48 protein-coding genes are annotated in these 46,167 nt (G+C 66.3%); 18 read left to right on the top strand and 30 right to left on the bottom strand.

Going from position 1 to position 46,167, the window contains the following annotated elements; all coding sequences use genetic code 11:
• Positions 1–69 precede the first annotated feature (69 nt).
• Positions 70–681 carry a DJ-1/PfpI family protein gene (locus RhoFasB10_RS22965; RefSeq protein ID WP_167678783.1) on the top strand — a complete coding sequence of 204 codons (612 nt, stop codon included), beginning with the start codon at positions 70–72 and terminating at the stop codon, positions 679–681.
• Complete coding sequence (locus tag RhoFasB10_RS22960) at positions 678–1,148, top strand: helix-turn-helix domain-containing protein (protein ID WP_114331067.1); 471 nt, start codon at positions 678–680, stop codon at positions 1,146–1,148. Before RhoFasB10_RS22965 ends, RhoFasB10_RS22960 begins: the two co-directional genes overlap by 4 nt.
• Here RhoFasB10_RS22960 and RhoFasB10_RS22955 read toward each other — a convergent pair.
• Together RhoFasB10_RS22955 and RhoFasB10_RS22950 are read right to left on the bottom strand one after the other, a co-directional pair.
• Positions 1,121–1,591 (bottom strand): ATPase, encoded by a 471-nt coding sequence (locus RhoFasB10_RS22955; protein ID WP_167678780.1) that lies wholly within the window; start codon positions 1,589–1,591, stop codon positions 1,121–1,123. The two genes, RhoFasB10_RS22960 and RhoFasB10_RS22955, sit on opposite strands and share 28 nt — an antisense overlap.
• 44 nt (positions 1,592–1,635) lie before the next feature.
• Positions 1,636–2,985 (bottom strand): MFS transporter, encoded by a 1,350-nt coding sequence (locus RhoFasB10_RS22950; protein WP_167678778.1) that lies wholly within the window; start codon positions 2,983–2,985, stop codon positions 1,636–1,638.
• Between the two features lie 151 nt (positions 2,986–3,136).
• On the opposite strand from RhoFasB10_RS22950, the gene RhoFasB10_RS22945 reads away from it, so the two are divergent.
• Entirely contained in the window at positions 3,137–4,330 is a 1,194-nt protein-coding gene (locus tag RhoFasB10_RS22945) for a helix-turn-helix domain-containing protein (RefSeq protein WP_114331069.1), read from the top strand.
• 4 nt (positions 4,331–4,334) lie between these two features.
• On the opposite strand, the gene RhoFasB10_RS22940 is transcribed toward RhoFasB10_RS22945, so the two are convergent.
• Complete coding sequence (locus RhoFasB10_RS22940; RefSeq protein ID WP_240931413.1) at positions 4,335–5,525, bottom strand: alcohol dehydrogenase catalytic domain-containing protein; 1,191 nt, start codon at positions 5,523–5,525, stop codon at positions 4,335–4,337.
• Between the two features lie 139 nt (positions 5,526–5,664).
• On the opposite strand from RhoFasB10_RS22940, the gene RhoFasB10_RS22935 reads away from it, so the two are divergent.
• From RhoFasB10_RS22935 to RhoFasB10_RS22910, 6 genes are all read left to right on the top strand, one after another.
• A complete protein-coding gene (locus RhoFasB10_RS22935; RefSeq protein ID WP_068429833.1) occupies positions 5,665–6,834 on the top strand; it encodes a thiolase domain-containing protein in 1,170 nt (389 codons plus the stop codon).
• On the top strand, positions 6,831–8,417 hold the full coding sequence (locus RhoFasB10_RS22930) for an AMP-binding protein (protein ID WP_084423911.1): 1,587 nt from the start codon (positions 6,831–6,833) through the stop codon (positions 8,415–8,417). The genes RhoFasB10_RS22935 and RhoFasB10_RS22930 overlap by 4 nt, the downstream gene beginning before the upstream one ends.
• Positions 8,414–9,283, top strand: a complete 870-nt coding sequence (locus RhoFasB10_RS22925) for a DUF296 domain-containing protein (RefSeq protein ID WP_254303600.1) — start codon at positions 8,414–8,416, stop codon at positions 9,281–9,283. The genes RhoFasB10_RS22930 and RhoFasB10_RS22925 overlap by 4 nt, the downstream gene beginning before the upstream one ends.
• Positions 9,280–10,065 carry an SDR family NAD(P)-dependent oxidoreductase gene (locus RhoFasB10_RS22920; protein WP_068429842.1) on the top strand — a complete coding sequence of 262 codons (786 nt, stop codon included), beginning with the start codon at positions 9,280–9,282 and terminating at the stop codon, positions 10,063–10,065. Before RhoFasB10_RS22925 ends, RhoFasB10_RS22920 begins: the two co-directional genes overlap by 4 nt.
• A 14-nt stretch (positions 10,066–10,079) precedes the next feature.
• Entirely contained in the window at positions 10,080–11,465 is a 1,386-nt protein-coding gene (locus RhoFasB10_RS22915) for an FAD-linked oxidase C-terminal domain-containing protein (RefSeq protein WP_167678775.1), read from the top strand.
• Positions 11,466–11,680: 215 nt separating this feature from the next.
• Entirely contained in the window at positions 11,681–12,931 is a 1,251-nt protein-coding gene (locus RhoFasB10_RS22910) for a reverse transcriptase family protein (RefSeq protein ID WP_240931412.1), read from the top strand.
• Positions 12,932–12,958: 27 nt separating this feature from the next.
• Here the strand turns inward: RhoFasB10_RS22910 and RhoFasB10_RS22905 are convergent, their stop codons facing one another.
• Positions 12,959–13,141, bottom strand: coding sequence for a hypothetical protein (locus RhoFasB10_RS22905; RefSeq protein ID WP_068429847.1), 183 nt, complete (start codon positions 13,139–13,141; stop codon positions 12,959–12,961).
• 136 nt (positions 13,142–13,277) lie between these two features.
• Entirely contained in the window at positions 13,278–13,835 is a 558-nt protein-coding gene (locus tag RhoFasB10_RS22900) for a TetR/AcrR family transcriptional regulator (RefSeq protein WP_174551477.1), read from the bottom strand.
• A 106-nt stretch (positions 13,836–13,941) separates the two neighbouring features.
• Here RhoFasB10_RS22900 and RhoFasB10_RS22895 point away from each other — a divergent pair, with 106 nt between their 5' ends.
• Both RhoFasB10_RS22895 and RhoFasB10_RS22890 read left to right on the top strand, forming a co-directional pair.
• On the top strand, positions 13,942–14,781 hold the full coding sequence (locus RhoFasB10_RS22895; protein WP_068429849.1) for an alpha/beta hydrolase: 840 nt from the start codon (positions 13,942–13,944) through the stop codon (positions 14,779–14,781).
• 21 nt (positions 14,782–14,802) lie between these two features.
• Positions 14,803–15,510 (top strand): YoaK family protein, encoded by a 708-nt coding sequence (locus tag RhoFasB10_RS22890; protein WP_068429853.1) that lies wholly within the window; start codon positions 14,803–14,805, stop codon positions 15,508–15,510.
• Between the two features lie 92 nt (positions 15,511–15,602).
• Here the strand turns inward: RhoFasB10_RS22890 and rraA are convergent, their stop codons facing one another.
• Genes rraA through RhoFasB10_RS22865 form a run of 5 tightly spaced genes read right to left on the bottom strand, consistent with a single transcriptional unit; the run spans position 15,603 to position 18,984 of the window.
• Positions 15,603–16,079 (bottom strand): ribonuclease E activity regulator RraA, encoded by a 477-nt coding sequence (gene rraA, locus RhoFasB10_RS22885; RefSeq protein WP_068429855.1) that lies wholly within the window; start codon positions 16,077–16,079, stop codon positions 15,603–15,605.
• A 10-nt stretch (positions 16,080–16,089) separates the two neighbouring features.
• Positions 16,090–16,461, bottom strand: coding sequence for a DUF5313 family protein (locus tag RhoFasB10_RS22880; protein ID WP_068429858.1), 372 nt, complete (start codon positions 16,459–16,461; stop codon positions 16,090–16,092).
• Positions 16,462–16,471: 10 nt separating this feature from the next.
• On the bottom strand, positions 16,472–16,921 hold the full coding sequence (locus RhoFasB10_RS22875; RefSeq protein WP_068430113.1) for a hypothetical protein: 450 nt from the start codon (positions 16,919–16,921) through the stop codon (positions 16,472–16,474).
• Positions 16,922–16,974: 53 nt separating this feature from the next.
• Positions 16,975–17,733, bottom strand: a complete 759-nt coding sequence (locus RhoFasB10_RS22870) for a MerR family transcriptional regulator (RefSeq protein ID WP_254303601.1) — start codon at positions 17,731–17,733, stop codon at positions 16,975–16,977.
• 45 nt (positions 17,734–17,778) lie between these two features.
• A complete protein-coding gene (locus tag RhoFasB10_RS22865; protein WP_346764469.1) occupies positions 17,779–18,984 on the bottom strand; it encodes a lipase family protein in 1,206 nt (401 codons plus the stop codon).
• Between the two features lie 245 nt (positions 18,985–19,229).
• Here RhoFasB10_RS22865 and RhoFasB10_RS22860 point away from each other — a divergent pair, with 245 nt between their 5' ends.
• Entirely contained in the window at positions 19,230–20,783 is a 1,554-nt protein-coding gene (locus RhoFasB10_RS22860; protein WP_167678772.1) for a succinic semialdehyde dehydrogenase, read from the top strand.
• Positions 20,784–21,056: 273 nt separating this feature from the next.
• Here RhoFasB10_RS22860 and RhoFasB10_RS22855 read toward each other — a convergent pair whose 3' ends face one another.
• The 10 genes from RhoFasB10_RS22855 to RhoFasB10_RS22810 form a co-directional block, all read right to left on the bottom strand.
• Positions 21,057–23,009, bottom strand: coding sequence for an MDR family MFS transporter (locus RhoFasB10_RS22855; protein ID WP_068429868.1), 1,953 nt, complete (start codon positions 23,007–23,009; stop codon positions 21,057–21,059).
• Positions 23,010–23,011: 2 nt separating this feature from the next.
• The gene (locus RhoFasB10_RS22850) at positions 23,012–23,485 is read right to left on the bottom strand and encodes a MarR family transcriptional regulator (RefSeq protein ID WP_068429870.1); all 474 of its coding nucleotides are present in this window, start codon (positions 23,483–23,485) and stop codon (positions 23,012–23,014) included.
• Between the two features lie 182 nt (positions 23,486–23,667).
• Entirely contained in the window at positions 23,668–24,720 is a 1,053-nt protein-coding gene (locus RhoFasB10_RS22845) for an ABC transporter ATP-binding protein (protein ID WP_167678769.1), read from the bottom strand.
• Positions 24,720–26,357, bottom strand: coding sequence for an iron ABC transporter permease (locus tag RhoFasB10_RS22840; protein WP_068429875.1), 1,638 nt, complete (start codon positions 26,355–26,357; stop codon positions 24,720–24,722). Before RhoFasB10_RS22840 ends, RhoFasB10_RS22845 begins: the two co-directional genes overlap by 1 nt.
• Positions 26,347–27,378 (bottom strand): ABC transporter substrate-binding protein, encoded by a 1,032-nt coding sequence (locus RhoFasB10_RS22835; protein WP_206031241.1) that lies wholly within the window; start codon positions 27,376–27,378, stop codon positions 26,347–26,349. Before RhoFasB10_RS22835 ends, RhoFasB10_RS22840 begins: the two co-directional genes overlap by 11 nt.
• Positions 27,379–27,468: 90 nt before the next feature.
• Positions 27,469–28,389 (bottom strand): CopD family protein, encoded by a 921-nt coding sequence (locus RhoFasB10_RS22830; protein WP_346764468.1) that lies wholly within the window; start codon positions 28,387–28,389, stop codon positions 27,469–27,471.
• A 2-nt stretch (positions 28,390–28,391) separates the two neighbouring features.
• Positions 28,392–28,910, bottom strand: coding sequence for a copper resistance CopC family protein (locus tag RhoFasB10_RS22825; protein ID WP_167678765.1), 519 nt, complete (start codon positions 28,908–28,910; stop codon positions 28,392–28,394).
• Positions 28,907–29,572, bottom strand: coding sequence for a YcnI family protein (locus RhoFasB10_RS22820; RefSeq protein WP_167678764.1), 666 nt, complete (start codon positions 29,570–29,572; stop codon positions 28,907–28,909). The genes RhoFasB10_RS22825 and RhoFasB10_RS22820 overlap by 4 nt, the downstream gene beginning before the upstream one ends.
• 45 nt (positions 29,573–29,617) lie before the next feature.
• Entirely contained in the window at positions 29,618–30,142 is a 525-nt protein-coding gene (locus RhoFasB10_RS22815) for a hypothetical protein (RefSeq protein ID WP_167678761.1), read from the bottom strand.
• 7 nt (positions 30,143–30,149) lie between these two features.
• Entirely contained in the window at positions 30,150–30,803 is a 654-nt protein-coding gene (locus tag RhoFasB10_RS22810) for a DUF6474 family protein (protein ID WP_167678759.1), read from the bottom strand.
• 108 nt (positions 30,804–30,911) lie between these two features.
• Between RhoFasB10_RS22810 and RhoFasB10_RS22805 the strand changes: the two genes are divergently transcribed.
• Positions 30,912–32,519, top strand: a complete 1,608-nt coding sequence (locus tag RhoFasB10_RS22805) for a TM0106 family RecB-like putative nuclease (RefSeq protein ID WP_157105393.1) — start codon at positions 30,912–30,914, stop codon at positions 32,517–32,519.
• A gap of 89 nt (positions 32,520–32,608) precedes the next feature.
• On the opposite strand, the gene RhoFasB10_RS22800 is transcribed toward RhoFasB10_RS22805, so the two are convergent.
• The 6 genes from RhoFasB10_RS22800 to RhoFasB10_RS22775 form a co-directional block, all read right to left on the bottom strand.
• A complete protein-coding gene (locus tag RhoFasB10_RS22800) occupies positions 32,609–33,376 on the bottom strand; it encodes an SDR family NAD(P)-dependent oxidoreductase (RefSeq protein WP_068429885.1) in 768 nt (255 codons plus the stop codon).
• 122 nt (positions 33,377–33,498) lie between these two features.
• Positions 33,499–34,524 (bottom strand): hypothetical protein, encoded by a 1,026-nt coding sequence (locus RhoFasB10_RS22795; RefSeq protein ID WP_240931411.1) that lies wholly within the window; start codon positions 34,522–34,524, stop codon positions 33,499–33,501.
• Positions 34,521–35,699, bottom strand: a complete 1,179-nt coding sequence (locus tag RhoFasB10_RS22790; RefSeq protein ID WP_167678755.1) for an ATP-binding protein — start codon at positions 35,697–35,699, stop codon at positions 34,521–34,523. Before RhoFasB10_RS22790 ends, RhoFasB10_RS22795 begins: the two co-directional genes overlap by 4 nt.
• Positions 35,700–35,742: 43 nt before the next feature.
• On the bottom strand, positions 35,743–36,453 hold the full coding sequence (locus RhoFasB10_RS22785; RefSeq protein ID WP_068429888.1) for a TMEM165/GDT1 family protein: 711 nt from the start codon (positions 36,451–36,453) through the stop codon (positions 35,743–35,745).
• Positions 36,454–36,677: 224 nt separating this feature from the next.
• Entirely contained in the window at positions 36,678–37,205 is a 528-nt protein-coding gene (locus tag RhoFasB10_RS22780; protein WP_068429889.1) for a peptidase, read from the bottom strand.
• Positions 37,206–37,411: 206 nt separating this feature from the next.
• A complete protein-coding gene (locus RhoFasB10_RS22775; RefSeq protein WP_068429890.1) occupies positions 37,412–38,035 on the bottom strand; it encodes a superoxide dismutase in 624 nt (207 codons plus the stop codon).
• 253 nt (positions 38,036–38,288) lie between these two features.
• Here RhoFasB10_RS22775 and RhoFasB10_RS22770 point away from each other — a divergent pair, with 253 nt between their 5' ends.
• On the top strand, positions 38,289–39,416 hold the full coding sequence (locus tag RhoFasB10_RS22770; protein ID WP_068429891.1) for an acyltransferase: 1,128 nt from the start codon (positions 38,289–38,291) through the stop codon (positions 39,414–39,416).
• Between the two features lie 25 nt (positions 39,417–39,441).
• On the opposite strand, the gene RhoFasB10_RS22765 is transcribed toward RhoFasB10_RS22770, so the two are convergent.
• Positions 39,442–40,371, bottom strand: a complete 930-nt coding sequence (locus RhoFasB10_RS22765) for an LLM class F420-dependent oxidoreductase (protein ID WP_068430120.1) — start codon at positions 40,369–40,371, stop codon at positions 39,442–39,444.
• A gap of 159 nt (positions 40,372–40,530) precedes the next feature.
• On the opposite strand from RhoFasB10_RS22765, the gene RhoFasB10_RS22760 reads away from it, so the two are divergent.
• From RhoFasB10_RS22760 to RhoFasB10_RS22745, 4 genes are all read left to right on the top strand, one after another.
• Positions 40,531–40,878: a rhodanese-like domain-containing protein gene (locus RhoFasB10_RS22760; protein WP_346764467.1), complete on the top strand. Its 348-nt coding sequence runs from the start codon at positions 40,531–40,533 to the stop codon at positions 40,876–40,878.
• A 101-nt stretch (positions 40,879–40,979) separates the two neighbouring features.
• Positions 40,980–41,843 carry a DUF4328 domain-containing protein gene (locus tag RhoFasB10_RS22755; RefSeq protein WP_167678753.1) on the top strand — a complete coding sequence of 288 codons (864 nt, stop codon included), beginning with the start codon at positions 40,980–40,982 and terminating at the stop codon, positions 41,841–41,843.
• A complete protein-coding gene (locus RhoFasB10_RS22750; RefSeq protein WP_068429898.1) occupies positions 41,840–42,622 on the top strand; it encodes a glycerophosphodiester phosphodiesterase in 783 nt (260 codons plus the stop codon). The genes RhoFasB10_RS22755 and RhoFasB10_RS22750 overlap by 4 nt, the downstream gene beginning before the upstream one ends.
• Before the next feature lie 33 nt (positions 42,623–42,655).
• Positions 42,656–43,561 carry a DUF5926 family protein gene (locus RhoFasB10_RS22745; RefSeq protein WP_068429900.1) on the top strand — a complete coding sequence of 302 codons (906 nt, stop codon included), beginning with the start codon at positions 42,656–42,658 and terminating at the stop codon, positions 43,559–43,561.
• Positions 43,562–43,630: 69 nt separating this feature from the next.
• Here RhoFasB10_RS22745 and RhoFasB10_RS22740 read toward each other — a convergent pair whose 3' ends face one another.
• The 3 genes from RhoFasB10_RS22740 to RhoFasB10_RS22730 form a co-directional block, all read right to left on the bottom strand.
• Complete coding sequence (locus RhoFasB10_RS22740; protein ID WP_068429902.1) at positions 43,631–44,185, bottom strand: ferritin; 555 nt, start codon at positions 44,183–44,185, stop codon at positions 43,631–43,633.
• 113 nt (positions 44,186–44,298) lie between these two features.
• On the bottom strand, positions 44,299–44,829 hold the full coding sequence (locus RhoFasB10_RS22735) for a ferritin (RefSeq protein ID WP_068429904.1): 531 nt from the start codon (positions 44,827–44,829) through the stop codon (positions 44,299–44,301).
• A gap of 16 nt (positions 44,830–44,845) precedes the next feature.
• Positions 44,846–46,084 carry an LCP family protein gene (locus RhoFasB10_RS22730; protein ID WP_222644076.1) on the bottom strand — a complete coding sequence of 413 codons (1,239 nt, stop codon included), beginning with the start codon at positions 46,082–46,084 and terminating at the stop codon, positions 44,846–44,848.
• Between the last annotated feature and the right edge of the window lie 83 nt (positions 46,085–46,167).

Below are 46,167 nucleotides of genomic sequence, written 5' to 3'. Positions count from 1 at the left end.
CGGTGGGGGTGGGCCGGCGGGGTTCGCTGCGCTATAGTTGACAGCACACTGTCAAATACGGAGGTAGCGATGTCGACGATCGTTCTGTACGCAACCGACACCATGGCGGACTGGGAGTACGGCTACCTGGTTGCCGGGGTTGCCATGGCTCGGGAACAGGGTGACGACCGGTACGAGCTGCGGGTGCTGTCCGACGACGGGCAGGAAGTCACGACGCTCGGCGGACTGCATGTCCGGCCCGACGGCGACCTCTCCGACCTCGACACCGAATCCGTTGCAGCGCTTGTTCTTCCGGGCGGGAACACGTGGAACGAGGGTCACGAGAAGGTTCTCGGACTCGCGTCGGCGCTGGTCGAGAAGGGCACGCCCGTCGGCGGCATCTGCGGCGCGACGCTCGGGCTCGCGCGAACCGGCCTGCTGAATGCGAAGAAGCACACCAGCAATGCGCCCGAATTCCTCACCAGCGCCACCGAATACAGCGGCAGCCTCTACTACGAAGACGCACGGGTGGCCGTCGACGGCACACTCGTCACGGCACCGGGAACTGCACCACTCGAGTTCTCGAAGGCGATCTTCGAACTGCTGCAGCTGTTCCCCCAGCCGATCGTCGACGCCTGGTACGGCCTCTACAGCACGGGAGAGAAGAGGTACTACGACGTACTCGCCGGCGGCGGCGCGTGAGCGAGCGCTCTGCCGCCGGGGATGCGCTGACGAACCTGGTGTTGCCGGCGTTCGAGCTCAACGGCGAATTCCTGGCCGCGGCGAAAGACATCGCCGAGCCTGCCGGTCTGACGCCCGCATGGTGGCAGGTACTGGGCGCCACGCTCGACGAGCCGTTGGCCGTCGCCGAGATCGCCCGACGCGTCGGCCTCGGTCTCGCTCGCCAATCCGTGCAGCGGACGGCGGACATCCTCGTCGACAAGGGCTGGGCCGAGTACGTCGACAATCCGAAACACCGACGCGCCAAGCTGTTACGGCCCACGCAGAACGGGCGGGATACCCTCGGGAGGCTGAGAGAAGACCAGCACGCCTGGGCCGACGCCGTCGGCAAGGAGGTCGGTCTCGACGAGCTGAAACGAACCCGCGAGTCGATCGCGAGGATCGTCGCCGCGTCCCGTCGCTATCGCTCCACTCCCAGCGTCGAGTAGTACTCCTTCTGCGACGGGTAGTAGTCGTCGAAACTCGGCAGCGGGGTGCCGTCGCGCGAGGCGAGCATCATGTCGAGGTAGTACTCCCACCCGGGCCCGATTTCGCCGACGCCCTCGGTGCTCGACAGGTGGTGGATCAGCGTCAGTGTGGTCGCGCCGGTGAGCCGGACGTCGATCTGCCAGCCACCTGTCGTCGAGACGGCCAGGCGAGAAGGGCTTTCGCACACGTCGATGTTCATGTCCATCCAGGGTGCGCCGTCCTCGAACAGCATCTGGACGTGAATGCTGTTCTCGGACAGACGTTCCCATGGTCCGTACCATCCCGCGGTGCGGTCGGAGTCGGTGAGCGTCGCCCACACGTCCTCGCGCGGCGCGGAGATGGTTCGGGTCAACTCGAGGTCGACGCCGGTATCGGTGCGGCGCAGAATTCCGGTGGGTGCCATGCGGGCATTATGCAGTGCCCTCGTGCGTGCGAATGTATAGCCCGCTATACATTCGCGCGCACGGGCGAAGCCGCCAACCGCCCACGCAGCACGAGCAGCAGCACGACGGCCATTGCCATGAACCCGCCGACGACCCAGAGGCCCGTCTTGGAGCTGCCGGTGGCGTCGAGCAGCCATCCCGTCATGTACGGCGCGACGAGCCCTGCCGAGGCGCCGATGGTGTTGACCAGGGCGATTCCGGCGGCGGCGCCGGCACCGGTGAGGAACGTCGTCGGCAGGTACCAGAAGACCGGCAGCGCCGAGAAGATGCCGACGGCGGTGAGCGTGATGACCACCATCGTCATGAGGGGCGAGCTCATGTACATCGCGACCGGGACGCTCACGGTGGCCAACGCGGTCGGCACGATGACGTGCCACATGCGTTCCTTCAGCCGGTCCGAGCGTCGCGACCACAGGATCATCGCGACGGACGAGATCAGGAACGGCACCGCGACGATCAGGCCGTTCTGCGCGATCGAGAACGTCGTGTCGAACTGCTTCGCGAAGCCGGCGACGATCGTCGGCAGGAAGAAGCTGATGGCGAACAGGCCGTAGCCGATACCGAAGTAGGTGACGCCGAGCAGCCAGACGTTCGGGTTGCGCAGCGAGCTACGGGCCGAGACGTGGCCGGTGTCGGCGGTCTCCGCGTGTTCGGTCTCCATGCGGCGGTCGAGCCACGTGCGCTCCTCGGTGCTGAGCCACTTCGCCTGACGCGGGCGGTCGGTGAGGTAGAACCACGCGGCGATGCCGAGAAGAACGGTCGGGATGCCCTCGACGAGGAACATGACGCGCCAGCCTTCGAGGCCGAACAGTCCGTGCCAGTACTGGATGATCGCCGACGAGATCGGTGCGCCCAGTGCGCTCGACAGCGGCAGGGCCACCATGAACACGCCGACCAAACGCACGCGGACCGCGCGGGGGAACCAGAACGTCAGGTACAGCATGATGCCGGGGAAGAAGCCGGCCTCGGCGATTCCGAGTGCGACGCGAGCGATGTTCAGCCACGTGGCGTTGGGAACGAACGCCATGAGAGCGGCAATCAGCCCCCAGGACACGAGGATTCGAGCGATCCAGCGTCGTGCGCCGAACTTGTGCAGCGCGAGGTTGCTGGGGACCTCGAGAAGAATGTAGCCGACGAAGAACAAGCCACTCGCCAGGCCGTACGCGGTCTCGGTCAGGCCGAGGTCCTCGCTCATCGTCAGCTTCGCGAACGCGATGTTCGTGCGGTCGATGTAGTTCAGGAAGTACGCGAGGCCGAGGAACGGAATCAGCCGCAGGGCGACTTTGCGCATCACCCGGCTTGCCATCTGATCGTCCGACGCCGGTTCGGCGGGGGAGTGTGTTCGTGACGTCATCGCGCTCCAGTCTCGAGGTCTGAACCCGTCGATTTCGTGGCGGGCTCACATACCTTGCATCCATAGTGACCTGAGTCACGACCGTCGGTTGACGAAGGCTCGGCCACGGGTTTCCTCTTTTTGTCGAAAAGGCGATGAGTACGCTCAGCGCATGTCCAGGGACAGTGTGCAGGCCATCGTGGATCGGTTCGGTGACGAGCTCGGTCGGTCCGTCGTGGTCAACGATCCGTACGTCAGAATGTTGTTCGCCAGCAGGCATTTCGGCGACGAGGACCCGGTGCGCATCAGGGCCATGCTCAACCGCGACGCGGGCAGCGAAGCCATCGGTCACTTGCTTGCCAGTGGCATCAACCAATGGACGAAACCGGGACGGATCGCCGGTTCCGACGCTCTCGGGTTGCACTCGCGCGCGGGCGTGCCCATTCGCTGGCGTGGAGAGGTGCTCGGGCAGATCCTCGTCATCGACGCCGACGGCGGCATCACCGACGGCGAGCTCACACGGATCGGCGAGGTCGCCGCGGAGATCGCACCCCTCATGGTCGTCGATCGTGCACCGCAGGACTCGGCCCAGTCGGAGGCGCTCGTCGCCGCCGCGCTCGGACTCGACGACGGTCGGCGCGAATCGGCACTGGCGGAACTCGTCGTGCAGCCGGGCGCGGTACGCGTCGTCACCCTGATGCTGCACCACGGCACCGACACGGATCTGACGTCGATCGCGTTGCGGCATGCGCTCGTGGCCGCCCGGTCACGCAGTCGAGGTGACGCCTTGCTCGCGGTCGACGGGTCGTCCGGCCATCTCGTCTATCTCGCGACGGCGATGCGTGACCTCGACACGATCGTCGCCGAAGCCCGCGCGATGGCACGGGACGCCGCCGACGTGGCCGGTCGGGGAGCGTCGATCACCGCAGGCGTCGGAGCCGAAGCCGCAGGATTCGCCGACGCGTGGCTGTCGGCACGTCAGGCGGGCCTCGCGGCGTCGATCGCGCGACGCGTCGGCCAGGACCCCGTCGTCGCCTGGGAGAACGCGGGGGTGTTGGGTGTGCTGGCCCGGGTGCCTACGTCGCAGTGGGACAGGACCGCCGTCCCCGACGAGCTACGTCGCCTCGCCGAGGCCGACCGGTCCGGCAGACTGCTCGAGACGCTGCGTGCCTTCCTCGATCATGCAGGCTCCGGACCTGCCGCGGCCGAGGCGCTGTTCATCCATCGGACGACGCTGTACTACCGGCTCGACCGAATTCGCGACGCGATCGGCGTCGACCTCGACGACGGAACCGTCCGGCTGAACCTGCATCTGGGCTTACGCGTCGCCGATCTCATGCGGGCCGAGGGGATCGAACCGTTCTGACACGTCAGCTCGCCGTGAGCTCCTTCGAGCGCAGTTCCTGCGGAACACCCTGTGGATACAGGACGACCTTGCAGGCGTCGCCGGTCAGCAGCTCGATCGCGCTTTCCACGTCCTCGAGCTCCATCCGGTGCGACACCAGACGCGACAGGTCGACGCGCCCCGACGCCACCAGCGCCGAAAGCTCGGTCCACGAATCCCAGATCCGACGGCCGAAGCTGCCCTTCAGTGTGAGACCTCGGCTGATGAGGTGACGCGTCGCGCTGAGTTCGACGGGTCGAGCCGTCAGGCCGACACTGACGACAGTCCCCTCACGCCGCGCCGCGTCCAGTCCTGCTTCCAGTGCGGGAAGCGCGCCCGAGCATTCGAGCACCAGGTCGACGCCTTCCGCCGGGCCGGTCAGGTCGCGAATGCGGTCGATCAGTCCGTCCCCGGCAGGGACCACGGTTCCCCCGAGCTCGGCCGCCATCGCGGCACGATGCGGATTCGGTTCGACGACCAGGACGTTCGCCCCGCGTGCCAGCGCAATCTGCAGTGCAGCCAAACCGATGGGTCCCGCACCACTGACCAGGACGTGCGCACCACTCAGGTCGAGACCGCTGCGCTGGACCGCGTGCATCGCACTGCCCGCCGGCTCGAGTAACGCGGCGGCTTCGAGGGACAGCTCGTCGGGAAGTCGAAAGCAGGTCGACGCAGGAACGACGAGACGCTCCGCGAACGCGCCGTCGATCGTCAGTCCGAGCAGATCCATCCGCAGGCAGTTGTGTGCGTTGCCGCGTCGACACTGATAGCAGTCCAGGCAGGCGACGTGCGTTTCGACGGCGACGCGGTCACCCACGTGCAGAGCGGACACATCCCGTCCGATCTCGACGACGACGCCCGCGCACTCGTGCCCGGTGACGACCGGTAGACGCAGACCGAGGTCGCGCACGGCAGGCCCGTACTCGTACGTCTCGCGGTCGGTTCCGCAGACGGACACCGCGCCGACGTCGATGCGCACCTGGTCCGGGCCGAGAGGCCGATCGGGCAGGTCGTTCACCAGGTCGAATCCCGGCTTGGGCTCGGTCTTGAGCACTGCGCGCACGTTGTGAGGCCTCTCGTTCCGCGGTGTGGGTCCGCCCAGTGTGTGCGTGACGCCGATCACCGGCATCGGGCCGGGAGTGAGGAAACAGGACGGGCTTTCCTCTTTCTGTCGCATCCGGACGTCGTTCGACAAAAAGAGGAAATGACGGTTCGGGTCCTCGTCGGAGGGCGGTTCTCCCGCGTGCCCTCGCGGACCACCATGACTGACTGTGGGGAAGTGACCTGCCTCACGCACGACGAGGAGAGGAAGCCACGTGACCGCACCGCACATCATCGGCTGGGCGCACACCAAGTTCGGCAAGAGCGAGAGTCCCGACGTCGAAGCCCTGATCGCCGAGGTCTCGTTGGCGGCGATCGCCGACGCGGGCGTCGACGCGAAGGACGTCGACCTCGTCACCGTCGGCGTGTTCAACAACGGCTTCTCCCAGCAGGGTTTCGAAGGCGCCCTGGTCGGCGCCGGACAACCCGACCTCGCGCTGGTTCCCTCGATCCACGTCGAAAATGCATGTTCGACGGGTAGTGCCGCGCTGTTCACCGCCCTCGACAACCTGCAGGCAGGTCGAAGCCGCATCGCCCTCGTCGTCGGCGCCGAGAAGATGACCGCCACGCGGAACGACAAGATCAACGACATCCTGCTCGCCGGCTGCCACCGCGCGTCGGAGTCGCACATGGGCAGTTTCGCCGGAGTGTTCGCCGACCTGGCCGATCAGTACGCGGCACGGTACGACGATCCCCACGACGCGATGGCACGCATCGCCGCGAAGAACCACCGCAACGGCGTCGACAACCCGTATGCGCACCTGCGCCGCGACCTCGGGTTCGACTTCTGCAGAACACCGTCGGAGAAGAACCCGACCGTCGTCGGCCGACTGCTGCGCACCGACTGCTCTCTCGTGTCCGACGGCGCGGCGGCGATGGTCGTCGCATTGCCCGACGTTGCCGCCACCGCCCGACGCTCCGTCCGCATCGCCGGCCGTGCACAGGCGAACGACCATCTGGCGATCGCCCGTCGCGCCGATGCGTTGGCGTTCGACGGTGCCGCCCGGGCGTTCCGTGGCGCGTTGACCGACGCGGGTACGACCCTCGACGATCTCGATCTTCTCGAGACGCACGACTGCTTCACCATCGCCGAGTTGCTGCAGTACGAAGCATTCGGGCTCGCGGCGCCGGGCAAGGGAGCCGAGGTACTCGCCGAGGGACGCACCGAGCGTGACGGCATCCTGCCGGTGAACCGTTCCGGGGGACTGAAGGCGAAGGGCCACCCCCTCGGTGCGACGGGTGTGTCCCAACACGTCATGGCCGCACTGCAGTTGACGGGCGAGGCAGGGGACATGCAATTGCCGACGGCCGATCGCGCTGCGGTCTTCAACATGGGCGGCGCGGCAGTCGCCAACTACGCAACTGTTCTGGAGGCAACACGATGACGACGACGCGCAGAGCGGTCAACCTGGCCGAGATTCTGAGCCAGACCGCGCGCAGGGTCGCGGGCGGTACTGCCGTCGTACACGGTGAAACACGTTGGAGCTGGCGGGAACTGAACTCGCAGGTGGACTCGCTCGCCGCCGAACTGGAACGCCGTGGTGTGTCCAAGGGCGACGTCGTGCTGATCGACAGCCCCAACCACCCCGAGTTCATTACCGCGATGTTCGCGACCTGGCGCGTCGGAGCTGTTCTCGCACCGGTCAATTCGCGGCTGCACGACGACGACGTCGTCGTGATCGCCGGAGTGTGCCGTCCCGTCGTCGTGATCGGGCACTCGTCGACGCGGTCGCACGTCGACGCGATTCGCGCGGCGCACGAGCTCTCGGGCGGAGTGCTGTGGATCGAGAGCAGCAGCGACGACGCGATATCGGCTGTGCCGTCGGGCATTCCGGCTGCGGTGTCGACGTGGGAGGGCGACCCGGCGTGGTACTTCTTCACGTCCGGCACGAGCGGAACCCCCAAGGCGGCGATTCTCACCCACGACCAACTCGGGTTCGTCATCAACAACCACCTCGCCGATCTCATGCCGACGACCGATTCCGACCACGCGTCCCTCGTCGTCGCTCCACTGTCGCACGGGGCGGGCATGCACATGCTGCCGCAGGTCGCGCGTGGTGCGACGACGGTTCTGCCGTCCTCGGTCAGTCTTGATCCGGCGGAGGTGTGGTCCCTCGTCGAACGTGAACGGGTGACCAACATGTTCACCGTCCCGACGATCCTGAAGGTTCTGGTCGACCATCGGGCCGTCGAGGAGCACGACCATTCGTCGCTGCAGTACGTCATCTACGCGGGCGCGCCGATGTACACGGCCGATCAGGAGCGTGCGCGTCGGATCCTCGGCGAGGTGCTGGTCCAGTACTACGGGCTCGCCGAGGTCACGGGCAACATCACGGTGCTGCCGAGTCGAGAGCACGGTCGGCCTGTGCCCGAGGGACTTTCGGCCGGCACGTGCGGATTCCCCCGCACGGGAATGCTCGTGAGCGTCCAGGACGAGTCGGGTGCCGAAGTGCCCTCCGGGGAGATCGGTGAGCTCTGCGTCGCCGGACCCGCCGTGTTCGCCGGGTACCTGAACAATCCGAAGGCCAACGCGGATGCGTTCCGCGACGGATGGTTTCGCACCGGTGACCTCGGCGTCGTGGATGCCGACGGCTATGTCTACGTGACGGGGCGGTCGTCGGACATGTACATCTCGGGCGGTTCCAACATCCACCCGCGCGACATCGAGGAGAAGATCCTCACCCATGGCGCGATCGACGAGGTCGCGGTTCTCGGCGTCCCCGACCCGAAGTGGGGTGAGGTCGGCGTCGCGATCTGCGTTCTCGCCGAGGGCAAGTCGGTCACCGCGGAGGAGCTGACGACATGGCTCGGAGCGAAGATGGCGCGATACAAACTGCCGCGGCACGTGCTGTTCTGGGATGCGCTGCCCAAGTCGGGGTACGGCAAGATCGTCAAGCGCACCATTCGCGACGAACTGGCGGCTCGCGAATGGGGGCCGTACGCACCGGTTCTGGAGGGGGCGTCGTGACCTCGACGTTCCTCGCTCCGCTGGTGCATCCCGGCCCTCGGGCTCCCCAGCGCCTCGAATCCGTGTCGTGCGCGACGGCCGTCGAACGAATCTCGCTCGAGCCCGGCCGTCGGTTGGTCGACGCGATCGACGACGAATTAGCGCGTCTGGGTGCGGATTCCGCGCAGGTCGAGCTGCTCGGCGGCCCGTTGGCGCGCGTCTCGTACTGCATTCCGGATCTGTGCCACGACGGATCGCGTGCGGCGTGGTACAGCGAGACGCACGAGGCCGTGACGCCTGCGACGATCATCGGCGGTAGCGCATCCGTCGGACGTCGTGACGGTGAGCGGTTCATGCATTGCCACGCAGCGTGGTTCGACGCATACGGGCAGCTGCGCGGCGGACACCTGTGGCCCGACACCGTCGTCGGGGCCACGCCGGTGGAGATCGTGCTGCACGTATTCGACTCGGTCGCACTGACCAGCGGCGAGGATTCCGAGACGCTGATGCCGGTCTTCACGCCGTCGGCGTCGCGTATCGGCTCGGTGGCAGGCACGCGACGGGCCGTCATGACCCGGGTGCGTCCGGGCGTCGAGATCCACGATGCGGTGCGTGAGGTGATGGGGAACGCGGACATGCGTCGGGCATCGGTTCGTGGAAGCCTCGGAAGCCTGGTCGGCGCAACACTTCTGCGCGACGGCGATCCGGTGTCCGTCGACGGCCCGGCCACCGAAGTGGCCATCGCGGGCCACATGGGACCGGACGACACTCATCTGTCGGTGCTGGTGATGGATCGGCACGGCGCCGTCCACGTCGGAGAACTCGCCGAGCGCGGGAACCTCGTCGCGGTGACGTTCGAGCTTCTGGTCGAGGAGATCGGGTCGTGACGGGCCGTCTGGCGGGCAAGGTTGCACTGGTCTTCGGCGCCGGGTCGAGCGGATCGGGCGTCGGAAACGGCCGTGCCGCTGCGGTGTCGTTCGCTCGCGAGGGTGCGACCGTGGTCGCCGTCGATCGCAGCGCCGAGGAGGCCGAGCTGACGGCGAAGATGATTCGCGACGAAGGCTGCACCGCAGCAGCGTTCGGTGCGGATGTGACGCAGGAGGCCGAGGTGGCGGAGTGTATCGCTGCGGCCGCCGACGAATTCGGTGCACCGACGGTGTTGCACAACAACGTCGGTGTCACCACCGTCGGGGACATCACCGACATGGACCGGGCGACGTGGGATGCAGCGCTCGCGGTCAACCTGACCGGGGTCTTCCTGACGTGCAAGCACACGATTCCGCTGATGCTGTCCGCGGGCGGTGGCTCGATCGTCAACGTGTCGTCGACCGCGAGTATCCGGTACACCGGCTTCACGTACCCGAGCTATTCGGCGACGAAGGCGGCGGTCAACCAGCTGACGGTCTCGCTCGCACTCGAGTACGCAGCGCGCGGAATACGCGTCAACGCAGTGCTTCCCGGCCTGATCGACACCCCGCTCGTCGCAGGTCAGCTCGGTGGGGCGGATCCGGCGACGATCGAAGCCCGTCACGCCGCGAGCCCGACGGGTCGCATGGGTTCGCCGTGGGACGTGGCTGCTGCGGCGGTCTTCCTGGCGTCGGACGAGGCCGCATACGTCAACGGGGTCTGCCTTCCCGTCGACGGGGGATTGGCGGTGCGAGCGCTGTGACTACGATAGCTGGAATGACTGCGGTAGAAGCCCTCATCGATTCATTGCCGCGGGAGATCGTCATCTCCGATCCCGACATCGTGGCGTCGTACGCGCACGATCAGTCGCGATTCACCGACAGCGCACCGCCCGCGGCGGTTCTGGTTCCCCGAACGACGGCGGAGGTGTCCGCGTGTCTGGCAGCGGCACACAGTAATTCGGTGGCCGTGATTCCGCGTGGTGCAGGAAGTGGACTGAGCGGCGCAGCCAATGCGACCGCAGGTGCCGTCGTGTTGAGTCTGCACCGTATGACCGCAATCCGCGAGATCGACACCGTCGACCGACTGGCCGTCGTCGAGCCGGGCGTCGTGACGGCGGATCTGCGTGCGCGGGCAGCCGATGCCGGACTGTTCTATCCGCCGGACCCGGGCAGCGTCGCGTTCAGCACGATCGGCGGCAACGTCGCCACCAACGCGGGCGGAATGTGCTGCGTGAAATACGGTGTGACAGGCGATTTCGTGCTCGCGCTCGAGGTCGTTCTCGCGGACGGCCGAATTCTGCGCACCGGAAGGCGCACGGTCAAGGGCGTCGCGGGGTACGACCTGACGCATCTGCTCGTCGGCTCGGAGGGCACGCTGGGCGTCATCACCGAGATCACGGTCAAGCTGCTGCCTGCGCCTCGCGAGGCCCGTACGCTCGTCGCGTCGTTCCCCACGCTCGAAAAAGCTGGTCTGGCGGTGGCCGAGATAGCGTCGTCCGGTTCGACGCCGTCGATGCTCGAAATCCTCGACCGCACAACGGTTCAGGCGGTCGACCGGATGACGAAGATGGGTATGGGCGAGGACACCGCCGCACTCCTGCTGGTGCAGAGCGACGACGTCGACGCCGAATCCGTCCTCGCTGCAATCGAATCGACGTGCGACCGGCTTGGTGCGTCCGACGTCGTCGTCAGCTCGGATCAGGCCGAGGCCGCGATGCTGCTCGAAGCGCGTCGTCTCGCGCTGCCGGCGCTGGAAAGCCTCGGTGACTGGTTGCTCGACGACGTCGCCGTCCCGTGCTCGCGCATCACCGATCTCATCGGCTACATCGAAGGACTCGCCGCAGAGTTGGGTCTGACGATCGGAGTGTTCGGTCACGCAGGCGACGGCAACCTGCATCCGACGATCATCTACGACGAGTCCGACGCCTCGAGCAAAGCCGCGGCACTGTCGGCGTTCGACGCGATCACTCGGCGCGCGCTCGATCTCGGCGGAACCATCACCGGCGAACACGGTGTCGGCAGACTGAAGTCCGGCTGGCTGGCCGTCGAGCACGACGAGACGTCGATGCAGGTGCAGCGGGCGGTCAAGGCTGCGCTCGACCCCACGGGAATCCTGAATCCGGGGTGTGCGCCTGCGGCACCCGTGCGCGCGAATGTATAGCCCGCTATACATTCGCGCGCACATGGCATATTGGACACCATGCAGCGGCGCACGGGCGAGAGTTGGTCCGCGCGACCATCCTCAGGGGTAACCCCTGGGTGTGAGAGAACAACCGGTCACTGCGTCCGACGCCGCTCCGCACGCTCCGCGTGCCAGACGGCGCCGAGTACGAAAGTTTCAGGTCGCCCGTCGCCGCTGCACCCGGGACCGCACGGATGAACCCACGCGAGTTCACCACGCCGATGGCTGCGTTTCTGGCCGAGCTCGCATCCGACGTTCCGTGGACGCGTGACCGTCTCGAGGAGGCGTTCATGCCGGTGTTGGGGGTGAAGGCGTTGCGACTCGCGGACCGGTTGATCGACCTGTACCCGTCACCGCCGTTCGACGAGGAATCCCTGTACCGGCTCATTGCTGATCTTCCCCGGTTGCCCGACAAGAAGTCGGAGGAGCCCGAACGCAGAACGTCCGGCCCGAAGCCCTGGCGCTTCGACGTTCCCCGCTACTTCTCGACGGGCGACCTCGCGGAATCGTTGAACCTGACGATCGACGAGATCGAATGGTTCGCCGACGCGCAACAACGACTGAAGACGGCGTCGTCGACGCTCCGGCACTACCGGGCCACGTCGATTTCGAAACGGTCCGGCGCTCGGGTGCTCGAAATTCCGAAGCCTCGCCTTCGTGAGATTCAGCGAAAAGTCTTGCGTCGCATACTCGATCAGGTTCCTGCGCACGGTGCGGCACACGGCTTCGTCACCGGCCGAAGCCCTCGCACGTTCGGGATCCCGCACGCCGGCCGGGACGTCGTCCTCGCCGCCGATCTGAAGGACTTCTTCCCGTCGATCGGAATCGGGAGAGTCGTCGCGATTTTCGACGCCCTCGGCTACCCGCGGACGGTCGCGTGGAATCTTGCGTACCTGTGCACGACGAGCGCTCCGGCGGGCGAACTGGCCGGCGTTCCGTACGAGACAGCGTCCTTGCTGCGAACCCGTCACCTGCCGCAGGGCGCCCCGACGTCACCCGCTCTGGCCAACCTGGCGGCCCGGATGCTCGACATCCGGCTCACCGGTCTCGCCCGTTCCATGGGCCTGCGGTACACGAGATATGCCGACGACCTGGCGTTCTCCGGAACGTGCGACGTCGACAGGGTGCTCTGGGTGGTCAGACACATCGTGCGTGACGAGGGATTCATGCTGCATCCGAACAAAACCCGCGTACGACGCTCGCACAAGCGACAGCAGTTGACGGGCCTCGTCGTGAACGAGTGGCCTGCGGTGCCGCGATCCGAGTACGACGAGCTCCGAGCGATACTGCACAACTGCGCACGGACGGGCCCGGAGGCGCAGAACCGTTCTGGGCACGGCGACTTTCGAGCCCATCTCTACGGCCGCATCGCACGCATCGGCGAGACGAGCGCTACGAGGCGTCGGAAATTGCTCGAGCTCGCAGAACGCGTGAACTGGTCCTGACCACCTGTTCGACGCGTATCGCCCGGTTCAGGAGGCGCGCGTCAGCTCGATTTCGCCGACGCACTGGCATCCGCCGGTGATCTCGGCGCAGTCGAGAACGAGGTAGTGCCGAACGTACTCGAGATCCACGCAGCCTGGGTCGGTGCATTCCGCGTCGCCGACTGCGTGAATGACGAGCGTGCCTTCGCAGACGTCTGCGATGTCGTGCATGAGGACTCCTTTCCCTGTAGCCCCATTCCTATCACCGCGGTCCGACAAGTTCGGGAGAAGAGATGCGTGTCCTGGGTGTAGCCCGAGACCGGTGCCGGTCGGGGACGGCGTCGATAGCACCGCCGCACCGAGCCCCTCAGCGCGTGCCTGCGTCGAGCAGAACCGTCGCGGCTTCCTTTGCGGCGAGCGCGGATTCGGGCGATTCGGAAATCGCCGCGGTCGTCTGCGCCCCCTCGGCCAACAGTGCAATCTGCAACCCGAGCTTTTCCGGGCACCCTGCCTCGACGGCCAATTCGGTTACGTAGGAGACGAATTCGCGCTTGTGACGATGTGCCGCGTCGGCCACCGCGGGCATGGTGGCACCCAACTCGCCGAACGAGTTGATGAACGCGCAGCCACGAAAATTGTCCTCGCGGAACCAGGTGTCGAGAAAGTCGAAGATGGACAGCAACTTCTCACGCGGATCGCTGTACTCGGCGGCCTGCGCGAGGATGCGCTCGTTCCACAGCTCGGTGCGGCCTTCGAGGACGCGCGCGACGATGTCGGATTTGGACGGGAACAACGTGTACATCCGCTTCAGAGAAATGCCCGCCGCGGCGCGCAGTTCGTCCATTCCGACGGCCTGAACACCGCGGGCGTAGAACAACTCGTCGGCCGCCGCCAGCACCGATGCTCGTGAGGCGTCCGTCTCCATCGTCACCAACTCCTTGCGCAGAGAACCAACGTTCTCTAGTGTAGTCCACGGCGAGAGAACGACCGTTCTCCTGCGGGAACCCTGACCCACGAGGAAGTGTTGCATCATGGCTTTCATCAACGTAGGTACCGAGAACAGCACCCCGATCGACGTCTACTACGAGGATCACGGCACCGGTCAGCCCGTCGTGCTGATCCACGGCTACCCGCTCGACGGCAACTCCTGGGAGCGTCAGTCGCGCGAGCTGTTGGCGGCCGGCTATCGCGTCATCACGTACGACCGTCGTGGGTTCGGCAAGTCGAGCAAGCCGACCGTCGGCTACGACTACGACACGTTCGCGGCCGACCTGAACGCAGTCCTGACCACACTGGATCTCAGCGACGTCATCCTCGTCGGGTTCTCGATGGGAACGGGTGAGCTCGCACGCTACGCGGCGAAGTACGGCACCGATCGCGTCGCGAAGTTCGCCTTCCTCGCGTCGCTCGAGCCGTACCTGGTGCAGGCCGACGACAACCCGGCAGGCGTCCCGCAATCCGTGTTCGACGGCATCGAGGCTGCCGCGCGCGAGGACCGTTTCGCGTGGTTCGACAACTTCTACAAGGACTTCTACAACCTCGACGAGAACCTCGGCAGCCGCATCAGCGAAGCGACCGTCCGCGCCAACACGGCCACGGCTGCCTCCAGCGCACCCGTCGCCGCATATGCAGTGGTCTCGTCATGGATCGAGGACTTCCGCGCCGACGTGCAGAAGGTCCGCGAATCCGGAAAGCCGACGCTCATCCTCCACGGCACCAAGGACAACATCCTGCCGATCGACTCCACCGGACGCGAGTTCACCAAGGCGTTCCCTGAAGCGAAGTACGTCGAGGTCGAGGGCGCTCCGCACGGTCTGCTGTGGACGCACGCCGCCGAGGTCAACGACGCGCTTCTGGCATTCGTGAAGTAAGAGCTGTGCAAGCATGAACGAATGACCGACGGCCCGCGACCGACCGTGGCGACCTCCGAGTCCGTACGGCTCGGAGTGTTGCTCGCGGCGGTCGGCGGGTTCGTCGACGTCTACACGTTCATGACGCGCGACGGTGTGTTCGCCAATGCACAGACCGCCAACGTCGTTCTGTTGGGGATCGATGCGGCGTCGGGTCATTGGGCCTCGGCGCGCGGTTATCTCCCGCCGCTGATCGCGTTCGTTCTCGGTGTCTTTACCGCCGAAGCCGTGACGAGGCCGGCCGTCGCGCGCATCGTGCGACGACCGGTTCGCGCGGTTCTCGTCATCGAGATCCTGGTGATCGCGGCCGTCGGTTTCGTCCCGGCGTCGGCGCCGAATGCCGTTGTCACCATTTCGATTTCGTTCGTCGCAGCCCTGCAGGTCACCACCTTTCGCGTGCTGGTGGATCAGGCGTTCAGCACGACGATGACGACGGGCAATCTACGGAGCTTCTCGCAGGCCGTGTTTCGACGCGTCGTCGCAGGTCACAAGGACGCCGGGGTGCGGGCGGCCAACTTCGGGACCGTCATCGCCGGGTTCCTCGGCGGGGCGATCGTCGGCGCACTCGCGGTGCGGCTGTTGGATGTTCGAGCCGCGTGGGTCGCCGCCGGGATGCTCGTGATTGCGTTGGCGCTGTTTCTGTTCGACGAGTGGCGCGACGTCCCGCGGGTCCGCGATCCCCGCGTATGACGCTACCGCCCAACCAAATTTACCCTCCTGTTGTGCGGTTCGCGGAGTCGAAAGCGCACAACAGGAGGGTAAATTTCGCAGGTAGCGGACGATCAGACGACGACGACCCCGTCGGAATCGCTGTAGACGATCTCGCCCGGGTTGAAGGTGATGCCGCCGATCTCGACGGGGACGTTCTTCTCGCCCGAGCCGGTCTGCGTGCTCTTGCGCGGGTTGGTGCCGAGTGCCTTGACGCCGATCTCCAGGGTGCGCAGGATCGCGGAATCGCGGATGGCGCCGTTGACGATCACGCCCGCCCACCCGTTCGCGACGCCCTTGCCTGCGATGATGTCGCCGACCAGGGCGGTGTGAATGCTCGCATCGCCGTCGATGACCAGAACGCCACCGTTGCCGGGCTCACCGAGAGTCTGCTTGACCAGCAGGTTGTCCTGGAAGCACTTGATCGTCGTGATCGGACCGGCGAACTCGGTGTGCTTGCCGAACTGGATGAATTGCGTGTCGCAGCTACGGATTTCGGGACCGATCTCGTCGGCCAGGTCTGCAGTTGCCTTGAATTCGACGGAAGTCATGCACGGGAGCCTAGTCGAGACGCCCGTGCCGCCTCTCGTACTCCTCACGCGTCCGGTCCAGTCTGGCCTGCGTGCCCGCATTGAGCAGTTCCGGGTCGAGACCGTGCACCAACAGGCGGTGACGGCGGTACACGTTCATCAGCGCGATCGCGAAGTAGACGAGCGGAATGAACAGCAACGCCATCATCGCCAACCCGATCCACAGCGGACCGGGAACGAGCAGGAACAGGCAGAGAAGCGGGATCACGGGCAACGTGAACCGGATCATGTAGCGAGCCTGCGCGCCGTTGCCGACGAGATCCTCGCGGACCCAATCCTGCATCGACGGCGGCAGGACACGGCCGAACTGATAGCCCACGTACTGCCGGAAGTTCGGTCTCACACGGTGAACTCTACGCCCGAACCTGCGCGAGGACAGCCGCGCCGATCCCCAACGCAACAACATCCTCGGCGACGGCCGCAGCCAGCGGCGGAACCGTCGTCGACGCCCATCCGCGGTAGGCGTGACCTGCATAGGAACCGGCAACCGCGGACAGGCCACCGATGACTGCCGCCGGGACCGGGTCGTTCCCCAGAGCGCGGGCGACGGCATAGGCGCCACCCGCACCCGCGAGGATTCGGCCACCGAGCGGGCCCGGATCGAGTCGCGACGGCGTCGACGGCAGCTTGTCCGCGACGAGCTCGCCTGCCGTGACGACCGCCGAACCCCCGACCGCCAACCGCTCGTACGGCGATCCGCGGAACCAGCTCAACAGACCGACGCTGATTCCGACGGAACTACGAAACCCACTCGCCTTGCCGATCGCTGCGGACAACAGGGCCGAACGCACTGTCAGGTTCATGCGACGAGTATCGCCCGCGGCCGACAGGCCTGGCACGTGTTCGGCCCGATCCGTCACTTACCAGCCGCATTGGCGACGATCGCGTCACGCAGATACTGCGCGAGACCCGGTGCGACGTCGTCGTAATGCTTGGTGAAGCGCTCGTCGGAGACGTACATCTCGCCGAGACAGACGTGCATCTCGTATCCGCAGTCGTAGTACTGCTCGATGCCGGCGCGGTGCCGCTCCGCCAACTCCGCTGCCTGCTCGGAGTCCGCCGGAACACCGGCCATCATCGCGGCCGCGAAATCGGCTTCGAGAGCATCGGTTTCGGCCTTGACCCGCGTCCAGTCCTCCTTGGTGAACGACGCAGTGCGGGCCTGCGACTGCTTCCACGCCTCCGTCTGGCCCCACCGCTCCTCGGCTTCGCCCGCGTACTCCTCACCGAGCCAGTCGTCGCCGAACACTTCGCGCTGCTCTTCGGGGGTCAACTGAATTCCCATCTTCTTCGCCTCCATCATCCTGTCCACGGCCGCAGCCATTCGATGCAAGCGATCGATCTTGGCGTCCAACAACTTTCGCTGACGCCTCAGGTGCGCCATCGTGTCGATGGACGGATCGTCGAGGAGGGCGGCGATGTCGTCCAACCCGAACCCCAGTTCGCGGTAGGTCAACACCTGGTGCAGCCGTTCGACATCCGACGCCGAATAACTGCGGTAGCCCTTCGAGGTGCGACCCGACGGCACCACAAGACCGATGTCGTCGTAGTGGTGCAACGTCCGAACGCTGATCCCGACGAGCCGGGCCACCTCGCCCACCTTCATATCGCTCACAGAAGACAAGCGTGGTACCTCCCGCAACGTCAGGGTCAAGTCCTTCTAGCGAACCACCCTGTCGCATCCGCCGGTAGTGGCACCCGCCAAGCGCTGCGACAACCAGTCGAATGCACCGGGACGGCCGCTGGTCTCCGCGCCGGCATGGTCACCGGGAATCTCCTCGAGATGTACCGACGCACCCAGCGCGCACCACTGATCCTGGACGGCTTCCGCGCCCTCCTTGGGAATCAGGAAGTCCTGCAACCCCTGGTAGATGTACATGGGGGCGTCCGGCTTGACCTGCCCCATCCGGTTCTCCTCGACGACGGCTCTGCTGACCGGATGGTCGAACACGTTCGGGACATCGGACAGATTCTGCTGATTTAGCAGGAGCAGACCGCTGTACGACAGGACGTCGACGCATTGATCCTTCTGGAGCAGCGCGACGCGTCGACCGTTGTCGTTGGTCAGGTCCCGCATCTCGGGGTACTCCCGGGCCAAGCCCGACGAGGCGGCGGCGAACAGTCCCGACCCGATTCCGCCGTTCAGCGAGCGCTGCAGAATCTTGTAGTCGGTCGGAGGGCCACCGAACGCGACGCCCGCGATCTTCAACTCCGGTGCGTACGACGGTGCGAGCTGTGCTGCCCATCCCGACGCGATCGCGCCACCGGAGTACCCGGTGATACCGATCGGAGCGTCGGCTGCGACGCCTGCGCTGTGCGAGGCGCGGAGTCCGTCGAGCACGGTGTGACCTGCGACGAGGCCTGCCGAGTACGCCTGCCGCGGGCCTTGATAATCGGTGACGACGACCGAATATCCGCGGCCCAGCAGGTCCTGAACCCGGTCGATCTCCTTGTTGGTGCCCCGCGGCAACGTGTACGACGGGGCGCACGTGTTGCCGAGCGAATCCGTCGCCTCGTTGTACGCGACGACCGGACGCGGTCCGCCGCCGGCCCACGGAGCGTCGGGGACGATGACCGTCGTCGCCGCGGCTATGGGGTTGTTCTTCGAATCGGTGGAACGGAACAGCAGTTGGGTCGACGTCATACCGGGTTGTACGGCAACGCTTCTGGTGTTCAAGACGGTTCCCGGGGCCTGTGCCTCGAAACCGGCGGGCGGAGTGAACCACGGATCGCCCAACGGTGTCGGCAGATACGCGGCCGGGTCGCGCGGGGGAGTGACGAGATCCCCGATCGGGTCGGCCTGGACCGACGGTGACGACGCGATCAGTAGAGCTGCTGCGCCGACGAGAACGAGTGCTGCACGCACTGAAATCCCCCACCCATGTTCGTTCCGAGCGCCCCGACGCCTAGGAAAGACCGTGGCCCATGGTGCCACATGGTTCGGCGTGGGCGTGGTGTTCCAGTCTCGTTGCGCTCCGCGCGGGATCCCGCCGCCGGACGACCGAAACCGGTACACGGCGCCCACCCGTTCGAGATGCACGCTGTGATCCGAGCCACCGAGGGGGTAGTTTGTCTGTAACTCGAAGAACTACTCACCAGTAGGGGTGCAAAATGCCAGCTCCGAGCGCTGCGACCTTCTCGCGGCTCGCCGAACTGTCCGCCATCACCGACGTCGACGCACGGGCGACGAAGTCCATCACGGAGGTGTTCACCGGCAAGGAGCTCGCTACCATCCCGGTCGGCACCGCCGAGGACGTGCACGCAGCGATCGCTCGCGCACGCGTCGCACAGAAGGCGTGGGCCAAGCGTCCGGTCTCCGAGCGCGCCGAGATCTTCCATCGATACCGCGACCTGGTGCTGGCCCACCGTGACGAGCTGATGGACATGGCGCAGGCCGAGACCGGCAAGTCGCGCGCCGCGGCCCAGGAAGAAGTGCTCGACATCGCGATGACGTCGCGTCACTACGCACGGACGGCCGCGAAGTTGCTCGCGCCGAAGCGCGTCACCGGCATGCTGCCCGTGCTGACCAAGACCACCGTGCACTACCAGCCGAAGGGCGTCGTCGGCGTCATCTCGCCGTGGAACTACCCGATGACCCTTGCGGTATCCGACGCGATCGCCGCGCTGTTGGCGGGCAACGCCGTCGTCCTCAAGCCGGATTCGCAGACCCCCTACTGCGCGCTGGCGTGCGTCGAGCTGCTGTACAAGGCCGGGTTGCCGCGTGACCTCTTCGCCGTCGTGCCCGGTCCGGGATCGGTCGTCGGAAACGCCATCGTCGAGAACACCGAATACGTCATGTTCACCGGATCCACCGCGACCGGCCAGCATCTCGCAGAGCAAGCGGGGCGTCGCCTCATCGGTTTCTCCGCCGAGCTCGGAGGTAAGAACGCCATGATCGTCGCCCGTGGCGCCAATCTCCGAGAGGTGTCCGACGCGGCCGTGCGTGCCTGCTTCTCCAACTCCGGCCAGCTGTGCATCTCGATCGAACGCATCTACGTCGAGCGGTCCATCGCCGACGAGTTCACCGCGAAGTTCGGGCAGCGTGTGAAAGACATGACGGTCGGGCCGGGCTATGAGTTCGGCATCGAAATGGGCAGCCTCATCTCCGAAGATCAGGTCAAGACCGTCTCGGCGCACGTCGACGACGCAAAGGTCAAGGGCGCCAAGGTCATTGCGGGCGGCAATGCGCGCCCCGACCTCGGACCGCTGTTCTTCGAGCCGACCGTGCTGACCGATGTGCCCGAGGACGCGGAGTGCGCGGCCAACGAGACGTTTGGTCCGCTGGTGTCGATCTATCCGGTGGCCGACGTCGAGGAAGCCATCGCGAAGGCCAACGACACCGACTACGGACTCAACGCCAGCGTCTGGGCGAAGACCAAAGCTCAGGGCGAGGCCATCGCTGCTCGATTGCATTCCGGCACAGTGAACGTCGACGAAGGTTACGCGCCCGCATGGGGTACGACGGCTGCTCCGATGGGCGGCATGGGGGTCTCCGGCATGGGTCGTCGACACGGAGCCGACGGTCTGCTCAAGTACACGGAATCGCAGACCATCGCGACGACGCGTCTGCTCAACCTCGGTGGGCCGCGCGGACTTTCGCCCAAGGTATGGGCGAAGATCATGCCCCCGTTCGTCAAAGCGCTCAAGTACCTGCCGGGTCGGTAGGGCGGGGTGTCGGGGCGTCCTGTCGCTGGCGCTCGGGTGACCGAATGTCACCTTCGGACACTTGGGCGCGGGCGGATACCACCGAGGGCGTCCTTCGGTCACTCTGAGTGAGCGAGGGGGTCATTCGGTCAATCGGCGGGCCGGACACTAGCGAGGGCGTCCTTCGGTCACTCTGAGTGACCGTATGTGACATTCGGTCACTTCAGAGCGGCGGCGACGGCGAAACCAACGAAGCCCGCACACCGAGGTGTGCGGGCTTCGTCGTGGGTGGAACTAGTTGACCCGGTGGCCGTTGAGTTCCGAGTGCACGAAGTGGTGCGGATCCGGAATGTGGGCGTCGCCGAGTACCCGGGCGATCTGGTCCTCGCTGAGGCCCAGGCGCCGGAGTCGTTCGCAGACCGCGTCGAAGTCGAGCATCTTCGCGTCGAGTTCCTGCTGGAGGGCGACGACCTCTGCGCGGATGGCCTCGGCTTCGTCGAGTGCCTGCAGGGTGTCCTTGGGCTCCGGCAGGAGAAGGTTCAGCAGTCGATCACGTGCGTCGGTGCTGAGTCCCTCGAACGGTGCCGATCCTGCGGGTGCTTCGTGGCGTCCTACGATGTCGCGCTCGGGTGCAAGGTACTCACGTGCCTCGCCGAACGACGGGATTTCTGCGACTTCCTCGTCGGCTGCCGGTGCCTGAGCGATGTCGATCGTCTTGCGCAGCGGGCGGTTCGGGATGAACAGAACCGCGAGCAGCGTGATGATCGCGACGAACCCGGCGATGAGGAAGATGCGTCCGGTGGCGTCACCGTAGGCGGTACGGATGACCAGCGCGACCGGGGCCGGAAGTGCACCGAGGTCGAGCGATCCACCGCCGCTGCCCGAGCTGTCGATACCGAGTTCGGCAAGGCCGCTCTGCGACAACGTTCCGACGCGGGTGGCGAGCAGCGATCCGAGGACGGAGACGCCGATCGCGCCACCGAAGGTACGGAAGAACGCGACGGTCGACGACGCGGCACCGATGTTGTGCACGCTGACCGTGTTCTGCACTGCGAGAACGAGGTTCTGCATCAGCATGCCGGTGCCGAGTCCGACGATGGTGATGAATCCGCCGACGACCCACAGGCTCGTCTCGTGGTCGATAGTGCCGAGCAGCATGAAGCCGACGATCAGCAGGACGGAACCGATGACGATGAAGGGCTTCCACTTACCGAACTTGGTGATGAGCTGTCCGGATCCGACTGTGGCGACCAGCATTCCGGCCACCATCGGCAGTGACAGCAGGCCTGCTTCGGTCGGGGAGTAGCCGCGGGCGGTCTGGAAGTACTGGCCCAGGAAGGTCGTCGCACCGAACAGGCCGACGCCGACTGCGATGGACGCGATGATGGCGAGCCCGGTGGTGCGTTCGGTGACGATCTTCAGCGGGATGATCGGCGACTTGACCTTGGCTTCGACGATGACGGTCAGGACGAGCAGCAGCACACCGACGCCGACGAGGATGGCGGATTCACGCGACATCCATGCGTAGTAGTCGGCCTTGCCTGCGAACGAGACCCAGACCAGCAGGACGGACACGCCTGCGGTGAGGAGCAGCGCACCCATCCAGTCGATGGAGACGTCGTCCTTGCGTTCGGTCTTCATGTGCAGCGTCTTCTGCAGCAGTCCGAGGGCGATGACGGCCAGCGGCACGCAGACGAAGAAGCACCAGCGCCACCCCAGCGGGCTGTCGACGATGACGCCACCGAGGATCGGGCCGCCGGACATGGACACTGCCATGACGGCACCGGTGTAGCCGGAGTATCGACCGCGGTCACGCGGGGAGACGATCGAGCCGATGATGGCGATGACGAGTGCCGTCAGACCGCCCATGCCGATGCCCTGGATGACGCGTGCCACCAGCAGGATTGCGACGTTGTGCGCGAATCCGGCCATGACCGAGCCGATGACGAAGATGACGATCGCCGTCTGGACGAGGACTTTCTTGTTGAACAGGTCGGCGAGCTTGCCCCAGATGGGGGTCGACGCCGCGTTGGCGAGCAGCGCGGTGGTGATGACCCAGGCGTATGCGGTCTGGGATCCCTGCAGGTCGCCGATGATCGTCGGCAGCGCGGTGGCGACGATCGTGGTGCTCAGCAGCGCGGTGAACAGTGCTGCCAGCAGGCCGGTGAGGGCTTCGAGGATTTCGCGGTGGGACATCGCGTCCGGTTCGGACGCCTGAAGATTGGGCGGCGCTTCGGTGGTGGTCATTCTTATCTCGCAATCAGTTTCAAGTGTGCTGCGTCGTGAGCGTTGTCGTTGAACGTGGTGTTGAGTTTGCGAATGGATTCGAGGGCATCGACTGCCTCGGTTTCGCTCCAGTCGCTCAACATCTCCCGTAATCGTCTGGCTCGTCTGTCCCAGATGGCGGACAACTTCTGCCGGCCTTCGTCGGAGACGCAGACGCGGGATGCGCGTTTGTCGTCGGGATCGGGTGTTCGGTCGATGTATCCGAGGTCGACGAGGTCTGCGATCTGCCGGCTGAGGGCGGACTGGCTGACGCAGAGCCTGTTGGCCAGGTCGGTCTGTCTGCACTCACCCTCGGTCGCCAGGATGGCCAGTACTCCGGTCAATGCCTGCGGCAGGGGTGAGCTCTCATCTCCGGTGGTCACGGCGTTCTTCAACGCTCGTCCGAAGAGGAAAACCTCCTCGACCAACGCCTCGGCTGTGGTTGTTCGTACTGCCATGAGGGCTCCAACGGTCACGATCAATTACTTGCTGTCCGCAACCATATATGTGGATAGATGAGGTAAACAACTATTTTACCTATCTCGTGGGTCACATCGACCGCACAGACCGACGCATCGATGTCACGTGGCAACGGTCAGACGGTTGCCACGGTCCATCGATGTCGAAAGGGGGCGAACCCTCAAGCAGTAGCCGGATCGAAGATGCCGCGTCGCACGGTCATGGTGACCTCGTCACCCACCGCGGGCCGACGCCCACGCACCGAGCAGCGAAAGGTGACACCGTGCGACTCGACGACGACGTCGCTGGCGTCGCGACCGAACAGCGAGGACGTGACGACCCCCGCGCAGCAGTCGTGGGGCGACCCGGCGCTCAGAGAAATGTCCGACGGCAGAACCGCCAACGTCCCGCGACCGGCAGCCCTGCCCTTGATGAGGTCGGCACCGATCTCGATCGGGTGGCCGTCGGCGTGGAAGCGACCGTCGTCGATGACGCCGTCGATCAGGTTGGCGTCGGACAGGAATTGTGCGACGAACGACGTGGCCGGCGTCTGGACCAGCTCCTCGGGCGTCCCGATCTGTACGACGCGTCCGCCGTCGAGAACGGCCACGCGGTCGGCGAGCGCCAGTGCCTCGTTGCGATCGTGCGTCACGTGCACGACCGTCAATCCCGCAGCGCGAGTGAGAGACCGGAGCTCGAGACGCAGGCGGTCACGCAGCGGTTCGTCGAGTGCGGCCAGGGCCTCGTCGAGCAGGAGTGCCCGTGGGGAGCGAACGAGCGCGCGTGCCAACGCAACTCGCTGACGCTGCCCGCCCGAGAGTGTCGCCGGATCACGCGCTTCGAGCCCCGGAAGGCCGACCAGCGACAACGCGTCGGCGACGCGTTTCCTGCGGTCGGCCCGTGAAACCCCGTCCAGTTCCAAGGGATACGACACGTTCTTGCCGACGCTGCGGTGCGGCCACAATGCATGCTGTTGAAAGACCATGCCGAGTCGGCGGTCCTCGGGTGGCACCGGTCGACCGTGTCCGGCGACGACGTCACCGCCGATGGTCACGGTGCCCGACGACGGCTCCAGAAAGCCTGCGATGGTACGCAACAGCGTCGTCTTTCCCGATCCCGACGGCCCGACCAGTGCGAGGAATTCGCCGTCGGCGATCGTCAGGTCGATGTCACGCAAACCTGCTGTGCCACCGGGATAGTCGAAACGGACGTCGTTCAGCGTGATCGAGGACATCAGGCGCGCTTCTTTCGATCGGTTGCTCCCGCGACCAGACCGAGACCTGCGAGTCCGACGAGCGCGACGAGTAGGGACAGTGCGGCGGCGGCGTTGTAGTCACCCGCCTGCTGGAGGTTGAAGATGGAGACGCCGAGGGTCTGCGTGCCGGGCGCGACGAGCAGGACGGACATCGTCAACTCTCGAACCGCGGTCAGCGCCACGAGAACGCTCCCGGTGACGGCAGCGGGAATCGCCATCTTCCACGGCACGTCGTACAAGGCGCGTACCGGTGTTGCGCCGGATGACCGCGCGGCCTCCTCGAGCGCGATCGGCGTCGACGTCAACGGTGCACGTACGGCTTGGACGACGATCGCCAGGAACGCCATGACGTAGGCGCACAGAATGACCCAGCGTGTGTCGAACAGGCCGGTGTACCGTCCGACGATCAGCCACCCGACGGCGATGACCAACCCCGGAATTGCCTGGGGAAGCATGGCGACCAGGTCGAGGCCGACATTGTCGCGTGATGCGGTACGCGTCGTCAGTACACCGAGGGCGAGGCCGACGACGCCGCAGATCACCGCGGCCGACACCGCGAGCATCACCGAATTCTGGATCCCGACAAGGGTTCCCGGCGCGGTGACGGCGGAGGTGATGTTGTCGAGGGTCAGGTTGTCCCACGTCAGCGGAATTCCGGGCGCAGGGAGAAGCGCCTGCGTCGCCAGCGCGAGAATCGGGAGCACCGTGATCGCGGCCGCGATCACCCACGCGCCCACGGCCGCGACGACTCTGCTTCGGCCCAGCGGAAGACGCTGCAGCGACGTGGTCGGGCCGTCGATGCCGTGTGCACTGCGCGCCGCCAACAGACGGTCGACGGCAACGGCGAGGACAGCGAGGAACAACAGCGCGATACCGATCGTCGACACCACTTCGAGTGGCTTGGCGACGGTGCCGGACTGGATGAAGCGGTAGACCATCGTCGACAGTGTCACGTATCGGTCGGGTAGACCGACCAGGGCGGGAATGCCGAAATCGGCGAGGTTCGACACCGCGACGAGCGTGAACGACGCGACCGCCGCCGGGCGTAGCAGCGGTAGCGTCACTCCGCGCATCGCGGCCCACGGCGTCGCTCCCGAGATGCGCGCGGCCTGTTCGAGTTCCGCGGGGATTCGCTTCACCGCAGCCGAGACGATCAGGTAGGCAACGGGATACGAGTGAATCGTCAACAGAAATATCACGCCGTCGCCGCCGTAGATGTTCCACAGCGGCGACGAGAACATCGATTCCCACCACTTGTTGACGCTGCCGCTCGGGCCGAGCAGGCCGGCCCATGCGATGGCGCCGACGAACGGCGGAATGAGCAACGGGCTCAACAGGATCAGTCGCAGAACCGATCGACCCGGCAGATCCGTCCTGTCCAGAGCGAGTGCCATGACGACGGCGAGTAGCACGGCGAGGGCGGCCGAGACGGACGACGAGACCGCGCTGTTGATCGCCGCATCCACGATTCCGGCGTCGAATAACTCCTGAATATGATTGCCGCCCAACCCGATCGAGACGACCGCCCCGATCGGGAACAGCACTACCGCCGCGACGACGAGCCACAAGGCGATCCGGAGGCCGGTGACGCCCGAGAACGTAGTCCTAACCGACAAGCTCGTTGAACCTCTTCACAGCCTCGGGCTGGAATGCGCTGATCTCGGCCAGGTCCGGGTTCAGGAGGGTCAGGTCACCCAGAGCCGGTGCGCCTTCGGGTGTTCCGACGTCGGCGCGAACCGGCAGGTACTGCTGCTCGACGGCAATCTCCTGTCCGCGCTTACCGACGAGGAAGTCGACGTACTTCTTCGCTGCCTCCGGGTTCGCCGAGTCGCTGAAAATGCCTGCAGGCTGGGAGATGTACGGAACACCGTCGCTCGGATACGAGGCCGCGATGGGCGAACCCTTGGCCGCCAACTCGCGAACCAGGTAGTCGACGACGATTCCGATGGGCTGCGTGCCTGCGGCGACGGCCTGGCCGACGGGACCGTTGCTCTCGGCCACGACCGGCTCGTTGGCGACGAGACCTTCGAGCCACGGCTGACCCAACGACTCTTCGCTCAGCCACACCGCGGTGTTGAACGCGGCTGCGCCGGACACGTCCGGGTTCGGAAGAGTGATCTGGCCCTTGTATTTCGGGTCGGCCAGTTCCTTCCACGACGTCGGAGGCGCGGTGACGGCACCGGTGTTGTAGGCGATGACCGTCGGGATGATGCGGGTTCCGACGTAGTAGCCGTCGGGGTCGACGACGTCGGGATTCAGCGCGGCGACGTCGGCGGGGGTGTACTGCATCAGCAGTTCGTCGGTCTTGTATCCCTCGAACGTCGGAGCGTCGGCGGTGAGCAGGACGTCGGCGCCGATCTTGCCGGTCTCACGCTCGGATGCGATGCGCGCGTTGAGATCTCCGGTTCCTGCACGGTAGACCTGGACGTCGATGTCGGGGTTCTCCGCCATGAACTCGGCGTTCAGTGCGTCGATCTTCGCCTGCGGTTCGGAGGTGTAGACCGTCAGCGTTCCGCTTGCGGATTCCGACGACGCCGCGTCGGAGGTGGGTTCGGCGGGCTCGGAACATGCAGCGAGGGTGGTGATCACAGCGAGAGACGCAACAACACCCACGAGGGGACGACGCAAGGAAGACAAGAAAACTCCTACGAGAACCGATGGTGAAGCATCGATCCTGTCGCGCGTAGGCAACCCCGCGGAGAACTCGAAGTAGCGCCCGCGTGAACGCTAGGCGGTCGTGGCCAAGGCCGCGGCGAGTCCGAACGCGACGGTCAGCACGCAGATGTGCAGGCCGGCGCGAATCACCGACTCGCCCTGCGACGTGCGATGCGCAGCGGCCGAGACCAACCAGGTCGCGCGGAGGCGTCGCGCAAGAAGGACGAGGACCACGAGAACCACGGTCTTCGCGAGCACGACGCGCCCGTAGCCGGTGTCGACGAGGCCGCCGAGCCCGCCGAGTTTCACCGCTGCGTTGACGGTTCCGCTGGCCGCGAGAATCCACACCGACCACCAGGCGAGCCGCGAGTACACGGGTAACGCGAGCGCCCATGCGCCTTTTGCGCGCAGCGTCAGCGTCATGGCGGCGAGCACACCGAGCCACACCGCGGCGGCCACGGTGTGGACGGCGACGAAGACGGCACCGAAGAGCTGCTGGGACATGTGGCCGGTGATCGGCCGCGCCACCAGTGCGACGACGGCGAGCACGGCGATGGGCACGGCCGACAGGTCGCGGTCCCGGCGATATCCGACGAGCGCGTAGATGCACAGAGCGGTGGTGCACAGCACCGTGACGACACCGAGCTGGCCGACGGTGATGTCGGTGAGGAACGTACCGAACGACGCGATCGACAGCCGGCCGATCCCGCCGCCGAACGATTCGACGGCAGCGGTGACCAGCAGTGCGACCTCGGCGACGGTCCACAGGCCGCCGACGAGGACCGCCGACCGCCAGACCGTCGGCCTGCTGCGAACCGGAAAGAGGTCGGTCCGCAGCAGGGCCAGGCCGAGCGCGGTGGCGCCCAGGCAGTCCGCGAGAACACGCAGCACCGACGACGGGTCGGGCCCCTCGGGGTGAGCGAGCAACCAGGCTGCGCCCACCCCGACGATCGCGGCACAGCCGGCGGCGAGGATCCACCACCGGCGGAACACGGTCAGCCGTTCCCCTTCGGCTTGCGCAGCGCGAACACCAGCGCGCCGACGAACACCAGCCCGCCGACGACCAGGAACGGCCACAGCGCAATGCTGCCGCCGCCGTCCTCGGAATCGGCCTCGGCCGACGCGTCTGCCGGAGCGCCAGGAGTGCCCGAACCTTCCGTGGTCAGCGTGAACGTGCGGGTTCCGCTGATCGGATGGCCGTCGGCGGACGTGACCCGGTACGCCAGCGTGTAGTCGCCGACGGGACCGAGTTCGCCGACGTCCACGACGATGCTCTGCCCCTCGATGCGCGGGTCGCCCTTGGACCACAGGTTGCCGTCGGGGCCGACGACGTTGAGTGTCGCGAACTGCGACTGCGGGACCTCGTTGAAACTGATCGACATCTGCGCGGGACCCTCGGCGATGGACGAACCGTCTTCGGGTGTCGAACCGGTGACGATCGAATGCGCGGATGCTGCGGGCGCTCCGAGGATCAGTGCCGCCAGCGCGAGCAGCGTGACTGTCAGCGACCTCATGACCGGCGGCCCCTGATGGCTGCGCCGAGGCCGAGTGCGGCACCGAGCGCGCCGAGGACGAGCGCGACGCCTGCGATCCAGCGGGCGGTGTTGTCCGAGGAAGACGTCGACGACGCTTCGGTACCGGTCTCCGACGTGGTGGCGGCACCGTGACCGCCGTGCTCGGAGCCGCTCGCGGCGGCCAGGGAGAGCATCGGCGCAGGGTGTTCGGGTTCCTCGCTGCCGGTCGTCTCCTCCGTCCACTCGACGACCTGGCCGTCGTCGTAGGTCTGGACGGCGGGGAACGACACGGTGTCTTCCTCGGGCAGCGGGCCTGCGGACAGCAGGAATTGCTGGAACTGGCCTGGGCCGACCTCGGATCCCGGCTGCGCCGTCCACGTGACGGCAGTGGCGAGGCCGTCGCCGTTCTTGTCGACGGTGGCCGTCCATCCCGGAATCGGTTGTGTGCGAGCCGAATTGAGGTCGGGAAGTTCGACGCGCACGGACGTGGTCGCGGCCGTGTCCGATTCGGTCGGAACGCGGAAGGTGAGGACGGTGTAGCCACCCTGCTCGGCGCCGGGGGCCACGACCGACACATGGGCTGACGCGGCGCCCGCGCCGACGACGAGGGCGACCGACGTGGCGCCCGCGACGATCGAGGCACGACGAATGAAGCTGTTCATGATGGATCCTTCTCGATGACGTAAGTGAATGAAGTGGAGGTTCACTTACTTCGGCGGACCACGCCTCGAGATGGTCGTCGTGAACGGACGCTGCGGAACGTGCAGATAGGCCGCAGCCCCGACCCGGCCGGGTACGGACGCGTCGGGAAGGGGGAGTGGGGGATCGAGGACTGCACGGACGATCGACGTAATGGGTCCGTAGAGACGCTCGGCGGCATGGACGAGTGCTCCGCCGACGACGGCTGCGACGAGGTGGAACGCGAGCATCGGCGGGCTCGGCAACAGCGAGTGGCCGTGCGCCATCTCGTGAACGTTGCCGACCGTCAGCGCGACGTGCGCCGCGAGTTGGCCGAGTGCGAGCCCACCGAGCAGCAGTGCGGCGTGGGTTCGGCGGTGCTTCGGACTCGGTACGGCGACCAGCGTCCCGACGCCGATGCCGACGATCACCAGGAACACGAACGACGACCCGGCAGGGAAGCCGCCGCCTGCGAGTCCGTGCGCCGCGACCGCGGTGGACACGACGAGTGCGCCGACGGCTCCGCCACGGAGGGAGGAGGCCGTCGACGTCATGACGGGGCTAGCGAACGCCGAGACGCGCGAGCAGGTCGGCTTCGATGCCGTCCAGCTCGGCGGAGATGGCGTGGTGTGCAGCCTTGCGACGCGGAGCAGGCATCTGCTCGGACGTGCGCACCGCGGTGCCGAGGTCGGTCAGACGCTGACTGATGGCGTCGGCGAACTTGCGCGTCTCCGCGTCGCCGGAGTGCGACGCGGTGACCTGGGCGAGCGATTTCTCGGCGCCGGCGATGCGTGCGCTGAGCTTCGCGCCGTAGCCGGTGAATTCGCCGAGCTCGGACGGGCTGACACCGAGTTTGGTGGCCTTGCGATCGTCCAGACGGCCGCGAACGACCGACGCCACGCGATAGGCGATGGGCGTCAGAACCGGGACGAGGACGCGTGCGATACCGATGTACTTGCGTACCTGGGCTGCATTGAACGAGCCCTGCGCCGCCGCCTTCTGCTGCGCCTTCAGCGTCGCGACCTGCGCCTTTTCGACGTTCTTCTGCGACTTGGCCTCGACGGCGTTCAGCTTGCGCTGCGCCTTCGCGATGGACTTCAGCTGCTTGCGTTCGTTCTTCGCGCCGAGCTTCGCTTCCAAGGCGGCCTTGTGTTTGAGCGCCTTCGCCTCGGCCCTGCGGGTGGCACGACCCTTGCGCTTACCGAACAAACCCATCGACGAGGCCCCTTACGTCAGCATTTCCGTACGAACGACAGCCTATCCGTAACGCTTGCGGGGTGGCGCCCGGAGCCGGTGTCGGTGTATGGACATAGGCTCGTGCCCGTGAACAGTCGACGCGCCACGCGCACCGAGGCATCGGTACTCATCGATGCCGGGTGCCTCACTCGGTGCAGGCATCGACTGTATCTGGACACCGCCTATTCGGCCCTGCTGCGTGACGAACCCGAGAATCCGGGTGTGCGTCAACGGCGTGAGGCAGCGCAGGCGCATCGCGAGGCCATTCGGTCGACGCTGTCGGCGCAACTCGACGGATGGGTCGACATCGACGCGCCCGATGCAGCGTCGTCGGCGAATCGAACGATGGACGCGTGTCGGCGCGGCGCCCCGTGGATCTGGAATGCGGTGCTGCCCCTCGATCGAGACGCAGGTCGACGCGGCCGCAGTGAGTTGCTGATGCTCGATCCGGCCGGCGAGGGCTACATCCCGATCATCGTCGTCAATCACAAGGTCACCGACCCCGGTCGTGGTGCCACGACGTCGCCGCTGACCGAATGGGCACCCGTCGTCGACGAGACCCGCAAGGTGCGCAGTCAACTGCGCGACCAGCTCAGGCTCGCGCACCTGTACCGAATGCTCGACGCGCAGGGCCTCGCGAGTCCGACGGCCACCGGCGGTGCCATCGGATATCGCGCCGAGTGCATCCTCGTCCACGACCTGAATTCGGTGTTCGCAGAATACGATTCGCGTTTCGCGGACCGCCTCGCCGTCGCGCGGGGTGAGAGCGTCACGGTGCCGTCGAAGGTCAGTGAATGCCGCGCGTGCCCGTGGTGGTCGGACTGCCTGCCGCAGCTCGAGGCAACGCGGGACGTCAGTCTGGTGGCGTCGGGCGGACGGGCCGAGGCGCTGCGCGAGCAGAACGTGTACACCGTCGACGAGCTCGCGAGCTGGGACGGCCCCGAGCCCGAGAACTGGCCGTTCGGCAGTTTCGACGACGCCGTGGCCGCTGCGGCGGCATGGCGGGCCGACGTTCCGCTGCTGCGTCGGACCGAGCACGTCACCGTGCATCGCGCGGACGTCGAGGTCGACGTCGACATGGAGAGCTACCAGGAACACGGCGCGTACCTGTGGGGCACGCTGCTGACCGAGCGGGGTGGCCCCGAGCCCGTCTATCGCGGGTTCGTGACGTGGGATCCGCTGCCCACCGTCGACGAGGGCAGGTCGTTCGCCGAGTTCTGGTCGTGGCTGACGACCGTACGCGCCGACGCGGCTGCACAGGGGAAAACCTTTGCCGCGTACTGCTATTCGCGTCAGGCCGAGGACAAGTGGTTGCTCGATTCCGCGCGACGCTTCGGCGACGTCCCCGGCGTGCCGACGGAGGCGGAGATCCGCGAGTTCATCGACAGCGAGCAGTGGGTCGACATCTACCAGGCGGTCAGCGATCAGTTCATCTGCCCGAACGGCAAGGGGCTCAAGAAGATCGCTCCCGTCGCCGGATTCACGTGGCGTGACCCCGAAGCGGGCGGCGAGGCGTCGATGGGGTGGTACCGGGAAGCCGTCGGCTACGACGCGGAACCGGACCTCACGCAGCGCAAGAGGTTGCTGGTGTACAACGAGGACGACGTACAGGCCACGAAGGTGTTGCGCGAGTGGATGACCGACCGCGCGGACGCCGAGATCCCGACGCTGGAGGCGTTGCGCGCGCAGGCGTGAGGGATTGCCGTCGCCCCCCACGGCATCGATGGACCGCGGCAACCGTCTATCGGCTGCCACGGTCCATCGATGCGATCGGGTTGGGGAAACTACCGCGGCGCCATGCGGATCGCGCCGTCCATGCGGATGGTCTCGCCGTTGAGGTAGTCGTGCTCGGCGATCATCTGCACCAGCTGCGCGTATTCGGCGGGCTGAGCGAGGCGCGACGGGAACGGCACGCTTGCTTCGAGGCCCTTACGGTACTCCTCGGTGACGCCGGCGAGCATCGGGGTGTCGACGATGCCGGGTGCGATCGTGTTGACGCGGATGCCGACCTGCGCGAGGTCACGCGCCGCGGTGATCGTCATCGCGTGCACGCCACCCTTCGAGGCGGTGTAGGCGATCTGACCGATCTGACCCTCGAACGCCGCGACGGAGGCGGTGTTGACGACGACGCCGCGCTGGCCCGAGTCGTCGACCGTCGGCAGCGACTGCATGCGGTTCGCGGCCAGGCGCATGACGTTGAACGTGCCCAGCAGGTTGATGGTGATGACCGTGCGGAAGAGCTCGAGGTCGTGCGGGCCCTTCTTCGACAGGATGCGGCCGGCCCAGCCGACACCTGCGCAGTTGACGACGATGCGCAGCGGGACGCCTGCGCCGGTGATCGTGTCGAGGGCTGCCTCGACCTCTTCTTCGCTGGTGACGTCGGCGGGGATCAGCGTGACCCCGTCCGGAACGTTGTCACCTGCGCGTTCGATGGACTGCGCCAGATCGAGGCCGAACACGGTGGCACCCGCCCCCGCGAGTCGTGCGGCCGTCGCGGCACCGAGGCCCGACGCGCCTCCTGTGACCAGAGCTGCTGTTCCCGAAATCTCCACTGACGAATCCCCTTCGCTGGTCGTGCCCGGTAATGCTCTCGCCCTGCACCATAACTGGGACGTCCAAGCATTGGTGCGGCGCCCGACACATCCCGAATCGGTCCAGCTGCGAGTCACACCGGCTACGGGATGCGGGACGACCCGTCGTGCGCGTACTCGACGCGGTAGGTCGACTCCGGCGAATCGACGAGCATCGTCGCGAGCACCGGTCGACCGGGCGGGAGCAGCCGAATGGTGGCCGAGCCGCTCTCGAGGTCGTCGAGGTACCGGGCGGCCGACGTCACGATGGTCGCGCGCACCTCGTCGGGCAGGTCCCCGTCGGCATGGTCGTCGAGAAGCACGACGCCGACGCCGCGTCGCCGCGCGGCACGCACCGAATCCTGCAGGACGGGGTCGACGAGACGACGCGCACGCAGCGAATCACGCAGATCCGCTTCGAGGACGACGCACGCCATCGCCTCCTCGGAGTCGAGATCCGGCCCGGTGACGGCACGTTCGAGCAGGGGGCGTGCCAGCGCATCGAGGCGTTCCAGCTGGGCGTCGCGTTCGTCGAGGACGGCAGCGGCAGCGGCCTGAGCGGCGATGCGCTCGGTCGACTGCCTCCGCAGCTCGAAGATGGAGCGTCCGAGCGGTCTGATGGTGAACGCGAAGAACGTCGCCATCAGTAGCGGGGCAGCGTTGATCAAGCTGTAGGACAACCCGTAGTGCGCGCCCTGACCGGTCTCCACGGCCCACAGCACGGTGATGCCCACCGACATCAGAAGACCGAGCCATGCCAGCGGTGTCCGGCCGCGCACGCACATGAACGTGTACATCACGACCGACATGCCCAGCGGCCAGGTCTGAAGCGCACTGGTCAGCGGCACGGGGACGGCAGCGAAGACCAGCGCGCAGGTGATCGGGCCGACGGCCGTCAACGCCACGGCGGGCAGTCGGGGTAGCGGGTCGCCCGGAGTCATGACGACGCCCAGCGCGCCGGCCGCGGTGACACACGCGGCCACCAGGACCGGCCAGACCGGGTCGACGCCGTCGAGCGTCGACAAGGCGCACGTGACAGCGGCGAGTGTGTAGAAGCCGACGAACCAGTACGCGGCGCGCGACCGGATGCCGATGAGGTCACGGATGTCCTCGCCGTCGTGCTCGTTCATTGCGGCGTCCATGACAGCTGAACGGTCGTGCCGGCGCCGGGAGCCGATTCGAGCCGTGAGGAACCACCGGCCAGGCTCTTCATTCGACCGTGGATGCTGACGGCGATGCCGAGGCGGTGCGGCGGCACGTGCGCCGGATCGAATCCGGAACCGTCGTCGCGTATCACGACGTCGAGGAGTCCGTCGTCGACGCGGATGGCGACCGCGCGGGTGGCGTCGTCGCCGCCGTGTCGGACGCTGTTCCGGACGGCCTCCGACACGGCCGCGCCGAGCGTGCGCACGGCGTCGGCCGAGAAGCGTCCGCTGTCGGCCGCCCCGACGGTGACGGTGACGGTGATGTGTTCGTCGACAGTCGTTGCGGCAGAACGTAGATGGGCGACGGTTTCGCTCGCGTCGAATTCGGTGACGACCGCGTGTGCGCGTAGCGAATCCAATTGCGCGAGAGTGCGTTTCGCTTGCTGAACGACCCCGTCGGTGCGTCCTTGCCTGGCGACCGCGAGCAGGGTGGACAACACGCCGTCGTGAATCAGAGCGTCGAAGCGCTCGCGTTCGACCGCTCGTGCGCTGACGGCTGCCGTCGCGGATACCTGCCGGTGGGTGGCGTCGATGGTCGCGTCGAGAATGCGGGCCGTCCTGAAAGCACCGATGGTTGCGGCGAGGAACACCGAGCACAGGACGAGTGCGAAGACCAATTCCGCGAACAACGGCGCATCGACGAGAGTCGATCGAAGTGCGTACTGACCGATCTGGACCGACGACACGGCCGCTGCCAGATAGGCGAACGCGAGCCGGCCAGGAAACGCGCACCCGGCTGCGAGTCCTGCGACACCGGGGAAGGTCGCCAGCGGCATACCGTTCATGTCCGGGGTGCCGTTCCATGCGAACCACCACGTCAGTGCCGCTGCCAGGTACGTGACAGATGCTGTGGCAGCCGCGATTCGAACCCACTTCGCGTCCGGGGCGACCGACGCGGCGGCCATGGCCAGCCCGGTGCCGAAGACGGCGACGGTGCTGGTGGGTGTCCACCACGACGCGGTGAACGATGCTGTACGAACGATTTCCGGAAACAGCATCACGAGGTAGATCAGATAGCCGGCTGCGATGAAGCGGGCGAACGTGCGAAGCAGTCGATCCGACGACGAATGCTCACCCGTGCCGTCACGGTCGGTCGTCATGCATCCCCGTCCCTCGTCTCGGCGGACGAGTGTACGGCGGTGACTACTTGTCGTTCAACACGTTCTGCTGTTCGAACGACACCTCGTCGCGGTTCTTTCGGCGACGGGTGGCGGCGATCGCGATCCACGCGATGACCGAGACCACGAACACGACGGCTGCACCGATCGCCGGAGCCGCGGTCTCCGGCATGACGCCGTCGAAGAACAGGGAGACACCGAAGACGAAGAACAGAACCGCCGCACCGATGCGAATGAAGTTCTCGGGCAAGTGTTTACCGAGGACGGCTCCGACGACGATGGCCAGCGCATCGGCGGCGACCATGCCGACCGTCGAGCCGATCCAGACGCCGAACCAGTTGTTGTCGGCGGCCAGGGTGACCGTCGCCAGCATCGTCTTGTCGCCGAGCTCGGCGAGGAGGAATGCGGATGCGATCGCGATGAATGCCGAGCGTCCGACCTTCGACGCCTTCTCGCCTTCCTCGTCGGACAGCGAATCGCCTCGCAGCGTCCACAATCCGAAGATCACGAACGCGATGCCCGCGACGATCGAGACGATGTGGGTGGGGATCGACAGGCCGAGGAAGTGGCCGACGGCGACCGAGACCAGGTGGGTGACGGCGGTAGCAGCCGTGATTCCGCCGATGACGACGTACCACTTGTAGCGCAACGCGAACGTCATGGCCATCAACTGGGACTTGTCGCCGAGCTCGGCGACGAAGATGACAGCGAAGCTGAGGAACAGGGCGGACAGCACGGGGTGAGACTCCTTCGGTCGTCTTCTCTGACCGAAGGTCTCGCCCACCGCCTGTCTCGAGACGGTTCACTGTGCCGGGCTGCGCATCGATCCGCGCTGCCAGTATGTCGACACAGCAATTGGGGGCTACTCCCCTTCGCTGCGGTCCAGATTAGGAGGGGGTTCGTGAAAAGTCCAACGGCACAATAAGTTTGGGATCCCGAACTTACGCGTTCGGGCCCAGGTCACGACGCCAGGAGCATGGCCAAAACAGCGGTGTCGGGATCGCTGATCGGGTCGAGGCCGACCCTGCTGACCATCGACGTGACGGTACCGTCGGATTCCGCTTCGACCCAGGCAGCACGGTGTTCGAGGCCCAGATGCGGCAAGCCCGGCAACAGAACGCATCCCGACGCGGCCCCGGCGCATTCGGGGAGGCTCGGAGTGGTCTCGGACGGCGGATGCAGCATCAGAAGGGCCGCCGGCTGATGGTCCGCGAAGCGACCGGGTGTGACAGCCGTCTCACCGATGACGGTGCCCTCGGACACGACGAGTCCGACGGTTCCGGGCGCCGGGTCGTCGGGAAGCTCTTCTCGAACGCCGAACACGGTGGACGTGACGAGCAGACCCGGCATGGACGCGACGCGCACGGCCAACGCGAGGAACTGTGCCCACTCCTTCGTCGTGTCGGGCCAGCGGCCGGAGACGACGAAGCCCTGCAGGATGCCTGCGGCATGGAAGGGGGAGATGCCGATGAGATCACGGTCGTTCATGTCGCACTCCTCGCGCGGGATCAGCCCAGAAAAATCCGGTACGCCACGTTGGGTACGACCAACTGTGGCCCGAAACCGTTCTGGCACACAAGATGGTGTGAGTGCTAACGGTTTTTCGGGCCTACCCTCGAACGCATCGATGGGCCGTGGCAACCGTCTGTCGGCTGCCACGGCCCATCGATGCGAAAAGGCTTACGGAAGAACGCTTACGGGAAGATCAGGCCCGGGGTCTTCGACGTCGCTGCCTCGAAGCGAGCCTGGACGTCGGCCCAGTTGACGACGTTCCAGAATGCCTTGACATAGTCGGCCTTGACGTTCTTGTACTGCAGGTAGAAGGCGTGCTCCCACATGTCGACCTGCAGCAGCGGGATGATGCCCAGCGGCACGTTGGCCTGCTGATCGTAGAGCTGGAAGGTGAGCAGCTTCTTGCCGAGCGAGTCCCATCCGAGAACTGCCCAGCCCGAGCCCTGCAGGCCGTTGGCTGCGGCGGTGAACTGTGCGCGGAACTTGTCGAACGAACCGAACTGATCGTCGATCGCAGCGCCGAGTTCGCCGGTCGGCTTGTCGCCACCGTTCGGGGAGAGGTTCTTCCACCAAATGGAGTGGTTGACGTGTCCGCCGAGGTGGAACGCGAGGTTCTTCTCGAGCAGGAAGATGGCGCCGTGGTCCTCGTTGTCGCGTGCAGCGGCAAGCTTCTCGAGGGCGGTGTTGGCGCCGGCAACGTAGGTTGCGTGGTGCTTGGAGTGGTGCAGTTCGTTGATCTCGCCCGAGATGTGGGGCTCGAGGGCGGAGTAGTCGAAGTCAAGGTCGGGCAGGGTGTACTCGGACACGTGTTTCCCTTCTCTTTCGGCGCGACGCAAAACTGCAGGCGTACGCCTTCTGTTGATCATTCGTCAGGTTCAACCCAATATCATTCCTACCCCTAGTGCAACACCTGTAACCGAGACGCATTTCTCGGAATAAAAACGCGCCCACGCGACGCACGGCTCGGCGCTCGTCTCGGCACCCGGGAAGGTCACGGCAAGATCACAGCCCGGCGTCAGGATTCGTCCGGTAAGTGAACAGGAACCTAGTATTGCCCGCGTGGGTCCGGTGGGAAGGTCGAGCGAGCGTGCCGACGCGCGACCCTCGGTCGTCGCCCCCAGGGTCGAACTCGCGGGCGCTGACCTGCTTCGGACCATCGCGGTCTTCGCGGTCCTCTATTCGCACATCTCGTTCTATCTGATCGACGACCGCGGCGAAGGCTGGTGGGTCATCGACGTCGTCTACGCGACGCTCGTGCAGGAGACCGGTCTCAACCAACACCTGTCGTTCGTCGGCGTCGCGATCTTCATGCTGCTGACGGGCTTGCTCGTCACGCGCTCGGCGATGCGGCAGTCGCGTCGGGACTTCGCCGTCAGCAGGCTCGCGCGGCTGCTCCCCGCGCTGTGGGTGAGCGTCGCCGCGGCGATCGTGTTGGTTCGGCTCGGGATCAACGGCATGTTCAGCGGTCAGAACGGCATCAGCAATTCCGAGGCAGCGCTGAGCTTCGTGCTCGGTGGCTTCTTCCTGAAGCCCGAGGTCGCGGTACTCGGCGTCACGTGGACGCTGACCGTTCAGTTGCTGTTCTACCTCTACTGCTCGGCTGTTCGCGGCGTGCTGCGCCGGTATCCGGTGGTTGTGCCGCTGATGGGCGCGGCCCTGTGCGTCGTCGTGCTGCTCTACAACTTCTACATTCCGCAGCCGTGGTCGGTGCCGATGCTGTCCAAGATCGCCGCGACGCTACCGACGCTGTTCCTCGGGCAGATCATCTACCTCGGGTGGGCGCGGATCATCGGCTGGCGGTGGGTCGTCGTCGCCGTCATCGCGCAGGCCGAGGTGGTGCGCCTCGCGACGGACATCCACGCCTACTGGGCAGGCGACAAGTACATGTGGACGATCGTCGTCGTGACCGGACTGGTTCTGGTCCTGGCCCGGTACGACGGCCGCGTCGCCCAGTGGGAAGTCGTACGCTGGATCGGCACCCGCAGCTACGCGATCTACCTGGTCCATACGCTGATTCTCTACCGAGTCTACGAGAACGTCGTCCCGATCACCGGGCCCACCGGGGCCGTCGTCGCGTTCGTCGCCGTCACCGCAGTGGTGTCCGAAGCCGTCTACCGATGGGTCGAGACGCCCGCCGCCCGCTGGTTGAACGGGCGGCTACGCCGCCCCGTGAGTGGCAATGCATAGAGGGCTATGCATTGCCACTCACGAGTCAGCGAAGCTGCGGCATGACCTCCGACGCCACCAGCTCGAGATGATCCAGGTCGCTCAGGTCCAGCATCTGTAGATACACCCGCGACGCACCGATCTCGCCGTAGCGGCCGATCTTGTCGACCAGCTCGGCAGGCGAACCCGCGGCACCGTTCTCGCGCAGTTCGGGCACCTCACGGCCGATGGCGGCCGCGCGTCGGGCAACGTCCTCCTCGGTCTTTCCGCAGCACAGCACGAGCGCCGTCGAATACGCGAGGGATTCGGGATCACGGCCGGCCGTCGTGCACGCGGCGCGAACGCGGCCGAACTGCGTGTCCGTGTCGTCGAGCGAGGCGAACGGGATGTTGAACTCGTCGGCGTACTTCGCTGCCAACGCAGGCGTGCGCTTCTTGCCGCCACCACCGATCAGGATCGGAGGTCGCGGACTCTGTACCGGCTTGGGCAGCGCGGGCGAATCGGCGACGGGATAGTGCTTGCCGTCGTACGAGAACGTGTCGCCGACGGGCGTCTCCCACAGCCCGGTGATGACGGCGAGCTGCTCTTCCAACCGATCGAATCGCTCACCGAGCGGTGGGAACGGGATGCCGTACGCGGTGTGCTCTTCTTCGAACCATCCGGCGCCGAGACCGAGGTCGACGCGGCCGCCGCTCATCGCGTCGACCTGCGCGACACTGATCGCCAGCGGTCCCGGGTAGCGGAAAGTCGCCGACGTCACCAGCGTCCCCAACCGGATCGCCGAGGTCTCGCGGGCGATGCCGGCGAGCGTGATCCACGCGTCCGTCGGACCGGGCAGTCCTTCGGCGTTCATGGCCAGGAAGTGGTCGGAGCGGAAGAACGCGCCGTAGCCGAGGTCCTCGGCGGTGCGAGCGACGCGCAGAAGGTCGTCGTACGTCGCCCCCTGCTGTGGTTCGGTGAAGATGCGAAGTTCGATACTCGATGAGGCCATGCTTCGAATCCTAGAAGAGAGGCCGCTCGACGCCTGTGGATGAAAACCGTCGGATTCCCCGTTTCTGTGGAATGTCCTGTGGAAACTGTGGATAACGCGGCTGTGGGGTGGCAGGTCACGGCGACTGCGTGACAAGATCGGGGAGTGTCTGCTCTGGATCGCCCTTCCGTGCCCGCCGCCGAACTGCCTCTCGAACTGACCGAACCGGTGGTTCTCCTCGACGTCCGCGAGGACGACGAATGGCAGCAAGGGCATGCGCCCGGCGCAGTGCACATCCCGATGACCGAAGTTCCGTCGCGGATCGGCGAAATCGACATCGATGCCGAGCTGTACGTCGTGTGCAGGCAGGGCGGCCGTTCGCTGCGCGTCGTCGAGTATCTCCAGCAGATCGGATACGACGCGGTCAACGTCGACGACGGCATGGTCGGCTGGCAGGTCGCGGGCCGGCCTCTCGTGCGTGACGACGGCGCCGACGACGCAAAGATCTTCTAGTGTCCGCATTCCAGGTCTGCGCCCGCTGTGCCACACGGTGGCCCGTCGGGACTGCGCCTGCGGTGTGGTGCCCGCGATGCCATGGAGTTCTGCTGTCACCGGTGTCGGCTCAGGCCCCTGCGCAGGGCATTCGCAACTTCAAGTGGGTTGCGCGCACACCGAGAAGCGGGACCAGGCCGCCGCGTCGCACGGTCCGCCGTCCGAGGACGACACCGCGGTACGACGAGATGCCGCGCTGGGGACTGCTGGACCACCCGGTTTCCCGGCCCGACGACCACGTCTCCCGGCTGGACCGGTGGGCTCGGTCGGCGTCGGGACTGCTCGTTCTGACCGGGGCGCTGCTGCTGCTCGCGTTCGTGGCCGAGCTCGTCCGCTACGGAATTCTGCTGTACAACCGGACGCGTCTGATCGACCGCACGGTACTCGTCACGTCCGACGCTCTCGTTCTGTTCGCCGAGGTCTCGGCAATCGTCATCGGTATCGCGGCTGCTGTCGCGTCGACCTGCTGGCTCGTGAAACGCCGTCGTGACTTCTATGCGCGGGCGGGATCCCGCGATCCACGCAGCGGCCGGACGATTTTTCTCGGGTGCCTGGTTCCGGTTGTGTCGCTGGTTCTGCCGGGCGTCTTTCTCACCGAACTGGTCGACGTCCGAGGCCGTAGCGACCGACATCGGCTGCGAATGCTGGTTCGTCTCTGGTGGGCGAGCTGGACCGTGAACTGGGTCTTGATTCTCGGCGCGGCGCTGTGGCGCACCCGCGATTCCCTGCAAGCACAGGCCGACGGCGTGCTGTTCTCCGCACTGTTGGCCCTCGTCGGCGCAGGCATGGCGTTTTTCACTCTGCGGCTCGTGCGCGACGTCGAGAGTCGCAGCTTGCGTGGTGCGGACAGGCCCGCGCCGACGCGGTGGGTCGTGGACACCTCGCGTAAGACCGAACCCGCGCGCGACGAGGTGACCGCGTCATGACGTCGGGACGCCGTGGACCGTTCGTCGTCGCCCATCGCGGCGCGTCGGCGGAGAAGAAGGAACACACGCTTGCCGCGTACGATCTCGCGCTGCGCGAAGGTGCCGACGGGCTCGAATGCGACGTCAGGTTGACCCGGGACGGGCACATCGTCTGTGTGCACGACCGCCGCGTCGACCGCACCTCCAACGGCACCGGCATCGTAAGCGAACTGTCGTACGACACGCTCAAGACGTTCGACTACGGCGACGACAGCGAGCCGGCGGAACTGTTGACCCTGTCCGACCTGATCGAGCTGGTGCTCAGCTGGACCAGCAAGCCCACCAAGCTGTTCATCGAGACCAAGCATCCTGTGCGATTCGGCAGCCTGATCGAGGCGAAGGTGCTGGCCGAGCTGCATCGTTTCGGTCTCGCGCAACCGGCATCCGCGGATCATTCGCGTGCGGTCATCATGTCGTTCGCGCCGTCCGCCGTCTGGCGAATCCGCCGCTCGGCGCCGTTGCTTCCGACGGTTCTGCTGGGCGACGCGTCGTACTACCTCGGTGGCGGCGCGGCGACGACCGTAGGTGCGACCGCCGTCGGCCCGTCGATTGCCACGTTGCGCGAGCGTCCGAGCATCGTCGATCGGGCGGCCGCGTCGGGACGTGCGACGTACTGCTGGACGGTCGACGAGAAGGACGACGTCGAACTGTGCAGGCAACTCGGTGTGGGGTGGATCGCGACGAACAATCCGGGCCGGACTCGCGAATGGCTGGAGGCGGGAGTGGAGCCTGCGGAATGACCTGGGTGGAGGCATAGCGTGTAAGTTTCGGGCGTGGGTAAGAGCAAAAGAAACAGTGGTCCGAAGCAGGGCAGCAACCGAGCCGCGCTGCTGGCGCAGCGTGAGGCCGACCGTCGGAACGCGGCTGCCGCGCCGGTACGCCCGTTCCAAGGTGTCGCTGCCGAGTGCGATCTCGTCGCGCTACGTGAATTCGTGCCGTCGGCTACTGCGCCCGTCGAGGTCGACGGCCGTACGGTGACGATCGCGACGGTTCTTCCCGGTGCGGTCGCGGCGTTGACGCGCGACGAGGATGGTGCGACGAAAGGCTATGCGGCGCTGCAGGTTCAGGCGCATTCGCCGAACGTCGCAGCCGATCTGTCGAGCGCGTTGCGGTGGGCTGCGGGTGCCGAGGCGGGTGAGTCGCTCGAAGCAGCGAATCCCGACGGGAACACGGCGCCGATCGGCGAGGTTCTGGGTTCCGTCGGCGAGCTCGACATCACCGTGCACCAGGACTTCAACTGGTGGATTCCCGAAAGCGCCTCTCCTGCACCCGATGTCGCAGCGACCGTCGAACGCGCCAACCAGGCGATCATGCCGTCGGCACGCTTGGAAGGCGAGGGCCTGGTGGCGGCGTGGTGGGTCGACGCGGGTGACAAGGCGCATCTGAGGTGGGTGCGGCCGGAGAGCGAGGACGATCTGATGCTCGCGCTGGCTCGGCTGCACGCGGCAGGCGATCTGTCGCTGGGTGAGGGGTCTCGCTATGCGGGATCGTTCCGAACGCACGGTCTGCTCGTGCCGGTGTTCGATCTGGATCCCGAGATGCATCCGACCGAATGGGCTACGCCGACAATCGAATTCGGCGCGAAGCTGTCCGAGGCCCTGGCCGACGATGCGCCGCTGACCTCGGAGCAGCGACGCTCACGTGACGGATTGCGTTCTCGTCAGGTCACATTGCGTTAGGCGCTTCGCGCATGTGAGTGGGAATGTACAGCCCGCTCTACATTCCCACTCACGAGCGCCGGAGGCACATCAGATCGCGCCGCCGGCAGCCTTCGGTGCGCCGGTGTCGGAGGGCACGTTGTTGCTGTACTCGCGGGCGACGAACTGCTCGAGATCGAACAGGTTGTGGCCGGCGCGATCTGCGACGTTGAGCAGCGTCTTCATGCTGGCGACCTCTTCGACCTGCTCCTTGAGGAACCACTGCATGAACTGCTCGCCGAGGTAGTCGCCCTCTTCGCGTGCGGTGCTCGCGAGGTTGACGATCTGTTCGGTGACGGTCTCTTCCTGCGCCAGGGCGAGGGCGATCGGCTCGCGTGCGTCGGTGAAGACGGTCTTCGCGGCGTCGACTCCGGTGAGCTCGACGGTGATGTCGCGGTCCAGGAAGTACTGGATGATCATCATCGCGTGGTTGCGCTCTTCGACGGCCTGCGCATAGAAGTGCTTTGCCAGCTGCGGCAGGTCGACGTTCGCGAAATACACGGCGGTCGCAATGTACTGATGCGACGCATTGAATTCGTTGCGAACCTGATCGCGAAGAAGTGCGTGGAATTTCGAGTGGGTCGTTTCCTTGATGTCTGCGCTCATGGCGACGAGAATATGCTGGTCAGAGGGCGTTGTCATCCAAGCTCGGCCTTATTGAGGTCAACGTTCCCTAAATAAGACCCGCCTAATTCTTTACCTCTACCAGCGAAAACAGGTCATACGGTTCCTGCCTGTTTCGGAGCGTTCGTGCCGCGGCTCTTCCGCGTGACGCTTTCGCGCGCCACGTATTGCTCCACGTCGAAGAAGTCGGTACCGGCTCGGTGCACGATCCGTACGAGGCTGCGGATGCTCGCTACCTCCTCGACCTGCTCCTGCAGGAACCAGTGGACGAATTGCTCACCGAGGTAATCCCCGCCTTCACGCGCCGACTGCGCCAATGCGGTGATCTGGTCGGTGACGGTCTCCTCCTGACGCAACGCGAGTTCGACGGCCTCGCCGACCGTGGCGAATTCGGACGCCACGTCGCCGATGGGCGGCACGACGACCGAGACTTTTCTGTCGATGAGGTACCGAACCATCATCAACGCATGGCCACGCTCCTCGGTCGCCTGCGCGTAGAACCGTCGCGCCAGCTGCGGTAGATCGTTGCAGTCGAACCAGACCGCCATGGCGACGTACTGCTGCGACGCCGTGAACTCGTGGCCGATCTGCTCCCGCAGGAGTTCGTGAAAGCCGTTGGAGGACATGGAAGTAACGCTACTCCTACGGCCCCGAAGTGCGAAGCTCCTCCGGAATCTGACGGTCCTGTGCCAGCGCGTCGAAGAACTGCGACGCACGATCGTCGTCCCACAACAGCACGTTTCCGACGTCGGAATCCTCGAATCCGCCGACCGGCACGGTGGTCGTGACGAGGTCACCGCGCATCGCCCACGCGAGACCGGCGAGATTCCAGATGTGGTCACCTTCGGCGACGCTCATCGACGACGCGGTGTCCTTCACGAGCGGCCACAGCCGAAGCGGATTGAGGAAGGTCGACGGGCTCGTCGCCTTCGCCAACAGGGCCGACATGAACTGTCGCTGGTTGTTCATCCGGTCGAGGTCGGCGAGGGCCGTCGCACGCGACCGCACGAAACCGAGCGCCTCCGACCCGGCGAGTTCCTGGCAGCCTGCCGGGAGATCGATGCCGGCGAGCGGGTCGGAGATGGCGTTCTGCAGGCACACGTCCACACCGCCGATGGCGTCGACGATGCCCGCGAACCCGCCGAATCCGATCTCGGCGTAGTGGTCGATGTGGACGCCCGTGGCTTCCTCGACCGTCTGGACCAGCAGCGGCGGGCCACCGAACGCGAACGACGCGTTCAGCTTGTCCTGTCCGTAACCGGGGATCGACACGTAGGAGTCTCGCGGCAGGCTGACCATCGTCGACGGTCCGCCTCCCTCGGGGATGTGGATCATGATGATCGTGTCGGTGCGGCTCGGCCCTACCTCGCCACCCGTCGCAAGCGCCGTTTCCTGCTCGGGCGTGAGCCCGGTGCGACTGTCGGATCCCACGAGCAGCCAGTTGGTGCCGGGAGTGTCGCCGACGCGGCCGCTGTACTCCGGAAGTGCGTCTACGCGCGTCAGGGAGCTGTCGACGTAGTAGACGAGGCCGCCGAGGGCGAGAAGCAGGACGAGGAACGTCACGCCGAACCGTCGACCCCAGTGTCGTTTCCTGCGCGCACGCGGCGGCGACGGCCGTGCCGGAGGTGGCGGTGCTCCGCGACGAGGGGGCTCACGACGGGGTGGTTCACGGCGCGGTGGCTGGCGGCGCGGGGGTTCGTCGACGTACGGCTGCGGGGTCTGCCGTGGCGCGTACTGCACGCCCTGCTGATCGTTACGTGAGTAGCTTCGGGTCGGGTTGGGTCCTCGGGACAACGCATCGGGCTCGGGCGCCTGCGACCAGGCCTGTGGTCCGCTCGGGCCGGGACGCGGCGCCGACGGGCGGCCGTCGCGTCGGATGATCTGGGTGCCCTCCGGGGACGGGCCGTCGGGCCTGCGCGGCGGCGGCATGCGGCCGGGAGGTGGGTTCCTCGGCGGCGGGGGTC

The sequence above is a fragment of the Rhodococcus sp. B10 genome (assembly GCF_011770055.1).
Lineage (GTDB): Bacteria > Actinomycetota > Actinomycetes > Mycobacteriales > Mycobacteriaceae > Rhodococcoides > Rhodococcoides kyotonensis_B.
Note: the sequence above shows the minus strand (reverse complement) of the source record. Positions and strands in the feature narration are given on the sequence as shown.

Excerpts from the sequence above, each read along its gene's own strand:
- RhoFasB10_RS22965 (WP_167678783.1), top strand. The coding sequence starts at position 70 with ATGTCGACGATCGTTCTGTACGCAACCGACACCATGGCGGACTGGGAG.
- RhoFasB10_RS22955 (WP_167678780.1), bottom strand. The coding sequence starts at position 1,591 with ATGGCACCCACCGGAATTCTGCGCCGCACCGATACCGGCGTCGACCTC.
- RhoFasB10_RS22950 (WP_167678778.1), bottom strand. The coding sequence starts at position 2,985 with ATGACGTCACGAACACACTCCCCCGCCGAACCGGCGTCGGACGATCAG.
- RhoFasB10_RS22945 (WP_114331069.1), top strand. The coding sequence starts at position 3,137 with ATGTCCAGGGACAGTGTGCAGGCCATCGTGGATCGGTTCGGTGACGAG.
- RhoFasB10_RS22940 (WP_240931413.1), bottom strand. The coding sequence starts at position 5,525 with ATGCGACAGAAAGAGGAAAGCCCGTCCTGTTTCCTCACTCCCGGCCCG.
- RhoFasB10_RS22930 (WP_084423911.1), top strand. The coding sequence starts at position 6,831 with ATGACGACGACGCGCAGAGCGGTCAACCTGGCCGAGATTCTGAGCCAG.
- RhoFasB10_RS22915 (WP_167678775.1), top strand. The coding sequence starts at position 10,080 with ATGACTGCGGTAGAAGCCCTCATCGATTCATTGCCGCGGGAGATCGTC.
- RhoFasB10_RS22910 (WP_240931412.1), top strand. The coding sequence starts at position 11,681 with ATGAACCCACGCGAGTTCACCACGCCGATGGCTGCGTTTCTGGCCGAG.
- RhoFasB10_RS22905 (WP_068429847.1), bottom strand. The coding sequence starts at position 13,141 with ATGCACGACATCGCAGACGTCTGCGAAGGCACGCTCGTCATTCACGCA.
- RhoFasB10_RS22900 (WP_174551477.1), bottom strand. The coding sequence starts at position 13,835 with ATGGAGACGGACGCCTCACGAGCATCGGTGCTGGCGGCGGCCGACGAG.
- RhoFasB10_RS22895 (WP_068429849.1), top strand. The coding sequence starts at position 13,942 with ATGGCTTTCATCAACGTAGGTACCGAGAACAGCACCCCGATCGACGTC.
- RhoFasB10_RS22890 (WP_068429853.1), top strand. The coding sequence starts at position 14,803 with ATGACCGACGGCCCGCGACCGACCGTGGCGACCTCCGAGTCCGTACGG.
- rraA (WP_068429855.1), bottom strand. The coding sequence starts at position 16,079 with ATGACTTCCGTCGAATTCAAGGCAACTGCAGACCTGGCCGACGAGATC.
- RhoFasB10_RS22875 (WP_068430113.1), bottom strand. The coding sequence starts at position 16,921 with ATGAACCTGACAGTGCGTTCGGCCCTGTTGTCCGCAGCGATCGGCAAG.
- RhoFasB10_RS22860 (WP_167678772.1), top strand. The coding sequence starts at position 19,230 with ATGCCAGCTCCGAGCGCTGCGACCTTCTCGCGGCTCGCCGAACTGTCC.
- RhoFasB10_RS22855 (WP_068429868.1), bottom strand. The coding sequence starts at position 23,009 with ATGACCACCACCGAAGCGCCGCCCAATCTTCAGGCGTCCGAACCGGAC.
- RhoFasB10_RS22850 (WP_068429870.1), bottom strand. The coding sequence starts at position 23,485 with ATGGCAGTACGAACAACCACAGCCGAGGCGTTGGTCGAGGAGGTTTTC.
- RhoFasB10_RS22845 (WP_167678769.1), bottom strand. The coding sequence starts at position 24,720 with ATGTCCTCGATCACGCTGAACGACGTCCGTTTCGACTATCCCGGTGGC.
- RhoFasB10_RS22825 (WP_167678765.1), bottom strand. The coding sequence starts at position 28,910 with ATGAGGTCGCTGACAGTCACGCTGCTCGCGCTGGCGGCACTGATCCTC.
- RhoFasB10_RS22820 (WP_167678764.1), bottom strand. The coding sequence starts at position 29,572 with ATGAACAGCTTCATTCGTCGTGCCTCGATCGTCGCGGGCGCCACGTCG.
- RhoFasB10_RS22815 (WP_167678761.1), bottom strand. The coding sequence starts at position 30,142 with ATGACGTCGACGGCCTCCTCCCTCCGTGGCGGAGCCGTCGGCGCACTC.
- RhoFasB10_RS22810 (WP_167678759.1), bottom strand. The coding sequence starts at position 30,803 with ATGGGTTTGTTCGGTAAGCGCAAGGGTCGTGCCACCCGCAGGGCCGAG.
- RhoFasB10_RS22795 (WP_240931411.1), bottom strand. The coding sequence starts at position 34,524 with ATGAACGAGCACGACGGCGAGGACATCCGTGACCTCATCGGCATCCGG.
- RhoFasB10_RS22790 (WP_167678755.1), bottom strand. The coding sequence starts at position 35,699 with ATGACGACCGACCGTGACGGCACGGGTGAGCATTCGTCGTCGGATCGA.
- RhoFasB10_RS22780 (WP_068429889.1), bottom strand. The coding sequence starts at position 37,205 with ATGAACGACCGTGATCTCATCGGCATCTCCCCCTTCCATGCCGCAGGC.
- RhoFasB10_RS22750 (WP_068429898.1), top strand. The coding sequence starts at position 41,840 with ATGACGTCGGGACGCCGTGGACCGTTCGTCGTCGCCCATCGCGGCGCG.
- RhoFasB10_RS22740 (WP_068429902.1), bottom strand. The coding sequence starts at position 44,185 with ATGAGCGCAGACATCAAGGAAACGACCCACTCGAAATTCCACGCACTT.
- RhoFasB10_RS22735 (WP_068429904.1), bottom strand. The coding sequence starts at position 44,829 with ATGTCCTCCAACGGCTTTCACGAACTCCTGCGGGAGCAGATCGGCCAC.